The sequence below is a fragment of the Sphingobacterium cavernae genome, from assembly GCF_008520265.1.
Classification (GTDB): Bacteria; Bacteroidota; Bacteroidia; order Sphingobacteriales; family Sphingobacteriaceae; genus Sphingobacterium; species Sphingobacterium cavernae.
The window spans coordinates 115,343-173,013 of the sequence record NZ_VIQM01000025.1 but is presented as its reverse complement, the minus strand read 5'-3'; the positions used below and the strand labels follow the sequence as shown (position 1 = coordinate 173,013).

Here is a 57,671-nt window from a genome sequence, read left to right as displayed (position 1 = left end):
CACAAAAGTCAACGCGTCGTATAACGGCATACCGATATTGTCAGTAAACTCTAACGGAGCTGCCCCTGTTCCACCTTCAGAGCCATCAATGGAGATAAAGTCTGGGTAGATCTGCGTATTCTGCATTGCATGACAGATGTCTATAAACTCTTGTTTGTCACCTATACAAATTTTGAAACCTACAGGTTTGTATCCCGACAATTCGCGAAGTTTTTGAATGAAATACATCATATCCTCTGGATTGCCAAATGCACTGTGCGCTGGAGGTGACATGACATCTGTTCCCGGAATGACGTGACGGATTGCCGCAACTTCTGGTGTATTTTTAGCAGCTGGAAGGATACCTCCATGACCAGGCTTCGCACCTTGCGACATTTTCAACTCAATCATTTTAACGTAAGGTCTATTCGCTTTTTCAGCGAAAAGGTCTCCATTAAAATATCCATTTTCATCTCTACATCCAAAATACCCTGTGCCAATCTGCCAAATCAAATCTCCACCATTGATGTGGTAATTTGAAATACCACCTTCTCCTGTATTATGTGCAAATTTCTGTAATGCTGCACCTTTGTTTAATGCGGTAATAGCAGTTTTGCTCAATGCACCATAACTCATAGCAGAAATATTGAAAATACTCAAACTATAAGGTTGCTTACAAGCTGCATTACCCACCATCGTGCGCAAATCGTGGTTTTCTATATGTGTAGGGAAAATGGAGTGTGCTACCCACTCATTACCTACTGCTTGCGGATCAGTTTGCATACCGAATGCAACCGTCTCGCGTTGGTTTTTAGCTCGTTGATAGACGATAGAACGTTGTCTTCTATTGAACGGTCTACCATCCGTATCTGATTCCCAAAAATACTGTCTTAGCTCTGGTCTAAAAGATTCAAAGAAATAGCGAAAAGCTCCTACAACAGGGTAATTTCTAAGAATAGCATGATGTGTCTGTAGACTGTGATAAATTGCAACGACTAATAATGGAATAGGAATTATTAATAACCAAAACCATCTTGGTGTGAATATTAATCCAAAGGAGATGATGATAAGGTTTATTACAATTATGGATATAAGAATTAGTTTTCTAACTGCCATGATTCAATCTGAAGTTATAGTATATACTAATATTTGTTTTAAAATATTCTACAAAATTAGTAAGTAATTTCAGCATTCAGACAGCTTATAGCACTTTTGCTTATTTCGTAATTAAAAGACTAGTTAGTATATCTTTTAATAATAAAATCTGTTAATACTTGATATATTTTGCTTTCCTCTGGGTATTGAGTTAAGAATTGTAAATGCTTATCTATGATATTGAAATCGCCTCTGCGCGCAGGGCCAGTTTGGGTGTCAACAGGCATATGGTTTTGAACTTTTATTGCTGTTTCTAAAATTATAGGTTTCAGCAATTCAAAGTCTAAATTTTCCTTGTCCATTATTTCCTTTGCCATCAAAAATAACGCATTGCTAAAGTTGTTGGCGATTACTGCAGACAAGTGTAGAGCTAGCCTTTGTTGCGAAGTACAAGCAAATGTTTTAGGTGCGATTGCCTGAATTAATGAAAAAAGCTTTTCAAAAGTCTGTGTAGAATTACCTTCTATTCCAAATGGGATTACAGAAAGATCTGTTTCTATAGCTTTGTTTATACTTTGGGGTGGATAAATAACACCAAAATTTATAAAATTAGCTAACACATCTAAGTTTGTTGCGCCAGAAGTGTGTGCAACTATTCCTTGTAAAGATTTTGGTAAATCAGCTATTAAGGCATGGATAGCGCTATCGGAAACAGCGATAATATACAAATCCGCTTCTGTATTAATTTGTGTTAAATCATCTGTAGCTGCGCTATTTACAACATTAGCCAATGCTTGCGCATTGGCTAATGTACGACTGTATACTTGTAAAATCGTGTTATTGGCTGAATATAACGCCTGTGCTAGATGTGTAGCAATATTTCCACTACCAATAATAACGATATTCATTTTATTCTGCAGGTTGAGGTTTGGATTTGGCTTCTTTGATGCGTCTTACGATTGCCATAATGAAACCAATAGTCATAATAATAGTACCAGCCCAGAAGAAATTGATGTATGGGAATTTAATCGCTTTGAATACAATCCACTTTTTCTCCGGTAAAGGTTTTTGATAAACCATGATTTCTAATTTATCCTTGTCCGGAACTATATTCGTAAATCTGAACTTCAAACCTTGTTCTGTTACATCTTTGTTGAAATCAAATGCATTACCATCTTTTAATAAAAAGATAGGCTCCGCTTTATATTCTTTTTGATCTGCCGCAATAACTTTGATTTTCAACCCAACGATGATATCGTCTGCTTTCAAAGGAATATTCTCCAATTTAGCTTCTTTATTTACACCCTCAATTACGAAAATTCCATTGCGGTAACGTAAAGTATCACCTATATTAACTTCATAAGTTGCTGGCTCATCGTATTCTTCAAAACCAGTTTTTTCTTCATTTTTAATTTTGTTTAATGGAGCATGCGAATCTGCAGCAGCAGCAGTGATCAAAGTATATATATCATGCGAAATATAGTGACGTGTATCAGGTGTACCAATCAATCCACCCATTTCTGGGTTGTTTTGCGCAAATGGACTTAGTGTAAATGATTCTTTCACTTTACCACTTTCCTCATCAATTTTCTCGTATTTGATATGGTAATAAACATTTGGTGCAGATACGCTGTCTCCTGTATATGTTATGCGGTATTCTCCCATTTGTACAGGTTCGCCTTCTGTCAAGAAAAGATTTTCACCAGGATCGGTAAACTTATCACCTTCTTTACCAAAATTCTTTACGCCGATGTAGCCACTTTGATTAACAGACATAACCTCGTTTGTAGCAGCCGCAACTAAAGCACCCACAACCAATAAACCGAAACCAATATGTGAAACTGCAGAGCCTGTTAATTTCCATTTGCCTTTAACGGCATCACCAAGAATACGTACGTTAACGACCACAGAGAAAATACCTGTGAACATAATGAGTATATACATTACGTTGGTGTATGTCTTAGTCAGATAAATAGCTCCTGCAGAAAGTACAATTGAGACAATTAAAGAAGCTATTGTAGCAGCCCAGAATTTATTTGAATCAGAACGCTTGTATTTCAAGAATTGTGCAATCGCGGTTAACAATAGAATAACTACAGCAAAAGCACCTTGCCATTTGTTATAATGTGCAATAGGGTCAATAGGAGGTGCTACTTTTGTTCCGAATAATGCATTGAATACTGGGATAGAAGTTGTAGCAATCATTTGTACGCAGGCAACTGTCAATACCAATGCGCCTATGAATAACCAAAATTCTCTTGAATAAATTTCTTCTTCTTTTTGCGTAGTAGGAAGTTCTTTTCTTCTCCAGATCAATAAACCGATCATGATTAAGAGAAACGATAAGTTGAAGATTATCAACTGTCCTGACATTCCTAAACTGGTGAAAGAGTGTACAGATGTTTCACCTAAAATACCCGAACGTGTCAAGTAGGACGCATAGATTACCAATACAAAACTTACTAACGATAATAATGTAGCGGTAAAAAATCCATGACCTGAATGTTTGAAAGCTAAAATAACGTGTACTGCCGCGATCAGTGTAAACCAGGGAATAATAGAAACATTTTCTACAGGATCCCAAGCCCAGAAACCACCGAAGTTTAAAGCTTCATATGCCCAGAAAGAGCCCATAATAATACCCGCACCTAAGATCATCACAGCAAATAGTGCCCAAGGTAATCCTGGAGTTGCCCATTCTTTGTAACGACGTGTCCACAATCCAGCTGCCGCATAGGCAAATGGAACAATCATCGAAGCGAAGCCTAAGAATAAAGTAGGAGGGTGGATAACCATCCAATAATTTTGTAGTAGAGCATTAAGACCTTTACCATCAATCATAGAAAGATAATTGGGGTCTTTAAAAATTGGCACATCCATTGCATCACGCAGTAGGATAAATGGCGAACTACCAATTCGGCTTCCTAATATTTCCACTCCAATAAGCATACTTGCTAAGAAAGTCTGACAAAGCATGACAAAGGTCATTACAGGAGCTTCCCAAGATTTGGCACGGAATAAAAGCACGATACCAATCACCATTTGCCAAAACATCCACAACCAAAAACTACCTTCTTGACCTTCCCAGAATGAGGAAATAATATAATGTGTTGGCAACGTAGTATCCGAGTGTGACCACACGTAGTAGTACTCGAACATATGGTTGTAGATCATGTAGAACAATAAGGAACCTATCGTAACTACTGAAATAGCATTGAGTATAAAACCTATACGACCCATTTTTTTCCATGATTTCTCATCAGGGTTTTTGGTCGCAAAAAAGTAACTTATTAAGGAAAATAAAGCCGCTCCAAATGACAAAATCACAAAGAACTGACCTATCTTACCAGGCAAAAGGTTTTCACCTATGTAATTGATATCCATCGATTAATATTATTGCTAAAAAATATGCCTATAAAGAAGCACTTGTTCTTACAGCTTCTTTGATTTCCATTTCGTCTTTATTGTACTTAGAAGGACATTTCATCAAGATTTTAGAAGCATGAAATGTGTCTCCCTCCATTTTTCCTGTTAAAACAATTTGTTCTGAACGTTCAATATCTTGGGGTTTTGATCCATTAAATACAACTTTACATTCCGTACTATCGTTGTCGTACATGTAAAAAGAAAAATGGTTGGCATCTTGAACTGGATCGTAGAATAAATCCTTTTCCTTATTCAATACACCGACTACGTATAATTCAGTCTTTTTTTCTTTTGCTTCAGAAAATGTTGAATACGTACTTGAATCTGTATAGATAACCAAAATCATTGCTATAGCTACAGCAATAATTACAATCAGAATGATTGAACTTTTTTTCATACTAAATTTTCTCTAATCCAACTACAAAATTACGAAAAGGTAATTGAAAGAATGAATTTACAAAGTTTAGCTATTTATTTAGAATTATTCTTAATAGGACAGGGTGTTTTGTGTAACCTGTTGATTTTATTCTTCTTAACGTATGGTATTAAAATATTGTTGAGTTGAAATATTAATACAACTGCAATTTTACAATTCTGTGGAATGTACTTCTGAAATAGACGATTTAATAAATTTGTCGCCCGAAAATCTAGTTACCAGCATTGCAGCTACTGTATCACCTGTGGCATTAAGAATTGTAGCAAGTGGATCGACTAACGCACCAATAATCATAATTGCAGGGACAGCTTCATTTGGTATGCCATAAATGGAAATCATCAGCATCTCACCAATAAAGCCTCCATTGGGAATGCCACCGGCTACCATGCTGACCAATAAGGTAATTCCTACTGCCGTAATCATCGTCGTGGGTTCGAAAAAATTCCAATCTAATATTGCAAAGGCCACATATATTTTAAGAATAGAGGAAATAGAAGAACCGTTTTTGTATAATGTATTTCCTAACGGAACGACTACAGATGCAATATAATTAGGGACACCCATTTTCTTTGCGGCAAGCAAATTAGCTGGCAATGTAGCTAAGCTACTGCAGGTGCTGACAGCTGTCAAAGATGGTGTAATATTGGACCGCCAATAATCTTTTACTCCAGAATTACCATTCGCTATAAAAGCATACAAGGAGTAAATACTAAAAAAGAAAACTATTCCAAAAATGTAATAGAATGCTAGTGGTTTGGCGTAAAATCCAAACAATTCAGGACCTAGAGATTGAACTTGATATGCGAAATAAGCCCCCAAGCCAATTGGACCGAGTTGCATGACTAAGGTCAATAAGTTTTTCATTACTTCGTTTCCTGCAATTAGGAAATTCAAAAATGGCTTCCCAGCCTCTCCACTTTTTCGTACTGATATACCGATAAGGAAAGAGAATATAACGAAGGCTAGGATATTTTGTCTAGATAGTAAGTTTACGAATTCACCAACACTTACAAAACGAACGAGTTTATCGCCCCAAGTGTCTTCGGGATTTGAATTTAATGCTTCCGTAATTGCGCTTGAGTCTTTAATAGCCGTTACGGGAAATGCCCACAAGCCGAAAATAGTAAGAATCGCTGCGATAGCGATTGTACTGATAAATACAGCACTCATCACACCGAGTATTTTACCTAATTTTCCGTTGCTTTCAATATTGGCAATAGCTGACGATATTGCGAAAAACAGTAATGGAATAACAGCAACAAAAAGTAAATTCAAAAAGATATCTCCAATAGGTTTTATATACTGTACCGTATCTGGCAGGAACAAACCAACCAAACTGCCGATGGTTATACCGACTAAAAGTAACATAATACTGTTATAACTTTTAAGAATAGTTTTCATGTAGAGATAATCTAAAGCTAAAATAGTTTTTTTGTTTTAGATTTGACTCAAAAAATATGGATTATGGATTTTGTGACGACAGGCGACGGTTCGAAAACTATTTTTAACGCACAGATAGGAGAGAATTACCACTCCAAGCACGGTGCTTTACAAGAAAGCAAACATGTGTTTTTGAAAACTGGCTTACAGTTTTATTTAGAAAGGGAAAACGCAACAGAAGCTGCTGTTTTGGAAATAGGTTTTGGTACAGGATTGAATTTTATTTTAACAGCAGATTTTTGCATTTCTGAAAATATCAAATTGGATTATTGCGGGATAGAAGCTTTTCCATTAGAAAGAGAAGTGAACGAGAATATTGGTTACAATGAGTATGTGTCAGAAGGACTGTGGGCGGATTATCTCGGAAATTATGAGCAAGGATTAAAGCAGGAAGTTCAGCTAAATAACGGTATTTCTTTGGCAATTGCGCACACAAAGGTTTTAGAGTTTTCATCTTCCAAGTTATTTGATGTCATCTACTTTGATGCATTTGCAGCTATTCATCAACCCGAAATGTGGTCAGATGAAACACTGACGCATGTTTCGAAATTCCTTAAGCCTGGAGGTGTGTTCGTGACTTATGCTATTACCGGAAATCTAAAACGAAGTATGAAGGCTTTAGGTTTTACGATAGAGAAAGCACCTGGTGCTCCAGGAAAAAGAGAAATGCTACGCGCAGTAAAGTTGTAGTTTCTAGTATAGTCACTAAACAAGAAAGCCGATTTGTAAAAATCGGCTTTCTTATGCTATTCAATATGAATTAGTGACCTTCAGTACCGTCAACACCGTGCGCATGTCCGTGAGACAATTCTTCTTCTGTTGCAGGACGTACGTTTAATACTTCAATTTCGAAGCTTAAAGATTTTCCAGCCATTGGGTGGTTTAAGTCAGCAATTACAGCCTCAGGAGTTACTTCAACTACTACTGCGCGGAATTGATTGCCTTGGTTGTCTTGTAATGGTAATACTTCGCCAACTGGAGGTAAACCAGTTTCTTGGAACATTTCAGCAGGTAATTGAGCGATCGCTTTGTCGTCTCTTTCGCCGTATGCGTCAGCTGCAGCTAAGTCAAAAGATGTTTTATCACCTTCGTTTAATCCTGCGATGTTCTCCTCAAATTTTGGTAACATCATGCCTACGCCATATAAAAATGTTAAAGGGTTTTCTGTAGTCGTTTGTTCAACAAATGTTTTTTCGCCGTTTTCTTCAGTTGTGTGAAGAATGTAATTCAACGTTACTACGTTGTTGTTTTCTATTGCCATTTTGTAATGATTATGAGATGCTTTACATCCCGTTTTTATTTGATTAATTCTAAAAGTTGTGTAATCGACGATTGTGGAAGACTACAAGTTTTATTTCGACAAAGGTATGCTTTTGACAGCAATTGTTCCTTATTTATTAACAATGGAAGTGTACTTTTTGTTCCTCCCAGAAAAATTTTATTCGGTATATATTGCTTGGAATCTATTTCCTTACGCCATTCTAAAGCGTTTTCGCCAGTTAGCGCAATTTCATTTGTGCCATAGTGATGCTCTAACAACTGTATAGCCCAATTGGAATACGCCGAACCGTAGCTTTTGATGTGCGGAAATACATTGGCAAAAACTTGATCGGCAATGGCCGTGAAATCCTCATTGTCTAAAAGTAAACCCAATTTGTACAATTGACGTACTATGGTAGATGAAGAAGCTGGGATTACATTATCCATTATTTCACTTTTGCGTGCGATAAGTTCTTCCGCGTTAGAAGATGTGTAGTAAAATGTTTTTACTTCCGCATCATAAAATAATTTGATGGCTTTATCAGCCAAATCTTTTGCGTTGTAAATCCACTTTTCTTCAAAAGTAGCTTCATATAGCGCGATATAACTTTCGATTGTGAAGGCATAATCATCCAAAAATCCTTCAATTTTTCGATTCTGATCTTCGGGCTGATGCAAAAGTATATCATTTGACATGCATTCTCTTTCGATAAAATGAGCAATGCCCAAAGCTAAATCCAAATGCGCTGAATCGTCAAATACACGGTAAGCATCTACGAGTCCTTTCAGCAAAAGTGCGTTCCATGTAGTTAATTGTTTGTGGTCTAATCCTGGACGTACGCGATGGCTTCGGTAAGCCAATAATTTAGCTTTAATTTCTTTTAAATACGAATACCGTTCTTCCTCAGAAAATCCAGCATCTTGAATTAATTTGTTGTTTGATGAATCGACAAATGGAATATTAATCTGCTCTTCTGACCAATTTCCATTCTTCGTAATGTTATAGTATTCACGTGCTAAATCTGCATCCTCGCCTAGAACATCAAATTCACTATAATCGAATGTGTAAAATTTACCTTCTACTCCTTCACTGTCTGCATCCAATGCGGAATAGAATCCACCGTTGTCGGCTAACATTTCTCGTTTGGCCCATTCTATTGTTTCAAAAACTACATTTCTATAGCGTGAATTTGGCTTTTGTTGATATGCCTCGCTGTACAAACCTATCAATTGACCATTATCATATAACATTTTCTCGAAATGAGGCACATGCCATTTGCCATCAACTGAATAGCGTGAAAAACCGCCGCCGATGTGATCATAAATTCCACCGTTAGCAATTTTTTCTAATGTGAAATGCACATGGTTGATCGTTTCTTCATCTTGTGAAAGTACGCCGTAGCGAAGAAAGAATAACCAATTATTTGGTAGCGGAAATTTGGGTGCTCTTCGATAGCCACCATCACGTAGATCAAATTGTTCTTTCCACGGTAGTATTATAGTTTTAATATCTTGAATGCTATATTCTTCAGCTATAGGAGCAATGGAGAGTTTTTCAGCCTTGTTGATTCCTGCTGTCAACCTTTCCGCATAGTCAATAGCTGTTTGTGGTGTTTCTTCCCACATTTGAGCAATTTGTAACAGTACACTTTGCCAATCGTGTGGTTTGAAATAAGTACCTCCATAAATAGGTCTTCCGTCGGGCAAGCAAATCACATTCAGTGGCCAGCCTCCTGCATTCGTCATCAATTGAACTGCAATCATGTAGATCTGATCGATATCAGGTCTTTCTTCGCGGTCGATTTTGATCGAAACGTAAAATTTGTTCATGGTTTCGGCGATGGCTTCATTTTCAAAACTTTCGCGTTCCATCACATGACACCAGTGACAGGCAGAATAGCCTATACTTATTAAGATGAGTTTATTTTCTTTTTTTGCTTTAGCGAGCGCCTCTTGTCCCCAAGGAAACCAATGTATAGGATTGTGCGCGTGCTGCTTTAGATATGGAGAATTCTCGTGTTGAAGTTTGTTTGCCATATCTAACGAAGGTACTGAAAATTATTCAGTGATAACAGTTTCTAAATGGCAGGTGCCTCCTGATACTTCGCTAAAATTAAAGTTTTCCGGCAGTCTAATTTTTGATACATGCGAAGTTTTTAGATCGATGAAAGAATCACATAAATAATTTGTCAAATCCGATAATCCTGGATTGTGCCCAAATATCAAAACGGTTTCTATGCTATCATCTATCAGATTTATTACTTTCAAAATTTCTCTGTAATAAGCTTCATATATTTCTTTCTCTTGTTGAATGGACGTTATTGGATAATCAATATGCTTGCAGAATACATGCGCAGTTTGTATTGCGCGATTGGCACTTGAACTGATAACTAGGTTTTTGCTTTCAACAAGTTCTTGTTTTAACTTTTTAGCTACAATTTCAGCTCTCTCTTTCCCTTTTTGTACAAGATTTCGCTCATAATCTCTTTTCAGAAATGAATGATTTTCAGCTTTACCATGGCGAATAAGAAAGAGTGTTTTAGTTTTCATACTAATAAAGATAAGAGAAACTAAATAGATTTAAATAATGTCTTTGAAATTTAGCGTTTTTCATTACTTTTGCCCACATACCATACAGAGAGGTGTCCGAGTGGTTGAAGGAGCTAGCCTGGAAAGCTAGTATACGGGTAACTGTATCGAGGGTTCGAATCCCTTCCTCTCTGCATCAATAAAAGTTCAATCTTAAGATTGGACTTTTTATTTTTTTAAAAGATATTGTAGCCATTACTATCCATAAAATCATTACAAATATGGCATTTGCAGCATATGTGATTTTCATTTGAATAAAATTTCTTATATATTTGTAAATTTACATAATATTTATTCATTACAGTTGTCTTATTGATTAAATTCCTGAACCTTTATCTATTTTTAGTTTATAAGTCACAAGTTTTAATCTTTATGTTGAACCATTTAATTATATACACAATATGATAAGAATTTTGGTGTTTATTCGGACAAGTTTAGTAGTTGTTAATTTGTTAATAATTCAAATGTTGATAGCTCAAACTGATAGTTATAAACCAAATGTTATAATTATATATGCCGATGATTTAGGATATGGAGATTTAAGTAGTTATGGTGCGATTGACATTCAAACTCCAAACTTAGATAAATTGGCCAAAGAAGGTACAAGATTTACGAATGCTCATAGTACATCTGCTACATGTACACCTTCTCGTTTCGCTTTAATTACAGGAAATTATCCTTGGAGATTACAAGGAACAGGTGTATTGCCTGGAGATGCTAAATTGATAGTTCCAATACATAAAACATCATTACCGAAAGTTTTTAAAAAATCTGGATACAAAACTGCTATAGTAGGTAAGTGGCACTTGGGGTTAGGAAACGCGGTAGAGAAGGATTGGAATCAAGATATAAGACCAGGACCAAATGAAATTGGTTTCGATTATTCTTTTATATTTCCCGCAACTGCAGATCGTGTTCCTACGGTTTTCTTGGAAAATCATCGTGTAGTAGGTTTAGATGCATCTGATCCAATCCGTGTAAACTATGTTGAGAAGGTAGGAGCTGATCCTACTGGAAGAGACAATCCCGAGCTTTTGAAAATGAAAGCATCTCCTAATCATGGACACAACAATACTATCGTAAATGGAATTGGTCGAATTGGCTATATGGAAGGCGGACACAAGGCTCGTTGGGTAGACGAAGAAGTCTCAGGGACATTCTTACATGTTGCCCAAAATTTTATTGAAGAAAATAAAATACGTCCATTTTTTCTATTATTTTCCCTAACAGAGCCACATGTGCCTAGGATGCCTGCTACATATTTCAAAGGTAAAAGCAAACTTGGCTACAGAGGTGATGCAATCTTACAATTAGATTGGACTGTGGGACAGATTATGAAACAATTGGATCAATTAGGTATTTCTAAAAATACAATTATTGTTTTTACAAGTGATAATGGACCGGTATTGGACGATGGATATCAGGATGAGTCTGTTGAAAAGAATAATAATCATAAATCAGTAGGACCCTTTAGGGGTGGCAAATACAGTATTTTTGAAGCGGGAACACGTGTTCCGTTTATAATTGCTGGAAAGGGGATTCGAAAAAATTATGTATCTAATGCGCTATTTAGTCAAATCGATCTTATAGCATCATTTGCCCAAATGCTGGAGCAGCCCAATCCAATGGACGCAAAAGATAGTGAAGCATTATTTTCTACATTGCAAGGTCTAGACGATAAGGGAAGATCTTATTATATTAAACAAGGTTATTCTTTAGCTATCATCAAAGATAATTGGAAATATATAGAGCCTAGCAATGCTTCGGAATACAATCCATTGACAGATATTGAGCTTGGTAATTCTAAATTACCTCAACTTTATAACTTGACTATCGATCAAGGGGAAAAATATAATCTAGCTTCTAAATATCCAGAAAAATTGAAAGAATTAAAAGAATTGCTGGAGATGGAAAGAAGGAAATAACTCGACTAAATAGTACACACTGTAAGCTAAGTTTTTTTATATGAGGGCCTTATTTATGTAAATACTAATTCTTTACGAGGAAGTGTTATTGGAATATGATTTTCGAGATTTAGTATATATCTAATCCAATTCTTAAAACTGTATTTTTCGCGAATTATTGGGTCAACTTCAATGTAAGGGACATTTAGAAAGGACTCTAATTCATTAGTATTTGTGCTATTCCAAACAAAAATATTTTCAGGTCGGTAAAAGTCATATTTCTTTATTTCTGGATTTGATGTGATAAGTTTTTTTCCATATCCTAATGATTCAAAAGCCCGAAAAGTTAATCCCTGATGTATAGGGTTATGCATATCAATTAGTACTGATGCTTTAAGTGTGTGATTAAGGTTTTCTTTATAATTTATAAATTGGGATATATGCGTTAAACCATTCTTTAATATATCTTTTCTTTCGCTACTGCTGTTGGTATATAGCATAATATTATCTTTAATATTATTGGTATTCAGTACATTTTTTAAGTCTATAATATGTTCCATCCTTTCTGGAATGTAGCTCCCAATGAAGTATGCTTCATCATTTATAGGTTTATACTCTTGTGGATTAGCTATATCGAAATAGAAATTTGTGGTAGGTAAAGTACTGGCATTCTTTAAATCTTCAGCATCGAAAACATAAAATTTGTCGAATACAGGTATATAGTCATTAATAAAAGGGAATCGTTTAAGTCCATCCCACTGATAACCTATCAAAGTGTTTACCTTTGATTTTAAAGCTTCTAGGAACTCAATTGGAAAAAAATCAGGACGTATAAATAGTCCATAATCACATTGTGGAATAGTATCTAATATACTTATTAGGTGATCTTTATGACCTTGAGCTCTTAATTTTTCTTTATGCGAATAATCATTAAAAAATGTTTTTCTATAACAATTATATAATCGATCTCCTAAACATTTATATTTGAAAGGTATGCCTTGGATCGTAGAAAAATCAATTACGAGGAATCCTAGAGAAGTTAATTCACTTTTTATAGCATCTGAAAATCCGAAGTTAGTAGGGGCTCCAAATAAAATTGTTTCTTTAGTGTGCGGCATACTTATAGTTTGTTTACTTACTTATACATTATACAACGTATAAATCAGCAAAAATGCTACACATTATATGCTAAAAAAGGTTAAATTTTAAAAAAAGAATTACTAATTTCTTTAATCATAGGTGAAAGATTATTAAAATTAATTCAATTATCTTTTTTTAGTAAGTAATAAGTAATCGTTGTAGCTTTTCCAAATCCAAAATTGTCCCACAATAATTTTGGGTATAACATTGAAAAGAAGAATTTTAATGTTATATAGTTTATATGAGGTATTAGAATGTAGATGGTTAAAAATCATTTTGTTACGAAAGTAAATTTGTTTTATTTTTTTCTTAGAGGCAGATGATTTAATCGACACTGAGCCTTGATGGTAAGATATCGCTTCTCTTATAAAATAACTCTTCCAACCTTTTTGAGACGCTCGATAACTAAGATCATCATCTTCAAAATAATAAGGACTATAAATGGGGTTAAATCCACTTAATTCGTTCAATTTTGCCGTATCATAAATTGAGTTTGCGCCTGATATAAAATGCGTTTCGTTGTTAATGTGATTTGGATATTTTTTTATAGTAAATAATCCTTTGCGATAAAGGATACCTGTATTTTGAGGATGAGTACTATCATCTTTAGCTATTCCTGTGATAGAAAATATGCTGTCATTTGTAAAATGACTTAAACATATTTGGATATATGTAGGGGTAAGTTCAATGTCTGAATTTAAGAGTAACAAATATTTACCTTTGCAATGTGAAATTCCGTTATTACAAGTTTTCGAAAATCCTAAATTAACATCGTTTTTCACAACCTTAATATCAGGATAATTTTGCTGTAAAAAAATTATTGAGTCGTCTTTTGAACAATCGTCAACTATAATTATTTCATGGGATACTCCAGCATATTCTAATGCAGCTTGAATTGAGGGTATATTTTTTTTTAATAATTCTTTTCCGTTATAATTAGGAATTAGTACACTTAATAACATATAATTCTCATTCGCATGGTTTATAATATTAAACGCAGCGACGGGTAATAATACTACATTTAATTTATTTAACTTTTATTCAAGTTTGTTAATCGAACATACCTTGTCCTACATGGATTTTATAATTTTGGACTTTATTAACATATTGAATGATCTTCCAAACATACTCATAATTTACTTTATTTATTAATTTTCGATTATTAAAATTTGCTATGGATTGTGTTTAAAAGGGATGTTTTGGTGATTTGTAGTATTTAGTGTTCTTACAAATAAGGTAAAGATATTTAATAGTTGAATTACTATTGGATTGAATTAATCTCTCTTAAATAAAGGTTATGTTTTATTTTAAAATCACTATGATAAAATATCGAACTCATTTAAAATATTTGAAAGGTCGCTAACAATTTATAGTTTTACAATCAATTGTAGGTATTAGGTTGTTTAATTTAAGCTTCATTCGGAATAATTGAAATACTACACTAAATCTTATTATATATTTAATTGCAAAATCTAGAAGAATAATGTTGGTAAGTGTCGTAATTCCTTGTTTTAATCATGGACTTTATTTAGAAGAAACCGTTCAAAGTGTCTTGAATTCGAAGTATGATGAGTTGGAAATAATTATAGTAGATGATGGTTCCACTGATAATTCTAAGGAAATTGCAATGTTATTATGTTCAAAATTTAGCAATGTTAGTTATTATTTTCAAGCTAATTCAGGTCCTTCTGTAGCACGAAATTTTGGAATCTCTCAGTCCTCTGGTGAATATATCTTGCCGTTGGACGCCGATGACCTAATAAGCGACAATTACATAGTAGAAGCTATTAGTAAGTTGAACGAAGATCCCGATTTGAAAGTAGTTTATGCTAAAGCCCATAAGTTTGGAAAAGTAAATAAGCCATGGAGTCTTAAGAAGTTTTCGCTATATAACCTTGCAATGGATAATCTAATTTACGTAAGTGCTATATTTAGAAAATCGGATTGGGAGCGTGTAAATGGCTATACAGAAAATAAGGTTTTGGTGCGCGAGGATTGGGAATTTTGGATTAAGCTTTTAAAGGATGGAGGAAAAGTAATTCAACTGCCTTTTGTAGGATTCTATTATCGTATACATACGACTTCGCGTCGCAAAAGCATGTCGACAGATAAGAAGAATGCAGAAATAGATTATTTAAATCAGCACCATAGCGAATTTTTCAAGAAATATTTAAATGGCCCACTTCGTAGAAATAGATCTTTATCTAAATTGATAAATATGTTTTCTTAAGCTACACTTAATTTCTGTGGTAAATTCCCGCATTCTTTTCTTGATCTACAGGTAAGCTAACAGAAATGTGTTGTTTGTATTTTAATATTTTGGGATGAAAAACATTACCAAATAAAGTCCATTCGAGTGGATACTTTGTTGATCTCTTTTGATATTTGAACTTTATTATATTGAATATTTCTTTGAAAATGTTGCCTTTCGGAAGTCTTTTTTCTCTTGGATGAATAGCTGGGTTTTCTTTTAAACAATCTAAATTTTGCGCTAAAATATTTTCTATACCCACTAAAATTTCCTTTGAAAGAAGTGTATTTGGCCTTGCAACCCAAGAAGGAACGACTATTAAATCTTGGTAATGTTCTGGGATAAAATTACCATATTCATCTAATACTTTTGCTGCACCTTTTTGAATTTCTTTACGGCCGATAATCCAAATTTTCGGGTCAACAAACTCAGCCCAAACGGATTTATAAGACACTAATGTCGCTTTGATGTCATGCCATCCACCGCCGTAGTGATGCATAAGATAGGCTCTTATATAGTCCGAACGATGAACAATACTGATATATTCGAATGCTTCCGAGAGCGGATAATCAGGTTTGATAAATTTTGACAAATTTTCACGTGTGATTAATGCAATTGGAACTTCTATATTCTGCATTAAAAAATCAAAAGATTTTTTTCTATTCGGAGACATTTCTCCACCCTCCCAATAGCACCAAATGACAAAGGGAACTCCATGTCGATAGCTTAATTCATTTGGAGATTGGATAAACATATTGTTAGATTTTATCTCTTCTTTTAGTGAATTTCAACCAATAATATTTTAATGGATTCGTATATTTCAATTGTTTCCAAGGTCTGCTACCATGGGGTTTGTGTAAGACTGGCGTATTGATAAGTACAAAGTTTTTAAAACCATTTTCTATCGAGGCATACGAAATACTTGTATCAAACCAATCTTTACTTTGATCCAAATTTTCAAAACTGAATTTCTCAAGAAAACTTAAACTAAGGAATGTACAGCAAAAACTAAGACTTCTATTCGTCTCGATAATATTTTCTTTTGTGTCTTTAAATTTTAGATATGGAAAGTTGATTTTCCCATCGTAATCTACGGTTATTGCTCCGATCATTCCTGCGTATGAGTTTGCTTGATGATAGTTCAATAATTTTTCAAAAGTGTCTGGGTTAACCTCTACATCTGACTCAACAATAATGAGTGGTAGTTGATGATGAATACTTTTCTTTTGCGCATCCTTCAAAACCGTAAAATAATTTGGCGAAGGAGAGTCAGTCAAAGATGAGAGATGAATGTAATGATAGCCTAATTCATCAGCTTTTGATTCTAATGTTTTAGAAATATTAGACTCGCTATAATCATCATATATATAGTAATCGACATGCAGATTGCTGTTTTTTATACTTTTAATAGTCACTAAAGTGTTTTCTAGTGAATTTTTAACAGGAGTGATGACGATAGCTTTATTTTGTATCATAGTTGGTACAAATGTATTACTTATTCCTAAGAAGTTCTGTAGTCTTTATTTAAATAATGTCAAAAGGATGTTAGGAAAAATGCCCAAAACCAATGTCGAAATACCTAAAACTACTGAAATGATATACACGATTTGTGTAGAAGTGGTCGGAAATATTTTTATTTCTTCGCCTTTGCGTAAGAAAGCAAATAAAGGAATTTTGAAGTAATAGAACAACGAAATTACCGATGTTAAAGCTCCTACAACCAATAAAATTAAGTAATAACGATTGTTGTTGAATTGGAATAAATCGAAGATAGAAGTAAAGACAAATAGTTTTCCGACAAATCCTGCAGTAGGAGGTAAGCCGACTAATGAAATACCCAATAGTGTAAGAATGCTAAACACTATAGGAAATTGTTTACCTAAACCTTGGTAATTCTCCAGTTGTGCTGAACCTGTTTTTTGCTCTAATACGTCGATTAATCCAAAAACTGCCAAGTTCATAATTGTATACACTGCGATGTAAAATAATAATACTTGCGGTTCCGAAGCTAAGTTTCCAACCAATGCCATCAGTAGAAAACCTGTATGACCAATGGAAGAATACGCCATCATACGCTTGATATTCGATTGACGCAAGGCAATTAAATTGCCGGCTAGCATGGTGACAATTGCCGCCACGCTTACCAATATTAATACCAATTCTGAGAAGAAGAATGATGTAGATGTCCATTCTTCAAAAAGGCGTGCTAATAAAACTAAAGCACCAATTTTAGGTACTGTAGATAAGAATGTTGTGATAGGAGTAGATGCACCTTCGTACACATCTGGTGCCCACATGTGGAAAGGCACAAAACTCAATTTGAAACCTATTCCCACAAACATAAACAGCAATGCTATGGATAATAATATTTTCGGTGCTTCTATTAATCCTTGAATATGTTCGAATGACGTGAAATCTAAATTTCCTGTAAATCCATATATCAAGGATAAACCGTAAAGCATAACAGCAGCGGAAACAGATCCGAAAAGCACATATTTCATCGAAGCTTCTGACTGCTTTTTGTTTTCCGAAAAATAACCCACCAAAATATACGAGCTTATCGAAACGGTCTCAATAGCAATGAATGCCAACAACCAATTGCTCGTCATTGTCAAAATATTCATCCCTAAAGCTGCAGCAAGCAATATACTGTACACATCACCTAAGTTTTTGCCAAACTTTTTATGCTGAAAATGTTGTTGTATAAAGATGATACAGATCAATAATGCAACTTGAATAATTCCTCTAGCGTATACCGAAAAATCGTCAATTGTGAGCATTCCAAAAAATCCATTCTGTGGTGCTCCTAATTGTTGTGTAGATAGAATTAATGATGTAACAATACCGATTATTGTGATAACAAAAGAACTCTGCTTCCAAATTTTATCCAAAAACAAAGTCGCTATAATACTTCCCAAGAAAGCAAATATCAAAGCCAACTCCGCTTTGAAAGCCGGAATAGATTGGATAACCTGGTCAAGTATGCTCGGTAATTGTATATTGATATCTTGCATTATAGATACTGTGTAACCAATGAAACTAAATTAAGAACCGTTGCGTTCATTTTGTCAAAAACCAATGAAGGCATGATTCCTAATAATAACGCTAATGCCAAAGTAGGGAACAGGATGGTACGCTCACGTGCACTGACATCCGTCAAAGCTAAAGCCCAATCTTCGCCACCTTTGAAACGTGTTAGTCCAAAAAACATACGTTGCAAAGTCCATAATAAATACGCTGCACTTAATAGAATACCTACCGAACCCGCAATTGCCATCCAGCGAGGTACACCAGTACCAACTGATTCAGCATTGAATGTTCCGATAATCACAAACGCTTCACCGATGAATGCAGAGAAACCAGGTAAGCCTAATGAGGCAAAGAAAGCTACAGCAACAAATCCTGTATAAGCTGGCATATGTGTAGCTAATCCACGGAAATTATGGATATTTCTGTCGTGTACACGGTCGTAAATGACTCCTACTAAAAAGAATAAAGCTGCTGATAAGAAACCATGTGAAAGCATTTGGAATAACGCACCTGAAATACCTTCAGCAGTTAAGGAGGCAACACCTAAAAGTACAAAGCCCATATGCGAAACAGAAGAATAAGCGATTAAACGCTTTAAATCTTTTTGTGCTAAGGCATTTAGAGCACCATATAAAATAGAGATCACACCTATTAATCCTAACCACCAATTGGCGTCAACCGCTGCATCTGGAAATATACTCAAACAGACACGGATAATACCGTATCCTCCGATTTTTAACAAAATACCCGCAAGTATAATGGAAACTGGAGTAGGTGCTTCCACGTGTGCATCAGGTAGCCACGTATGCAATGGAACGATGGGAACTTTGATTGCAAAAGCAATAAATAAGACGATAAAGCCCAACATACGTGCTGGTATCCCCAATACTTCGTAATAATTATTCAAGTATGCAAAGAATGAACCATCCACATAATTGTTAGGATTCATCATATGCAACATGTTGAACGTATGTGCGCCAGTTTCTGGGTTAATAACGGAGAAATATAAACCTACGATGATTAGCAGCATGAATACTGAACCAAATAGCGTATATATAAAGAACTTAATGGCTGCATATTCACGATTTGCACCTCCCCAAATTCCGATTAGGAAATATAATGGAAGCAACATTACTTCGTAGAAGATGTAGAAAAGGAAAAAGTCCAATGCACAGAAAATCCCCATTACCGCCATATTTAAAAGCATCAGCAGAGAGAAATAGCCTTTTGAACTCTTCGTCACATTCCAAGAAGCCCCAATGGCCATTAGCATGACAAAAGCACTCAATACCAATAATGGGAGCGATACACCATCTACGCCAAGGAAGTAATCAATTTCTAATTGACCTAAACTGCCCAAATCCAAACGTATCCAAGGAAGTTGTTCCACGAATTGAAAGCCATTGATTTGATTAATTCCTGTAGCAGCATTATCAAATTGGCTATACAACCAACCTGATAGCGCAAATTGCACAACCGTAATTCCCAAAGCAATATATTTATAGCTTTGGCGCATAGTCGCAGGCAACAGTAAAATTAAAGCTGTTGCAAGCAATGGCAAAAATATGAGTAGTGAGAGTAATCCCATTTTATTTTAATATCAAATAAATTATTCCAATCAAAAGCACAGTCATCGTGAGTCCCAAGTAACTTTGTAAACGACCATTCTGAAATGTGCGTAGTGCATTTCCAAATTCATATGCTAAGCTAGCAACGCCATTCACTATACCGTCGACAATGTATTTATCAATCCAAGTTATCAAGGCACTGACTTGGCGAGTAATATAAGCTGAGCCATTCACGATGCCATCCACGATGTATTTATCAAACCAAAAGCTGATTTTTCCGATTTTCAGCGTTGGATTGACGAAAGTTTTCATCATGCATTCATTCATGCCAAATTGATTTTGAGTAAAATGAATCCAACTGCTATTCGCATTCAAAGGATACTTGCCTTTTACATACCAATTGTAGCCAATCCACCAACTAATTATCGCAGTAGCGGTCAATACAATTGGAATTATTAGGTGTAAAGTGTGAATCTCAGGGAACGTATAATCTACTACTAATCCATTTAAAATTGCAGCATTCGCATACGAAAAGGGATTCCATGAAAATACAATGAATAAAGAACAAACTGCTAAGAAAGCCATTGGGATCAGCATTGTTTTGGGTGCCTCATGCAAATGTACTTTATCACCAACATCAACTCGTAAGGTTCCAAAGAATGCTTTGAAAATTAATCTTCCAATGTAGAATGACGTTAGAATACTGACAATTACCAAAACAATTGGAATCAGAAGTGCGATTCCTCCTTGCTGTACTGCCCATTCAAAAGCAGAAATCACAATAGCGTCTTTCGACAGAAATCCCGAAGTCAATGGAAATCCTGCCAATGCCAATGAAGCAATAGCCATCATCACAAATGTCTTTGGCATATATTGACGAAGTCCGCCCATGTTACGCAAATCCTGTGGGTCAAAATCTAGATTGGTATGTGCTTTCAAATGCGCCATTTCGTGAATAACTGCACCTGCACTCAAGAATAAAAGACATTTGAAAAAGGCGTGTGTTGCTAAGTGAAACATACCCGCATCCCATGCGCCAATTCCTACCGCTACCATCATATAACCTAATTGAGAAATGGTAGAGAAAGCTAATACTTTTTTAATATCGTATTGTGCTAACGCAAAAATAGCCGAGGTAATAGCGGTTATGGTGCCTATGAATGCGATAATGATTAAAACCGTTCCGTTGAATAATGGAAAAATCGAACTCAATAAAAATACCCCTGCAGCAACCATGGTCGCAGCGTGAATTAAAGATGAAACAGAAGTTGGTCCTTCCATTGCATCAGGCAGCCAAAGATGTAGCGGAAACTGAGCTGATTTTGCCATTGCTCCTAAGAAGAAACAAATTCCTGCTGCGGTTATTAATCCCGAATTAGTATCAATGATACCTTGGAAGATTAACCCGTCTTTGCCCAATATTTCTACTAAATCTAATGTTCCAAAGGTGCTGAATAGAATGGCTAGACCGATTAAAAATCCCAAATCTCCAATTCTATTGATCAAAAAGGCTTTTTTGTTTGCTTGTACAGCAGATTCCTTGGTAAACCAAAATCCAATTAACAAGTAAGAAGCGAAACCCACCAATTCCCAGAAAATGTACATGACAAGTAGATTTTTGGAAATGGTCAAACCCAACATAGCAAAGCAGAACAAGCTCAAATACATCCAATAACGATGTAAACCTGCATCACCTTTTATGTAGGATTTAGAATATATATGAACGGGCAATGCAATAATGCAGACAATAAACTGCATTAAAACCGTCAGATTATTTAGTATTACCCCAATGCTGAATGTCTTTTCACCAATTGTAAACCACGTATAATCTGCTTGCAAGGGCGTACTGTTCCACACTTCTGCAAACACAAAAACACCAGATAAAATTGTACTCAGTACGATAGCAACCAACGAAAATATACCAGAAGTGGACTTCTTACCCAATATTCCCTGAATTATAAAGGCAACAAACGGCAAAAGCACGACTAGCATACTTGCTGTAATGGGCGATATGTTAAGTAGGTAGTGCATTAATCTCTTAAATCCGTAATATTATCAGGGTTAATGGTTTTGTAATGTCTGTACACGTTTAGAATTATTGCCAATCCTACTGCAACAGAAGCTGCCGCTAACACAATAGCGAACAAAGCAAACACTTGACCGCCGTAATTGATTTTATCGTATTTGCTGAAAGCTACAAAATTCAGAATAGCTGCATTAATCATCAATTCAATGCCGACTAAAATCATGATGGCATTGCGTTTAGCTAATACCGTGTACAGTCCGATGCAAAAAATACAAGCACTTACCACCAAAAAATGTGTCAACGTAATCATTGCGTTTCCTCCTTTCTAGATAAATGTGCTGCACCAATAAGTGCCATCAACAAGAATATAGAAATCACCTCAAATGGCAACACGTATTGTGTCATGAACTTGATGCCCAATTGATGTATATTGTTATCGTTGGGCGAGATGACATCACCGGATTTGATATTACTCATTATCCATTCGGGCATGTCATTATTCCATTCTTTCAAGCCAAGTAAAATAACGCTAAAAAATCCTAAAGCTAGTAATAAGGATTGCCAACTCGGCATACTTATAAAAGAGCCTGAAATCTGCTGTAAATCTGCCAATAGCTCTTTGTTTGAAAGCATAAAAGCAAATATCATCAATATCAAAACTCCACCGACATACACCATAATTTGCGTGATAGCCACAAAATCTGCTAAAGCGAATAAGAACAACCCAGCCATCGCAAATAAAGTAATGAAGAACAAGAATAAAGCACGTGCTGTATTTTTTAGACTCACCACTAAAAGCGAAGAACCTATTGCTAAAGCTGCAAAAGCATAAAAAAGAAATACTTCTAGATTCATTATTTCTTTTTCGCTGCCTCCTTGTCAGCTTGGAAACGTGTCCATTCTTCTTTACGTTTGGCTATTTCATCATCGGTCATTTCACCGAAATCATAGATCAAATCTGTTAATTTTGTCGTGCTTCGATCGTATTGATTGGTCATCGTGATACATTCTGTCGGACATACCACAGTACATAATCCACAATACATACATTTGGCCATGTCAATATCAAACTGCGCGGCGTACAGACGTTTTACACTGCCGTCCGATGTTTTTCCTATTGCCTCAGGTGATTTTATAGATTCTATAGTTATACAATCCACAGGACAAGCTTTTGCGCACAAATCACACACGATGCAATCATCTATTTCGACGTCTAATTGATAACGTGCTACCTCAGGAATTGGCATTTTCTCGTGTGGAAACTGCACTGTAGTAACACCTTCTTGTTTCTCAAAATAGTCAGCTTGGCGAATATCGCGTGTTTCACGTGATTTCTTCGCTCCAAAGAGGTGACCTACGGTCAAAAGTAATCCTTTTACCGCTGTCGCAAAGCCGTGTATTGTTGTTTTTAAAATCAACTTAATTCATTACTAATATGCGCCACAATCCTGATATTGCCATGCAGGCAAAAGCAATTGGAATCATCACTTTCCAACATAAGTTCATTAGTTGGTCTGCTCTAAAACGAGGTAAAGTCCAACGAATCCACATTTGAATACCTACTATGGTCAATGATTTTGCAAAAGTCCAAAAAATACCCCAAACTAAACCTGTCGTCCAATCTGCCAATTTTAAAGCACCAATATTTGGTAAGGGGGTATTCCATCCGCCTAAAAATATAACTACACCAAGCATAGCCACCAAAAACATCATGGCATATTCTGCTAAGAATACAAAGGCAAAGCGAATTCCTCCATATTCTGTATGAAAACCACCAATCAGCTCCGATTCAGCCTCTGGAATATCAAATGGAGCACGATTACATTCTGCGAGTGTAGCCACAAAAAAGATGACATAAACAACAATCAAATGAGGAGCTTGGAATATATTCCAAGCGAATATTCCACCAATCTCAGAAACATCCCAAAATCCTAGGAAATGAATACTTTCTGTACTGAGAATTCCTTGATTGAATGCGATTGCGTTTAGATTCAAAGTTTGTGTAATCATTACTGCTGCGATTAAAGATAATCCAACCGGAATTTCATACGATACCATTTGCGCGATCGCGCGAATGGAACCCAATAAAGAGTATTTGTTATTAGAACCCCAACCCGCCATCAAGATGCCTAACGCATCGATAGATACTACAGCCATGATGAAGAAGAGTCCTGTGTTTGTATTTGCAGGAATAAAGTCAGGCGCCCAAGGTACTACGGAATACCCAATAAATACAGCTACAAAAATAACGACTGGCGCTGCAGCAAATAATATTTTATCTGCAGCAGAAGGGTTTATCAATTCTTTTTGAAGGAGTTTAAGAATGTCGGCAAAAGTTTGTAATAAGCCGTATTTTCCAGTTTCCATTGGGCCAAGTCTATCTTGTACAAAACCTGCAATTTTACGCTCTGCATACACAGCAAATAGCGTGAACAAAGCGATGAAGCCAAAAATGACAAGCGGTACTAGAATATGAAGTAAAATTTCGCCCAAAGTACTCTTTAGATTAATTCTTAATTAAGTACAAACATACGTAAATCGTATGAATTGCGCTATAAAAAATGAAAATATACTAATCTAGTAGATTATATTTCTTTTCATTATTATTATCTGATCCTTTTTCCAACAGAGATGGAGTCTATGATGTTACTAAAACATTTGTCTGCTGTAAGGCCTTACTTTTTGGTAGCGATATAATGAAAGTCGAACCTTCACCTAATTTACTTTTTAAAGTGATATGGCCATTATTTTGTTGGATAAGATCATTTACAAGTACGAGTCCAAAGCAAGTGCCTCTCTCACCTGCTGTTCCTAAATTGGGTGTTTGAATAGTTTCGAGAAAATTCTTCATTTTTTCTGTCGAAATTCCAATACCATAATCTTGAATTTTCAATCTTATTTGATCATTTTCCTGACTAGCAGACACCACAATTTACCCTCATTGTGTGAAAACTTAATTGCATTGTTCAGTAAGTTTGGAACTATAATATTTAAATGATATGGATCTGCAAATACACTTAAATCACTTGGAATATCGGTCAGTATTTGTAAGTTTTTATTTTCAAATTGTGATTTTAAGAATACACATAAATGATCTATGGCTTCAATTAATTTAATGTCTTTTGGCTCGACCCGAGAGCGACGCAGACTTGTGGAGCTCCAATTTAATAATTCGACAAGTGTGCTGTCAAGATTCGTTAATCGATCATTTATAGATTCAAAAGTGTCAGTAGCTATTTCTCTTGAAATAATCTTTTCTTTATAAAGAAAAAGCAAATTTTGAATTGACCCTAAAGGAGCACGTACATCATGAGCGATAATCGTTAGGATCTTTTTCATGTTTTGATTGTTTTTCTGAACTAATAAATGTTGTTTACGTATTATTCTATTAGTCGAAATTTGGGCATTGTATTGTATCATTATGATGTAAATCAAACAGAATAATCCTCCACATACATTTAAAATTGTTCGTTCGGGCAGTACGGGTAAGTCGACATCAAATGGATACGGAACAAATTTAATAGCAATGAATATTGCACTTAAAATAACACTCGATATTATTTGGATACTTCTATTTCTATAAATAAGTGTAATGGCTATCAGCACGCTCAGTAAGTATAGTTCTGATTGGTTTTTATAAATAAATCATGATAAGGTGAGTGAAAAAGCATTGAAGAACAATAATACGATTTTTGCTAAATCATATTTTCTGTAATGATTAAGTATTAATACTGTAGTAAGATTTAGTGTTATAGACAGATTGATAGTTGTCAATAAGGGTCTTCCTTGAAAGAAATTTAGAACAGCATAGGAGAATGAAACAAGTATAAAAATAAATGACGCAGCATTAATATTATTAAGCACCTTAATATTATACAAAGATAAGGATGAATCCTTTCCTATATTCTTAATTTTATTCCAATAATTAAGAAACCGCTTCATGTGTAGATGATATTTTTAATAAAAATACATTATTAATCTAAGATTTTGAAGTGCTTTTTAATTTTGAAAATAAAGTACGGGTTAAATGTTTAATTGGTTATAAAACTTGATTTTCAATTATTTTATTGAAAAATACTTTAAAAAAATAATTCCCTTTTTTACGAATGTAATAAAAGGGAATATTAAAAAAATATAGATGATGATTAGTTTCTATGCATATGTATAGACAGCTTCTTTACTTTCTAATACCGTCGAACCCATTAAGAATTCATCCACTTTCCGCGCACATTCGCGACCTTCTGAAATCGCCCATACGACTAATGATTGACCGCGACGCATATCGCCAGCAGCGAAATATTTGTTTGCACTAGTTTGGTAAGAACCTTCTACAGCTTTAACGTTTCCTCTTTCATCCAATGCGATGCCTAATTGTTGTAAAAGGCCATCATATTGTGGGTGTAAGAATCCCATCGCTAATGTTACCAATTCGCAAGGAATTTCACGTTGAGAACCTTCAACTTCTTTGAATTTTGTAGGTCTGCCTAAAGCGTCAGTTTCCCATTCCAAATCAACAACTAAAGCAGCGCGAAGATTACCGTTTCCGTCGCCTAAGAATTCTTTGGTGCTGATACTCCAATGTCTTTGACATCCTTCTTCGTGCGAAGTCGTTGTTTTTAACAACATCGGATAAGTCGGCCAAGGCATAGCAGCTGAACGAGCTTGTGGTGGTTGCGGCATCAATTCAAACTGTGTCACGGATTTTGCACCGTGTCTGTTTGAAGTACCAACACAGTCAGATCCAGTATCACCGCCACCGATTACCAATACATTTTTGCCAGTAGCTAAGATTTCTTCTGTTTCGATAGGGGAGTTACCTACACGTTGGTTTTGTTGTTTCAAGAATTCCATTGCATAGTAAACGCCTTTTAGTTCACGTCCAGGGATATTCAAATTACGAGGAATTGTAGATCCACCAGACAATACTACAGCATCATATTGATCCAATTCAGATGCTGGTACGTTTTTACCAACTTCTGCATTTGTGCGGAACTCAATTCCCGACTCTTTCATTACGTCTACGCGTCTGTCGATAACCGATTTATCTAATTTAAAATCAGGAATACCGTAGCGCAATAATCCGCCCACTTTGTCATCACGTTCGTACACAACAACATCGTGACCAGCTTTGTTTAACTGTGCTGCAGCAGCAAGTCCAGCAGGACCGCCACCAACAACAGCAACTTTTTTACCTGTTTTAATTGCAGACTTATTAGGTTGTACGTAGCCTTTTTTGTAAGCAATCTCAATGATATGTTTTTCGATTTCCTCAATGGCTACAGGATTTTTGTTGATACCCAATACACATGCGGACTCGCATGGCGCAGGACAAATACGTCCTGTAAACTCTGGAAAGTTATTAGTTGATGATAATATATTGTATGCTTCTTCCCATTTGCCGTCATACACAGCATCGTTAAATTCTGGTATAACATTTCCAAGAGGACATCCTGAGTGACAGAATGGAATACCACAGTTCATACAACGTGCAGCTTGATTGTTCAATTGCTCGTCAGAATAAGTGTGTACAAATTCTTGGTAATTTTGTTTTCTATTTTCTACAGCCTCTTTTTGAGGAAGTACTCTATCGAATTCTAAAAATCCAGTTGCTTTTCCCATGATTTTATTTCCTCTTTAATTAAGCTACAACCATTTTTTTCAATAACACATTTTTATATTCACGAGGGAATACCTTGATGAATCTGTTCTTTTCGGTAGCCCAATTCTCTAAGATATATGATGCTCTCGCGCTTTTTGTCAAATTCACATGACGTTTTAATAGCGCGATGATTTCAGTTTCATCTTGAGTTTCAAGTGGGTCAAGATCCACCATTTCTTGGTTGCAATTTTCTTTGAAATTACCATTGATGTCATAAATCCAGGCTATACCACCACTCATACCTGCTGCGAAGTTTCTACCTGTGCCACCTAAGATTAAAGCACGGCCACCTGTCATATATTCACATCCGTGGTCTCCGATTCCTTCAACAACTGCTGTAGCTCCCGAGTTACGAACTGCAAAACGCTCACCAGCCATACCATTGATAAACAAGTGACCTGAAGTCGCGCCATATAAGGCTACGTTACCAATAATAATGTTTTCGTGAGGTGTTAACGTGCTTTCTTTAGCTGGATAAATTGCTAATTGTGCACCGGATAAACCTTTACCTACGTAATCGTTCGCTTCACCTTCTAATTCGAATGAAATTCCTTTTGTATTAAATGCTCCGAATGATTGACCAGCAGAACCTTCAAATTTGAAGTTGATTGTATTGTCAGGCAAACCTTCCGAACCATAAATTTTTGATATTTCGTTTGAAAGTAAAGTACCAATAGTACGGTCCGTATTTTTTACGATAAATGTTCCGAATACTGGAGTTTTATTATCTAAAGCATCTTTAGCTTGTTTTAACAATCCCCAATCTAGGATCATGCTCATGCCATGATCTTGTTCTTCGGTATTGTAAAGAGATTGACCAACTTCGTTGCGTGCTACGTGTAAGATCCCAGAGAAATCCACTTTGGAAGCTTTCCAATGCCCTACATCTTCTCGTTTTTTCAAGAATTGTGCACGACCTACCATCTCATTGATAGTACGGAATCCTAATTGAGCCATAATCTCACGCATTTCTTCTGCTAAGAAATGGAACAAATTCACTATGTCTTCTGGTTTTCCAGAGAAAAGTTTACGTAATTCAGGATCTTGCGTCGCAACACCTACTGGACACGTATTCAAATGACATTTGCGCATCATAATACATCCACCAGCAATTAATGCCGCTGTAGCCACACCCCATTCTTCAGCACCTAATAAAGTTGCAATGATTAAATCACGACCAGTTTTCATTTGACCGTCCGCTTGTAATACGACACGACTGCGTAGTTTATTTTGTACTAATGTTTGGTGTGCTTCAGCCAAACCAAGTTCCCAAGGAAGACCTGCATGTTTGATTGAGCTGATTGGAGAAGCTCCAGTACCACCGTCATATCCTGCGATCAAGATTACATCGGAGTGCGCTTTCGCAACACCAGCAGCAATTGTACCTACACCTGCTTTCGATACCAATTTCACATTGATACGTGCATCGCGGTTGGCATTTTTCAAATCGAAAATCAATTGTGCCAAATCCTCGATTGAGTAAATGTCGTGGTGTGGTGGAGGAGAAATAAGACCTACACCTGGCGTAGAGTGACGTGTTTTAGCGATCCAATCGTCAACTTTGTGTCCTGGTAATTGACCACCTTCCCCTGGTTTAGCACCTTGCGCCATTTTGATTTGGATCTCATCGGCTTGAGTCAAGTAGTTTGATGTAACACCAAAACGTGCAGAAGCTACTTGTTTGATTGCCGAACGCATAGAGTCTCCATTTGGTAACTTTTGGTAGCGGATTTCATCCTCACCACCTTCACCAGTATTGGATTTACCGCCTATACGGTTCATTGCAATAGCTAATGTGCTGTGTGCTTCGTGTGAAATAGAACCGAAAGACATCGCTCCTGTAGCAAAGCGTTTCAGGATTTCGCTTGCTGGTTCTACCTCGTCAATCGAGATTGAGTTTCTATGTTTTGCAAAATCCAATAATCCGCGAAGCGTAAACATTGCTTCTTTTTGGTTATTGATTAATGCAGAATATTTTTTAAATGATTCGTAGTCATTGTTACGACAAGCTTGTTGTAACAAGTGGACAGTTTGTGGATTCCACAAGTGACCTTCACCGCGACGTTTCCATTGGTAAATACCACCTTCTGGTAATAATGGTTTTACGTTGCGAGGTGCTTCAAACGAACGCCAGTGCTTAGTTAGTGCTTCGCGTGCGATATCATCCAAAGCCAACCCGCCAATACGTGATACTGCGCCACAGAAATATTTGTCCACCACAGATTTATCGATACCTAATACCTCAAAGATTTGAGCACCATGGTACGATTGCAATGTCGAAATACCCATTTTAGAGAATATTTTCAACAAGCCATTGCAAACTGCTTTTACGTAGTTCTTGCGTAATACTTCCCATTCTAACTCTGTTTCAAGTTGGCCTTCTGCTTTTAACGTACGGATACTAGCTAAAGCTAAATATGGGTTGATTGCTGTCGCTCCGAAAGCTAATAAACATGCGAAATGGTGTACTTCCCAAGCGTCACCCGCTTCTACGACCAAACCTACCGCACCACGGTTACCTGTTTTAATCAAGTGGTGATGTACTGCTGATACCGCCAGAATCGAAGGGATAGCTGCGTGTTGAGAATCAATAGCACGGTCTGATAAGATAATGACTTCGAATCCATCACGTACCGCATCATCTGCATAACGACATAATCTTTCGATACCTGCTTCTAATGAACCTGGCTTGCCATCTGCACGGAAGTATGATTGTAATGTTTTCGCTTGGAAAACTCCTGTGTCGATAGAACGTAATTTCTCTAATTCGCTTGAAGTTAAGATTGGGTGTTCTAACGTCACACAATGACAAGATTTTTTGTCTTCAACAAGAATATTGCCAGAATTACCTATAAAAGTAGCCAAACTCATTACCAAACGCTCGCGAATTGGGTCGATTGGTGGGTTCGTTACTTGTGCGAAAAATTGTTTGAAATAGCTAGAAATGTGTTGCGGTTGATCCGACAATACAGCCAAAGGAACATCCGTACCCATAGAACCGATTGGCTCATAACCAGTAGTTGCCATTGGTGTTAATATTGTCTCAATATCTTCTCTCGAATAACCAAAAGCTTGTTGGTATTTGAAAACAGATTCTTTTGACAGGTATGTAAACGTAACACGCGGCTCCGCTAATTCTTCTAGTTTAATTTTATAATTGTTGATCCATTCACCGTAAGGTTGTTGACGAACCAATTCGCCTTTAACTTCTTCGTCTGTACGGATTATTCCAGCCTCCATGTCTACCACGAAGATTTTACCAGGTTGTTGACGACCTTTTTTGATGATAATAGATTCATCAATTGGCAATGCACCAGCTTCGGAAGCCACGATTACGCGATCATCAGAAGTTACCGCAAAACGTAAAGGACGTAACCCGTTTCTATCTAAAGTAGCACCGATAATTTTACCATCTGTGAAACACAATGCTGCTGGACCATCCCATGGCTCCATCAATGTCGCGTGGTATTCGTAGAATGCTCTTTTCAATGGGTCCATTTGTGTGTTGCCGTCCCATGCTTCAGGAACTAACATCAACATCACGTGTGGCAAGCTGCGTCCACTGTGTAATAGAATTTCAACCACATTATCCAGACAAGCTGAATCGGATTGACCTTTGTCCACAACAGGCAACAAAATTTCCATTTCTTCTTTTGTGAAATACGGAGAAGAAAGAGAGCGTACTGCTGCGTAGAACCAGTTTAAGTTACCCGTCAAGGTGTTGATCTCACCATTGTGTGCCATCATGCGGAAAGGCTGCGCCAATGACCATGATGGAAATGTATTTGTAGAAAAACGCGAGTGTACCAAACCGAAAGCAGATACGACACGTGAATCTTTTAAGTCTTTATAATATGTGCCAACTTGATAAGTTGTCAATTGACCTTTGTAAATAATTGTTTTGCAAGAAAGCGAAGCGATGTAGAGCGGAAGAGGGTATTCTTGGGTTGATTTGATTTTTTGGATTATAAGTCTTCGGAGAACGTATAATTTTCTTTCGAAATCTTCTGTGTTTGTCACTCCTTCAGGTCTTGACACGAAGAACTGAACGATTTCAGGTTCTGCGCTTAGAGCTGTAGGTCCAATTCCTTCTTTGTTTACTGGAACAGCTCGAAAACCTAAGAAATCCATTTTTCTATCTGCGGCTGCTTCTTTTATAACTTGACGACATAGGTCGTTTAGCGTTTTTTCTTTTGGTAAAAATACCATACCCACACCATAGTATCCAGGCTCTTGAAGTTGTATGCCTAGATCAATGCATTCTTCCCAAAAAAATTCATGTGGTACTTGAATCATTATTCCTGCACCATCACCACTTTCAGGATCACATCCGCAAGCCCCGCGATGTTCCATGTTTTCTAGCATAATCAAGGCGTCACGCACTTGGTTATGCGATTTTTTACCTTTTATATGTGCTACAAAACCAACACCACAAGCGTCGTGTTCAAATTCTGGGTTGTAAAGTCCTTCTTGCTGCATTCTTAATATAAATTATGTTACCTAATTTGAGTTTGCTAATATAAAAATTTTCAACCAAAATAATTGAAAAATTTTCAATAAAGTTTAATATAATTTGATTTATTTTTAATCCTGTAGCTTTTTTTAGACTTGATTTGTATTTATTGCGTAGTTTGATTGGTAATATGGAATTTCATTCGTTTTTTTGTCCTTCTATACAAACAGTTATGATTATTACAGAAATTCAAGTCTACCGCCTTAGTATTCCTATGGAACCATTTGTTATCGCTACAGGTACAATGGATTATGCGCAGAACACCTTTATTAAGTTAATTACAGACACAGCGCATTATGGCGTGGGAGAATGTTCGGCATTTCCTATGATTGTGGGAGAGACACAAAATACCTGTTTGGCTATAGCACAAGACTTTGCAAAAATTTGGAAAGGCAAAGATGCCTTGGTTCTAGAAGAGCGTTTAGCTGAATTGCATTTATATATCGCTGGCAATGCAACAATAAAATCAGCATTTGATATGGCATTGTACGACCTAGCGGCTAAGGCTGCTGGATTGCCGTTGTATCAATATTTAGGTGGAACGAAGAAGGATATTGTAACAGATATTACGTTAGGAATTGCTTCGCCTGAAGAAATGGCGCAAAAGGCATTGAAATTAAAAGATGGTGGAGCTTTCGCTTTAAAAGTGAAATTGGGTAAGAAGCCGCAAGATGATATTGCGCGTATCAGAGCGATTCGTCAAGCTGTAGGTTTTGATATTCCAATTCGTATAGATGCAAATCAAGGCTGGTCTTATCAAGGTGCTATCGAAGCTCTTCAAGGATTAGAACCTTATAAAATTCAATTTTGCGAGCAACCGATGCGAACATACAATGATCATCTGTTGCCTGAATTGCGTACGCAAACTATTGTGCCTATTATGGCAGATGAGTCTGTTTATTCGCATCATGATGCTGAACGTCTTTGCAAAGCAGATGCTTGTGATTATATTAATATTAAGTTTTCGAAATCTTCAGGAATAAACGAAGCATTGAAAATTCAAGCAGTAGCTGGTGAATACAATATTCCATGTATGATTGGTGGAATGCTAGAATCTCGTTTGGCATTGGCAGCAAAAGTGCATTTTGCATATGCATCATCGAATGTGAAATTCTATGATTTGGATACGTGCATGGTCGGTCATCTTGAAGATCCAGTAATTGGAGGTGTTCAATATAATGGTTACGAGATACATATTTCGGATGATATCGGAATTGGAGCGGATATCAAGCAGGAGTTTTTAGATAAATGCGAAAAATGGGTGATTTAATCATCCATTTTTTGTTTACTTTGTTTTTCCAAAATATCAGAAACCTAAAATTATGAGTAAAGTAGATATTATATCCATAGCTAAAGCATTAAACTTATCAAAGTCAACTGTTTCTCGTGCTTTTCAAGAGAAAAGTGATATAAATCCAAATACTCGTAATCGAATTTTGGCGTATGCCAATGAAGTTAATTATCGCCCAAACCATTATGCTAGTAATTTGCGTGAGCAAAAGAGTAAAACCATAGCAGTTGTGGTTCCCGAATTGGAAAACAACTATTTTACGCAAATAATCAAAGGTGCCGAAGAGATTGCAAAGCGAGAGGGCTATCATATCTTGATTTATGCTACGGATGATGATATTAACAAAGAGCGCGAATTTATAACCAGTATTTCGAATGGTAAAGTGGATGGTGTGCTAATGTCGGTTGTCGGTGAACGTGATAACCACAGTTATCTGCATAATATAGACTTGGTAAAAATGCCTATTGTTTTTTTTGATCGTGTATATGACGATGTGGATATTACGAAAATTGTTACAGATGATTACAAGAGTAGCTTTGATGCGACAGAACATTTGCTATTGGGGGGCTGTACTTCCATAGCGTATCTGGTGGTTGACAAAGATTATTCTATAGGTAAAGAAAGAGCTTTGGGGTATAAAGACGCCCTTAAGAAACACAATATCGCGATACAAGAAGAGCTAATAGTTGACTGTTCGAATTCTTACGATGAAAATTTTAATATCATCAAAGAAGTTCTGATTAATCATAAACCCGATGCGGTATTTGCTTCGGTCGAGCGCCTAGCTTTTTCTACCTATTTTGTGTGTAATGATTTGGATTTAAATATTCCAAGAGATCTGAAAGTGGTCGCTTTTTCCAGTCTTCAGATTGCGGAGCTTCTGTCACCTCCACTTTCTACAGTGACGCAACCGGCAGAGCAAATAGGACAGGAGGCAGCCAAATTATTGTTAAATAAATTAAAAGGCGAGCAGCAAGAATTGGATACCAATACTATAGTTTTAAAGTCAGAATTGCGCATTCGCAAATCGTCACAATTTTAGAGACTTTCTAAATATAAACGCTGTGGATCCAGCTAGTAATAATGATATTCCAGCGATTACGATTGCAAATATTGCCCTTCCTTGAAAGTAATCTTGTATAAGAATACCACTGCTTAAGCCGACTAATATTTGCGGTACGGTAATAAATAAGTTGAATATTCCGAAGTACAATCCAATTTTTTGTTGTGGAATCAGTCGACTTAATAAAGCAAATGGCGAAGCTAAAATACTTGCCCAAGCTATTCCTATACAAAGCATTGGGAGATACAGTTGATCAACAGTATTACTGTTAAATACAACTAACAAGCCTATTCCGCCAATAAATAAAGCGATCATGTGTGTAGTGATAACATTCGTTTTCTTATATAAATAGGGCAAAGTGAGGGAAAATACACTTGCAGCTAAATGGTAGCATCCGAATAAAATTCCTGTAAAATTAGCAGCTTCGGCATACAATTTTGATTGGGAAGAATAATCAAACTCCGCATAGATATGTTGGGCGATGGCTGGAGTCATATAAATCCAAACCAAAAAGAATCCAGCCCAGCTAAAGAATTGTATTAATCCCAATTGCCACATTTTTTTAGGAATCTGCGGCAGATAAAAAGTTTTGCTTGATTTAAGTTGAGATGTGAATATGGGCTTTATGCTATTAGATGTAATTGCTTTTGCTGTGATTAAGACGGTGATCAACAATAGAGATGCACCAATATAGAAAGACCATTTTACATTATCGGCAATCTGTTGTGATTCTGAAGTGGAGCTAAAGGATAGAAATTCGTGTAATATATAAGGCAATATTGACCCAATAATGGCTCCAATACTTATTAAAAAAGTTTGAATCGCAAACCCCTTGGGCTGCTGAAATGTGGGAAGGTAGTCTGTGATAGCTGCGCGAAGCGGATGCATGCTGACATTAAAGGATAAATCTATAATGATTATGAGTAATGCGCCTATAAAAAGCGGTGACCATAACGCGAGAAGAACGTCTGAATTTGGTAAGGCAAACAATGATAAAGCACACAAAATTCCACCTGTCAGTAGATAGGGAGTTCTTGTACTACCCGAATTTATATTTCTATCACTCCAATAACCGATTAAGGGTTGAATAATTGCTCCTGAAAGCGGAGCTATAAGCCAAAAAAGTGAAACTTGTGTGAGATCTGCTCCATAATTTTGTAGTATGCGCGTTACATTTCCCGCTTGTAATGCAAAACCAATTTGTATACCTAGAGAGCCAATACATAATGAAGTGATTTGTAGCGTGGACTTAGTCGTTTTTTCTTGCATAAAATGGGTTTGGAGCTAGTAATATAGAAACTTATTTTGAAAATTTCGAAATACTTATTTTGAATAAATTTTTGGTTTAAATAAATTTAATTTCTATCTTTACGTCAAGTGTTTGGGAACGTTCCCAAAGTTTGTGATAACCAAAAGAAAAACAAAAGCTATTATGTAACTGTTCTATTCATTATAGAATTTTTACCTGAATACATCTATTTTATAAACCAAAAACTCAAATTATGCAAAACTTTACATTTCGTAATTCGTTGCTTTTCTATTTGTTTTTGCTTCTCAACCTGTTCTCATTTTCTGGTTATGCTTCGTCGTATCTACAGGCGAATTCCATTGCTGGGAAAATCACAGATGGGAATGGAGGAGCAGTAGTAGGGGCAACTGTAAGTATTAAAAATTCAGCTACCGCAACTTCAACAGATGCGAATGGTGATTATTTGTTGACTAATGTACCGCAAGGGAGTCAAATAGTTGTCGTGAATATGATTGGTTATGAGAAATCAGAAACCAGTATCAATGTAGTCTCGGGAGCAAATAAGTTGGATATTGTCTTAATGTCTGCTTCTGATGAATTGGAGGAAGTCGTAGTCATAGGATACGGTACAGCTAGACGTAAGCAAGTGACGGGTTCAATTTCCAGTGTTACACCAGAAGAATTCAATAGAGGTGTGGTGAGTTCTCCAGACCAATTGTTGGCAGGTAAGGTAGCAGGTCTTACGGTGAACAGGTCTGGTGGTGATCCAACTGCTGGATCGACGATGCAATTGCGTGGACCTTCTTCATTGACAGCGAGTTCTTCGCCATTATATGTCATTGATGGAATTGTAGGCGCTAATATTGAACTGATTGCGCCAGATGATATTGTATCTATGGACGTGATGAAAGATGCATCTTCGACAGCAATTTACGGTTCGCGCGCAGCCAATGGAGTTATTTTTGTGACGACCAAAAGAGGTAAAGCAGGCGCGCCTGTACTTTCATACAGCGGGTATGCTGCATCAGAATCAGTTTCTAATCGTGTGAATGTATTAAGTGCTGCAGAGCATAAAGCTTTTGTCGAAGCAAATGGTCTTGCAGTAGCGCCGACTGAAACAGGTTTCGAAACGGATTGGCAAGATGCTATCACCAGAAATGGTGTATCGCACAACCATAATTTATCGCTGACAGGTGGAAGTGAGGGCACACGATACAATGCTTCTGTGAATTACTTCAACAATCAAGGTATTGTGAAGCGTAGTGGTGTAGAAAAAATTGTTGCGCGTGTAGGCGTTGATCAAAACGCTTTTGAAGATCGACTGAAATTATCATTTAACTTAGCGAATAGCATCAATACATCTACGCATATCGATTATGGTATTTTTAATGGCGCAGCACGTTTTGTGCCGACTTCGCCGATTATGACCGATGATCCAGGATATGCGCAATATGGTGGTTATTTTCAGGTTGTTGGTCGTACAGGCTATATGAATCCAGTTTCGATGTTGAATCTTCGAGATGAAAACAGAAGTAATAACACGTTGCTTGGAAACTTCAAAGCAGATTTGAAGCTTGTTGATGGCTTAATTTGGTCGAATGTTTTGTCTTACCAACGTACACATTGGGACAAGAATTATTATATGGCGCGTACTGATTTTGATTCTTTCGCTTTAGGAAGAGGATTTGCAGATCGTACTGCCTTAAAACATATTGACAAGATTCTAGAATCTTATTTGAATTATTCTTTCACTTCAGATTTGCACACATTTGAGGCGATGGCAGGTTATTCTTACCAAAAAACTAAGAATGATGATGGTCTTCGCGGTACATCTGTAGGCTTCATGTCAGATGATTTGTTGGATAATAATTTGAATTTGGGCTCTTTGCCCGAAGGGTACAATCCATACAGTGATTTTCCACACATCAAAGAATCATTATTAATTTCTGGATACGGTCGTTTGGGCTACAATTACGATGAGAAATACCTGTTAAGTGCTTCTATTCGTCGTGATGGTTCATCCAAATTTGGTGTGAATAACAGATGGGCAACATTCCCGTCCATTTCTGCGGCATGGCGATTGACACGTGAAGAATTCATGCAAGACCAACAGTTATTTTCTGAATTGAAAATAAGAGCAGGTTATGGTGTATCGGGTAACCAAAATATTGATCCTTACCGTAGTATTATTTTGTTTGGACCACGTGATGGACAATTTTTCTACAATGGTAAATGGGTAAATGCATATGGTGTAAGTCAAAATGAAAACCCAGATTTGAAATGGGAAAGCACATCCATGTTCAATGTAGGTTTGGATTTCGAATTGTGGAGAGGTCGTATTGGTGGTACAATTGAGTATTACAATAAAGAAACCAAAGACTTATTGTATGAATACGATGTACCGTCTCCACCTTATCAATTCAACAGATTATTGGCAAATGGTGCAAGTATGAGTAATAAAGGAATAGAAGTGGTGTTGAACGCCAATGTATATTCCAATGAAAATTTCCGCTATTCCACTACTGTGAATTTTGCTAGGAATGTAAACGAAGTTGGTTCACTTTCTTCTAACATTGAGAATATCGGTGTGTCACAACGTTATGAAGGTGGTATAGGTTTGGAAGGATGGACTGGACAAACGGCATCGATTGTATTGCCAGGTCAACCTTTGGGAACTTTCTATGTCGCTAAATATGTGGGTTACGACGAAGTTGCAAAGCGTACAATTTACCAAAAACCATCAGGCGAATTGGTAACGCAAGACCAAATTTCGGCACCAGACGATTACCAAATCATGGGATATGCACTCCCTAAATTTACTTATGGCTGGAACAACAATTTCAGATACAAAAGTTGGGATTTAAATATTTTCTTGAGAGGCGTATATGGCAACCAAATCTTCAATGCTACACGTGCAGATTTATCGAGATTGCAACAGGCGAATGTGACGAATATTTCTAAGGACGCGTTAGAAGAAGGAATTTTTGAAACACCATTGATTGCGTCGAGCAGATTTTTAGAAGACGGTTCGTTTTTGCGCCTAGATAATATGACTTTAGGTTACCGATTCAACACAAGCCAAGCTAAATATTTTAAACAAGCGCGATTGTATTTGACCGCACAAAACTTATTTACATTGACTGATTACACGGGCGTAGATCCTGAGTTGAGCTTAGGCGGACTATCTCCAGGTATTGATAATAGAAGCTATTATCCAAAAACTCGTTCGTTCATTTTTGGTGTCAATTTCACATTTTAATACGTAAATAATATGAAAGCGAAAAATAATAAACTACATATATTTCTGTTGGCTGGACTTACATTTTTTGGCGCTTCGTGTACCAAATTCGATGATAAAGTTTATTCAGCTTACACAGAAGATACTTTTCCAAAAACGCCCGAGCAGTTTGTTGCGGTTACGGGACCTGTATATACCTCGGCTAGGGGATATTTTGGGGATTACTTTGATTTACAGACCGCAGGCTCGGACGAAGTGATTATTCCGACACGTGGAGGTGACTGGTTTGATGGGGGTAAATGGCGTGATATGCATTTTCATACCTGGTCGCCTTCGCACGAAGTCGTTCGTAATGCTTGGAATTGGGGCTTCAATGCTATCGGTACATGTAATCGGGTATTAAGTGTGTTGGAAAAATCCGAGGATTCAGAACAAAAGAACCAAACATTAGCAGAAATTAAAACTATGCGTGCTTGGTACTATTATTTGATGATGGATGCGTATGGAAATATTCCATTGGTAACATCTTTTGATACAGGTACAGAGTTGCCAAGTACGACGCCTCGAGCGCAGATATTTGAATTTGTTGTTTCCGAATTGGAAGAAAATCTACCGTTATTGAGTGAAGAAAAATCTTTAGCAACATATGGAAGACCTACAAAATGGTTTGCACACGCATTATTGGCGAAAACCTATCTCAATGCGCAAGTATACACAGGTACAGCACAATGGAACAAAGTCGTAGAAAATGCGAATGCGGTAATTGCGTCAGAGAAATATTCCTTAGAAAATGATTTCTTAGCTCAATTTAAGGCAGACAATGGCGCGGACAGTCCAGAACCAATTTTTTCAATCCCATTTGATGCATCAAGAGCAAAAGGTAATGCTTTGTTCAACAAAGTATTGCATTATGCGCATCGCCAAACATTTGAGTTGAATGGTAACCCATGGAATGGATGGAGCGGGCAGCCCGCTTATTTCAATTTATTTGAAGATTTAGATAATCGTAAGCAACAATGGTTATACGGTCAACAGTACAATGCCACAGGTCAACCCTTGATTAATAATGGGGTGAATGTATTTATCAATCCCGAAGGTTATAATTTATTGCCGGGTTCAGATTTTGATATTGGTGGAGCAGACGATGACGGTCGTTTGGCTGGTGCACGTTGTGTAAAATACCAACCAGACAAAAGCCATATTGGTAGTGATGCAGGAAATGACGTAGTCGTATTCAGACTAGCTGATGTTTTATTAATGAAAGCAGAAGCTATTTTGCGTGGTGCAACAAATGGCACTACCGCACAAGCTTTAGAGGCAGCTAATCAAGTTCGCAAAAGAGCATTCCCAGTGAATCCTGAAAAACACTTTACAGCGGGAACATTGAATTTGGATGCGATCTATAAAGAACGTGGGTTGGAATTCACATTTGAAGTAACGCGTCGTACAGATATGATTCGTTTTGGTAAGTGGGAGGATGCTATGTTGTTTAAGCCAGCAAACACAGCAGAGACCTATAAGCGCCTATTCCCAATACCAGCGACAGCCTTGGCAAATAACACAAATCTAACACCTAATCCAGGTTACTAATTATGAATGTTATGAAAACAATATATAAGTTATTAACAATTGGTTTATGTGGTCTACTTTTCTTAGGTATTAATGCCTGTAAAAAGGTAGAGCACAGCATCGACGATCAAATTGTTTCGATAAATGAAAGTACAGTGTCAACTATTCAGATAGGTAAGAAGCTGAAAGTAGGTTTCATTGCACTGAATGTGAATACCTTTGAATTTAGCATTGAGAAGGATGCTGCAGCATTGCTTACTGAACAGGTTACGGTAGAGCCTAATCAAAATATTTTAGAAAAGGAATTTAATATTCCTTTAGATGAAAGCTATATAGGAGAAGCGAACCTAAAAATTACCTATCAATCGGGCGGGCAGACAGTGACTAAAACGCATCCAATAACCTTCGAAGAAAGTAATCCACAAATGTTTGTCGTAGGTGGATCTACAGGAGCAGGTTGGGAACCTAATAATGCATTGGCAATGACATTGTATGGTGAAGGTAGTAAAACGACGTTTGAGACTTTTGAATACTTGACTGCTGATGGAGGATTTAAGTTTTTGCCTACAAATGTGGATTGGGCTGGTGCATTCGGAATAGGAACTACCACTGGTACATTATTGCAAGATGAAGAGGCTGATAATATTACTGTGTCTGAAAATGGATTCTATCGCCTTCGTATGGACTCTGATGCATTAACTTATACTGCATTAAAGCTAAACATGGGAGTGGTCGGAAATGCTACACCCGGAGGTTGGGACAACGACACAAATATGGAATTTGTAGGTAGCAAAGGAACATATATCTGGAAAGTAACTGTCAATTTAGTGCCTGGCTTAATTAAATTCAGAGCTAACAAGGGTTGGGATATAAATTTTGGCGGTACGGAGAGTGAAATTACGCAAGGAGGTGCTGATATAAATATTGCATCAGCTGGTTTGTATGATTTAACATTAGATCTTACTCCGGGAGCGTACACCGCAAAAATTGAGAAAAAATAATAAACTAAAAATGGGTGATTGTTGAAATCACCCATTTTTTATACCTTAGTCCTATGAATACAATGTCTTGGGGCGTAGGAACGCAAGAAATAATAATTATACTCGTATTAATACTATTTTTAGTGTTCTTCTATATTTTCTTTTCTAAACTCTTGAAAAGAAAGTAATTAATCAGCTAAATAAGCTTGCTCTATGCATTTGATAACTTGTATGTCTGAAATATAAGTTAGTTTTGCATCTTGGAAAGCGATTTCTTTTGCCTTCTGTTCTGCGTTAAGCGCAAATTCCTGAAAAATTTTGTAATGTTCTTTTCGCTGCTTTAAATCTTTAGCTTTTAGCAGCTGCAGCTCATTTACTAATTCTTGATTTATTTTAATTTCTACTTTAAGATCACTTGATATTTGTTGAAACAATATTAAAGGCTCTTTTTTCTGTTGAAAATAAATAGCAAAAGCCTCTAGATTATTCTCATCATTGATAATATAAGCTTCAAATTCCACTTGTCCAATTTGAATTTTATCAATTAATTTAGAATTACTCATATCTTATGTCTTTGGTTAGATTTATATTTTGCCCCAAAAATAAATTTAATTTCTGATACTCTCTAAAATATTTTATCTGTATAAAGTAATTTGTAAATATTGACTGATTAATTAAGTTTGTTTTAAATATTTTTTAACAAATATGTGGTATTGGGAATAGATTATTTAGTCAGTGTAATAGATAAGTTATTATACTTCATTTTTAATGTATCAATGCTTATGGTATCTTTTGCATTGATTATAAGTTTCGATAATATCTTTTCACTCTGAAAGAAAGCATCTATAGTATCCAATTGATCGCTACTCCACTTTATAATTGTCGTAGATTTTTGGTTTTCTATTTTTTCTGAGAGATTAACATTATACGTAGTTAATTTCTCCTTTGGATTTAAGGCTAGTCGATTCGGATTATTGGAATTAAGTACGTAATGATTTTGATTATTATAAAAATGAAATACTCTTAAATCATCCATTTTAAAGCCATCAACTTTACTTTGATCCAATAAGTCGTTACCATGCCGGTCGATCACACTAATAGCCACTTCTTTTGGTATATCACAACAATCAGGAGGCAAATCACAACAGAAAACATTTTCACAAGATTGAAATAAAAAAATGTTACTTAATAAAAGCGGTATTAAAACTAATCTTCTCATAAAATGGTTTTGCTATAGGACGTGTGAATTAAATAAATTGCTACAAAATCTAAAATTAAAGATAAAGGTTAATTTTAACATTTGTTAAAAAAAGAAGCAGCTATCAGGGATTACTCAGTTCAAAATACTTTAATAAATTTAATTCAGTACCTTTGTGCTACTTATTAAAAATAGATAAAGATGAGTACACAAAAAGGTCCAATTAGTCAATTTATTGAGCACAATTACCGTCACTTTAATGCCGCTGCGTTAGTAGATGCAGCAAAAGGATATGAGCAACATTTACTAGAAGGTGGTAAAATGTTGATTTCATTAGGTGGTGCAATGTCAACAGCTGAATTAGGTGTTTCTTTAGCGGAAATGATCCGTCAAGATAAAGTACATATTATCTCGTGTACTGGTGCAAACTTAGAAGAGGATGTGATGAATTTGGTAGCGCACTCGCACTACAAACGTATTCCAAACTGGAGAGATTTGACGCCAGAGCAAGAGCGAGAATTATTAGATACGCACTTCAACCGTGTAACGGATACATGTATTCCAGAAGAAGAAGCTTTCCGTCGTCTTCAAGCACATTTAGAAGATGTTTGGCATGCTGCTGAAGCAAAAGGTGAGCGTTACTTACCACACGAATTTTTGTACCAAGTTGTAAATTCTGGTGTATTGGAGCAATACTATGAAATCGATCCTAAAGATTCATGGATTGTTGCTGCAGCAGAGAAAAACTTGCCAATCGTGTGTCCAGGATGGGAAGATTCTACTACAGGTAATATTTTCGCTTCAAATGTAATTAAAGGTAATTTGAAGGCTTCTACTGTAAAATCAGGTATTGAGTACATGATATACTTGACAGAATGGTATCGCGAAAACTCAAGCGGTAAAGGTGTTGGATTTTTCCAAATTGCTGGTGGTATCTCTGGTGACTTCCCAATCTGTGTTGTACCGATGATGTACCAAGATTTAGAATGGACGGATGTTCCTTTCTGGTCGTACTTCTGTCAGATTTCTGACTCTACGACTTCATACGGTTCTTATTCAGGTGCTGTGCCTAATGAGAAAATCACTTGGGGTAAATTAGATATTGATACGCCTAAATTTATGATCGAGTCGGATGCAACTATTGTAGCTCCATTGGTATTCGCATATATTTTAGGACAATAGTTTAGATATTAGTATTTAGATATGAGATATGAGATTTTTTCTTGTGTCTCATATCTTTACTCTAGAAGTTCAACAGAGATGTATATTCAATCTAATATCTATTATCTTAAATCTCACATCCAATATCTGTTAATCTAAAGACAATGAGCAACCTTCTTACAGATAATCCTATAGCACTACAGGCTTTGATGAGCGAAACCTTGTTTTCGACAGGATTTGCTATGGAGGATGTTCAGTCACAATCTCTAGACGTGGATTCTGCTGTTAATTGGGATTCCTCAGGAGAAGAGTTTGTGTATAAAGGCAATAAGACTACCGGCGTATTATTTATTTTGCGTTATCCGTCATATCCATACTTTTCGCCAGCGGCTGAAGAAGCTTTTATCAAAACTATCGGAGCATCGCAGCTGACTCCTGAAAATGTTGCTGTAGTCAATTTGGCTAATCCTCAAAATCCAAATGACTTTAAACGTATTATGGAATTTTTCACGCCGAAGAAAATTACATTGCTAGGCGTTGAACCCACATCCTTAAAACTTCCAGAAATAGCACACAACTCGTATATGAAAGGTCGAATCGCTACGGTATTCAATACCTTTTCATTCGAAGAAATGTTTGCGGATGTCAATAAAAAGAAACTTTTCTGGGGAGAATTTAAAAATTTTATTGTGGATTAATCTTTTCAATATTATTAACTTTTAGTTTTGTGATTATCAAATTATCTATTTGAATTTCACTCTTTATGCAATTTTGAATACCTATCATATTTCCTTCAGTTGGTTTTATTTTAGATCTAAATATTTCAATTTGGTCTCTATAAATTATTAATTCCGAATTTAATTGAAGGATTTGAATATTATGCCATTTGTTTAAAAAGTAGTTTTTATAAAGTCCATCAATGCCTCTTGCTACAGAGGTCCAACCGTTTTGCTTTCTTTCGTCTTGATAACCAAATTGATTAAGTTTAATTTGGTCTTCTGAAATCTGTATTTGATAAAACTGAATTTCTTTTTTAAGATTTGACTTCAAATTTATATTACCCCACATAAAGTCAAAGAATTTCGCATCATCTTTTTGATTTAGAACCCTTATATCAAAAGAAATTGAAAAATTATCACTGCTAGAGAATTTCTTCATTTCTTTAGTTAGCCATAAACAACCTCTACTATCAAAGTTTTTAATTTTTTTAGTAATTTGATAAACCCCACTGTCAACTAATACTTTAAAATCTTTGTTGTCTAAAATATCCCATTGATTTTTATTATTAGAAAAATTTTCTTTGAATATTAGTTTATTTGGACTACAAGAGAAGATTATAAATAAGAATATAAAATAGCAGTATTTCATATGTCATCAATTTAAGGGATTTGTTAAAGGTAATAATTTTTAATTTTAACAAGGAGTTGAATAAAGTAGCTTTATTTTGACTTCTACATTTTTACTTTTTACTTTTACAGCATGTTAGAATTAGTATTTGCGACGAATAATACACATAAGCTTGACGAAGTACAAGCAATGGTAGGAAATAAGTTTGTGTTGAAATCTTTAAGTGATATCGATTGTCAAGATGATATACCCGAAACAGGAGTTACATTTGAGGAAAACGCGCAACAGAAAACTGATTATTTGGTAAATAAGTATGGTCTGTATTGCTTTGGTGATGATTCAGGATTAGAGATTGATGCGTTAAATGGTGAGCCAGGAGTATATTCGGCACGTTATTCAGGTTCTCGTGATATGGAAAAAAATATTGATTTGGTATTGGAAAAATTAGCTGATAATCCTAACCGTACAGCACGTTTCAAAACAGTGATATCATTATATCTAAATGAACAACAGCATTTTTTTGAAGGTGCAATCGAAGGTCAAATAATCAAAGAAAGAAGAGGAGAAAAAGGCTTCGGTTATGACCCTATTTTCATTCCAAATGGATATGATAAGACTTTCGCTGAAATGTCTGCTGATGAGAAGAATGCAATTAGTCACCGCGCTATTGCTGTTGGTAAATTGGCGGAATTTTTAAAGAATTATTAAAAACCATTTAAAAGTTAAAAATTATACTTCCTGTTGGTGAATATGACGAAATAAATAGGAACAATAAAAATCAAAAAGCTCATCATTTGATGAGCTTTTTGATTTTTATTGTTCTGCTTCTTCAGCATGTTTTGTGTCTTCAGCTTTATTTTCTATTGGTTTGCCTTTTATTTCGGTCTCTTTATTTCCTTCCGAATCTTCTTTTTCGTCAGTTTCTTTAGGAACTTCACGTTTACGATTTAGAAGATCCTCTTTGGATTTTGGACGGTCTTGTGGTCGCCATGAAAAGCCAGGTAAAATTTCATTTTCTTGGTTTACCAACGCAAAAGGATAAACTTTTTGATCTACTTTCTTAATTGTTGTATAATCAATAATTTTTCGATCTTCCATTTTAACTTTAATACGTCCACCTCGGTCATGGAACATTTCCGTTATTATTTTTGTCTTTTCATTTTCTGAAAAAACTAAATTCTCCGCGTTACCATCAACAAATAATCTTTCAATATTATTTTTAGCAAAGAAGGCTGTGATTTTGCGACCTTTTAACTGATTGAATTTTGTAGAATCAGCTAACGCATTAACCATAAATGCATTCTCTTTCAATAAAGCATTGTCCATGGTCTGATTCACAATTTGCATAAATATGGTATCTGCAGAAATTTGTGAATCTTGTGCCCAAATCATCGGTCTTCCCATGAATCTAAACATAGAATCCTGCATACCATAATACACGGAATCCGCTACTGCTTGCAAATCGGATTTAAATAAGCGAACATTATAATATGCTTTTACAATACGTGTACGTGCGGTGTCTGATATTTCTTGTTTGGTAGAATCTGTTGTTTGTAATTTTACATCGGGCTGTTGTGCAATTTTTAAAGCTTGATTAATAGCACTATCAGCATGCCCTGCTTGCGGTATAATAGCTTTTTGGCGAAGAATAGAATCCGCTTTCAACGTTTTCTCAATCTCTTCACGACCTTCGCCAGTATTATTTATTAGTTGTTGTGTCTTTTTAGGTGCTACTTGTTTCTTGTTTTTTAACTCATTTGGCTTGCTAAGTGTTTGATTCGCTGTATTCTCCAGCTTTGGTAATCCAGTGGGAGAGTCTGTATTTTGTAAATCAGTAAAATCACCTTCTCCATTTTCATCATCACCATAGTCTTCTTCAGCTTCTTCTAGCATCTGTCCTCCACTACGATCAAGCTTAAGATCCAAAGGAATATAATCTTTGGCAAGTATCATACGTGAAAACAAAGTATCTGCCGTCATGTACACTGAGTCCATTTTTGCTTCTGACTTTTGGGCTACGGAATTTTTAGCTAGATAATTTACCTCAGCATCTTTTGGGCTATCAGTTTTAGCCTCTGTTCGCTTTTTATCTTTATTATTTTGTTTTACTTCTTTTTTTTCTGTTGAATCAAGGACTTTTACCTCCAATAATGGTTTATCAATTTTACTGGAGTCTGATGTTGTAGTGTCTGATTCGTTTTTTACGACAGTAATAATGTATGGCTTTTCGGTCATGACGATTGACTCTTCTTCTTGCCTATATTCCCCTTTACCACCATAAGCGTAAAATTTATCTAAAGTATCTACAAAAACAACATTGCGGAACGCTTTACCAACGCCTGTTTCACGCGCGTAGTGTAGACTGTCTCCTTTTAAGAAACGACTTCCTTCTGTGTATAAATTGTTTTTATTAAAGTTGGCAACTCCAGTAGATGTATTGTAGACACCTTTTTCAGTATATAGATTTTCTTGTTTATTGCCTTTAATATTAGTAGGTCCAAAGAAAAAAGTATTTTTGGATGCGCCATTATATCGCATTGTATCGGTATACACTTTTACAGATGGATTTCGAACAATGACTTGATGACGGAAATATGCGTCACCCGTGTTTTCAAAATAATATGCGTTTTTGGAAGTGATAGTGTCTGTTTGAGAGATAATTCGACCGCCACCTGTATAAGTTCCAATTTTTGAACGCATATTGTAGGTTAAATAATTCGTGGTTAGAATTGAATTTTTATCAATCATTTTCACATTTCCAGTCAATTTAGCCTGTTGTGTCGTTGCATCGTAATGTAAGTAATCCGAATAAATAACCGTTCCTGAGGGCTGAGTAATAACAACATTGCCAAAAGCTTCGAAGAATTGCTGCTTAATTTCATTTTCATATATATAACCACTGTCAGCAGCTAAAGTATTCCCTTTGTGCTCATATACTGGATTGTAAAATGTCATGTGTCCTGTCTTGGCATTGATACGACCTGAACTTGATGATACTAAATTCATTCTACTGGCATCACTTACTTGCACAGGAATTTGTCCGAACAAAAGTTGAACAGAAACAAAAAATAAGAATAAGGCTAAATACTTCTTCACGAGGCAAAAATAGAGAATTAAATAGCAAAAAAATGTTAAGACAATCATTTTTCGTGTTAAATAAAATCAATTTTTAATACATACTTTTGATACATGAATATTCATGAGCGTTTTGAACGTTATGTAGAAGATTATAAGCTGTTTAGCAAGTCGGATAAAATTCTTGTTGCGGTGAGTGGTGGGCGAGATTCTATGTTGTTAGTGTGGTTGCTTTTGCAAAGCCAATACGCCATAGAGATTGCGCATTGCAATTTTCAACTTAGAGGCGAAGAATCGGATGGCGATGAGGCACTAGTTCGAGAGTTTGCAGCTAAAAATTCAATTCCACTGCATGTGAAAAAAATTGATACGCTACGTTATTCGGAAGAAAATAAAGTTTCCATTCAAGTAGCTGCGCGCGAATTACGTTACGCATGGTTTGAAGAATTAAGAGAAGAAAGAAATTGCAAGGTAATAGCTGTAGCACAACACATGAATGATTCTGTAGAAACGGTTTTATTCAACTTGTCACGTGGAACTGGATTGCAAGGTCTTCAAGGTATTTTGCCAAAGCGTGACGATTCAAAAGTAGTTCGTCCCATTCTTTTTTTGCAAAGCAAAGATATCACAGAATTGGTCACAAAATACGCTATTCCTTTTCGCGATGATTCATCAAATTTTTCAAATAAATATGCACGAAATAGGATTAGATTAGACATTATTCCAGAATTGGAAAAGTTGAATCCTGATTTTATTTCCATTATGGATGACAATATCCATCGATTTCGTGACAGTCAAGATGTGTTGACTTCGTTTATGAATCGTTTGCGAAATGATATTTTGTTGCCTCGAAACTCGGATTCTTGGCAAATGCTGAAATCAGAACTTGCTAAGCTTTCCTTAAATGAATTGTATTTTGTATTAGAACCATATGGTTTTAAAAAGAATGTTTTACAAGATTTGGTAGATAGTTTTGATAAAGAATCAGGACGGCAATTCCAATCCGAAAATTATATTTTAATTACGGATAGGGAAGCGGTTATTCTTTCAAAAAAAACAGTAGAACAAGATGCTGTGGAATTTGATGAATTTGGGGAAAAGATAGTTTGGAATAAGTTTCAATTTTCTTTCGAAATTTCTGATGATTTAATTGTACTCAAAGAAAAAAGTACCGTACAGATTGATACGGATGAAATTGTACTTCCATTGACTATTCGTTCTTGGCAAAAAGGCGATGTTTTTCAACCACTTGGTATGAAAGGAAAGAAGAAGTTGAGTGATTATTTCATCCAAAAGAAGATTAACATAGTAGATAAAAAAGGAATTCCAATCTTGGTAAATGGAGACGGTAGGATTATCTGGGTAGTCAATTATCATTTGGACGAAAGATTTAAGATTAGGGATAATACACAAAAAGTCCTTAAATTAGTTTGCAATTTAGAAGGGTTATGAGTCAAGAAAAGCATTTTGTTGAAAGGCAATTTTTAGGTAGAGACATGACTTGGATTAGTGTTCGCATGACTTTGGCTTTATTTTGTTTTATCGTGTATTATCTTAACATGGATCATTTGCCGTCCCGGCAATTGTTTTTTATCGTGGGCAGTTGTATTATAGTGGTGTCAATCGTTATGATGTATTTAGTACATTACAAGACGGATGTGTACAATGGTAATGTGGTGCTAAGTGGTCTGTGGTCTACACGTTTAGTCAAGATTGATTTATCATCGATTGTCACAGTAGAAAAGAAGCCTTACAGTACGTATATTTTCAACAATCCAGTTTACAATTTACACAAAAACGGTAAAATTCGGTTTTATTCTGGTGGAAAAGACTCCGTATGGTTGACTGATAAAGACGGATTGACCTATATTATCGGGACGCATCGCCAAGAGGAATTGTATAACGCGATCCTCAAATCCAAGTCTTAAATAGTGTTAAGAGACGGCAGTCTGACATTATATTGACTTTGTTTTTTGACGATTTTGATATATTTGAATAAATAGATTAAACAGATGACAGCATTATATTTTATATTATTTGTTATAATAGCATATTACGTTTTCAAGTTTTCGATGCGTCTATTATTACCATACGCAATGAAAAAACTGGCGGAACGTATGATGAAAAAAGCACAACAGGGGCAAGGAGGTTTTACATATACGTACACATCTGGTAATCCATTTGGTCCACAGTCGACGTACCAAGATACAAATCAATCAAATACATCATCAAAAGGTGAATTGAAAGTTGATTATGTACCACAAAAAGAAGAAAAAAGAAAAGTAGCTCCTAATGCAGGAGAGTTTATAGATTTTGAAGAAGTAAAGTAGATTTCATATTCAATTTGGAAATAGGTTGGTTAGTGACTAAAACTAATCAACCTATTTTTTTGACTTGTACTTTTTTAGTTTTTACTTTGTATCATGTGGTTGAAGCAACTTTCCGTTTTAAATTTTAAGAACTATACAGATTCTAATGTGTCTTTTCTGCCTGAAGTGAATGCTTTCACAGGGGCAAATGGTGCTGGAAAAACGAATTTGCTAGACGCCATACATTATCTTTCCCTTTGCAAATCTTATTTTAATCCAATTGATTCGCAACATATCAAAAAAGGTGAGGAATATTTCATGGTGCAGGGAGAGTTTGAACGAGAAGATAGACCAGATGTAATTTCCTGTAGCCTAAAGAAGAATCAGAAAAAGCAATTCAAACGTAATAAAAAAGATTATCCAAGATTAGCGGATCATATCGGCCAGTTTCCGTTGGTCATGATTTCACCAAATGATACTTTGATTATTCTCGAAGGATCGGAAGAACGTCGCAAATTCATTGATAATGTTATTTCACAAACTGACAATCGCTATTTGGATACATTAATTGCATACAATAAAATCTTATTACAGCGCAATACGTTGTTGAAAAATATCAAAGAAAAAGGCGTTTTTGATATTGGCTTGTTGGAAGTGCTGAATATGCAATTGTTTGAAGTGGGGGAAGTAATTTACCATAAACGGAAGGTGTTTATGGAGAATTTTACACCTTCTTTTCAGCGCCATTATCAATATCTTTCGGAAAATGCTGAAGAGGTTACTTTGCAGTATGAATCGCAATTGCATGGAATGGATTTTATGCATTTATTGGAGTCTTCTTTAGACAAAGATCGTATTCTGGAGCGAACTACGCAGGGTATACACAAGGACGATTTACTGTTTACCATTCACGGTGAAATGGCGTTGAAGAAATTTGGTTCGCAAGGACAACAGAAATCATTTCTTATAGCTTTAAAGCTCGCACAATACACGTATTTGCAAGAGCAAAATAAGTTTAAGCCGCTGCTGTTATTGGATGATATCTTCGATAAATTGGACGAAAGTCGCACAAAGAAACTTATGCAGATGGTTTCGGATGATGAATTTGGACAAATCTTTATCACGGATACCGACGCTACTAGAATTCGTAAGATATTCGACGAAATCCAACAACCTATCCGTATATTTGATATCGAAGGGGGACAAGCGCATGTTATATAAGAAAAAAGTGGATGAAATACCTACACGTGATGATGTCAGCATGAAGCAGGCGGTGGAGAAATGGTTGGAGGTATACAGATTGCGTCGTAAGTATGAGGAGTCATCTGTAGTCACTTTTTGGGAGGATATTATTGGTCCATACATCGCTCGGAGAACTCAACACATCTATATTAAAGACAGGAAATTGTATGTCAAAGTAGAGTCTGCCGTTGTAAAACACGAATTAGCTATCAATCGTAGGCAAATCATTGGTCGGGTAAATGAACATGTGGGGCATGTAATTGTAGAAGAGTTCGTTATTCTATAAAAAAATCTATTTTAATTTCATGCAACTTAAATATTACGCTGCTGCACTTTCTTCATTTGTAGTTTGGGGAGCTTTTAGTTTAGTATTACGACCACTCAGCGACTATGCTGCACTCGATATTTTGACTTATCGTGTGGCTTTTGCAGCGGTTATTATCGCATTAATTAGTTTAATTTTTCGTTATCGTATTACGAAGGAAAATATTAGTCTAATCATTTCTTTAGCCCCAAACGATCGTTTAAAAATCATTTCAGCTACTATTTTTAGTGCCATTATGTTAGCCCTTAATTGGTACTTATATATCTATGTAATGAATGCCGTAAGTGTTAATGCGACTTCATTAGCCTATTTGATTTGCCCAATTCTCACCACTGTATTAGCCAGTATATTCTTAAAAGAAAAGCTTAATACAGGACAATGGACAGCTGTTGCACTCAGTGTTTTGAGTTGTGTGATGCTGTCGTATGGTCATTTCATCGATATGGTTTATAGTGTTATCATCGCACTGTCGTATGCAATTTATTTAGTGGTACAGAAGGCAAGCAAAAAGTTGGATAAGTTTTTTACGTTGACGCTTCATATTCTGATTAGTTCCTTGTTTTTAATTCCGCTAGGGATGAATTCAGGAGAAGCTGTTACTCATTCAGACCAGTTTTTTCAATATGTCCTTATTATAGCTGTCTTTTTTACGATAATTCCTTTGTTTCTGAATATGTATGCTTTGAAAGGATTAGATTCGTCCTTAGTGGGCGTATTGCTTTATATAAATCCAATCATCGCTTTTTTGTTAGCCATTTTTTATTTCGATGAAAACATCACATTACTACAAGGTCTAGCCTATGGACTAATCTTTACGGCAGTAATTGTTTTTAATGTTTCTTATCTCCAAGGAAAGAGAAAAGTTTCTTACGAATAGAAAACACTGAAGTTATTTAGAACCGTTCTAATAGTCTCTTGTTGCTCGATTATGACAATCAGCACTGTTTTTGTGTGGTTATATTCCCTATGTTTGTGCCATTTGTGATTTTATTAAAATATTGAAAACAAGCGTAATATCATGATTTCAGATTTGGAGCAAAAAGACAATAGTCATCTTTACAAAACAGGTATTATTCAACAAACGGCATATTGGTCAGCGGTTAAAAAACTGCAAGGAATAGATTCTTTAGCCTATAATTTCAGAACAACGGCAGAGGATTTGTTCTGCAAGCCGTCTGAAGAAACATATGTTGTAGGGGATTTTTTGATTATGCTCCAATATTTGGATAAGGATAATTGTATAGCTTATGTGCCTTATGGTCCCGAAACCGAACCTTCGGAAGAACAACAAGGCTATTTTTTAGAACAACTTTCAGAAGCGCTTCGCCATTATTTACCGACAAACTGTATTTTAATTCGTTATGATTTGTCGTGGCAATCACAATGGGCAAATGAAGACGATTGCTACGATTTGCACGGCAATTGGATTGGACTTCCATCCAGAAGGGTGCAAGAAATGCGTGTAAATTTCAACACCGAATTTGGGAATTTGAGGAAAGCAAATACAGACATTCTTCCTTCAAATACGATCTTCATGAATTTGCGTGAAAGCGATGATTTGTTGTTAGGTAATATGAAACCTAAAACACGTTATAATATCAATTTGGCAAAACGTAAAGGTGTTCGGATAGAATCGTTGGGTTTGGAAAGTCTAGAAATTTGGTACGAACTGTATAGACAGACAGCAAAGCGAAACAATTTCTTTTTGCATGATATTAATTATTTTAGAATTGTACTTTCAGCGCGAGCGAATAATTCAGAATCACCTGCTGATGTGTATATGTTGGTTGCTTATGTGGATGATGAGCCTTTAGCAGCTATGTTTTTAGTTGTTTCAGCTAATCGCGCAACTTATTTATACGGAGCTTCTTCTACAGAAAATCGAAATTATATGGGAACATATGCCTTGCAATGGCGCGCAATGCAGTTGGCAAGAGAAAAAGGTTGTACAGAATATGACTTTTTTGGCATTTCACCAGATGCGGATCCCGCACATCCTATGTATGGATTGTATCGATTCAAATCAGGTTTTGGTGGACAAGTATTTCATCGAATGGGTTGTTGGGATTACCCATTAGATAAGCGGAAATATGAATATTATTCCGCGATGGAATTTCAAAATCAGAGTTACCACATATAAATGAAAATGGCTTGCAAATTTGCAAGCTATTTTCATTTATAAATATTGTTCTAAATCGCCTTTGCCTTCGCGGATAACCTCAAAGTCACCGTTTGTGACATCCACTACAGTAGAAGCGACATTGTCTCCATAGCCACCATCAATTACTAAATCTACAGATTCTTGATATTTTTCGTAAATCAATTCTGGATCGGTAGAATATTCAATAATATCGTCTTCATCACGAATGGAAGCAGTTACAATTGGATTGCCCAATTGCTTTACTATTTCACGTACAATAGCATTATCTGGCACACGAATACCTACCGTTTTCTTTTTCGAACTCAATAGTTTCGGCACCTGCCCACTTGCATTGAAAATAAATGTAAATGGACCCGGCAAAGCTTTTTTCAACACACGGAAAACTGTCGTGTCAAAAGGTTTGGTATATTGTGAAATATCCGTTAAATCATAGCATATAAAAGATAAATTTGCCTTATCAGGTTTCAATCCTCTGATTTGGCAAACCTTTTCAATGGCTTTTTGATTCGTAATATCACAACCGATTCCATAAACTGTATCGGTAGGATAAATAATCACACCACCTTTTTTCAAGATATCTACAGCCTGATTAATAGCCTTTGGATTTGGATTGTCGTTATATATTTTTATAAGCATGTACTGTACTAAAGTAAAAAAGTTAAAATTAAAAAGTAAAAATCCTATTTTACTGTTATAAAAAAAGAGTTGCTATAATAACAACTCTCTCTGTATAATGTTCTTTATTAAAACTCTGCATTTTTCGGGGTACGTGGGAAAGGAATTACGTCTCTGATATTGGTCATACCTGTTGTAAACAACACCAAACGCTCAAATCCAACACCAAAACCAGAATGTGGTACAGATCCGAAACGGCGTGTGTCTAAGAACCATTCGATTTCTTCTGGCTCGATTCCAACCTCAGCCATACGAGCCAATAATTTATCTAAGTTCTCCTCACGTTGAGAACCGCCGACCATTTCTCCGATACCTGGGAACAAGATGTCCATTGCGCGTACCGTGTGGCGACCTTCAGCATCTACTTCATTTTGTTTCATGTAGAATGACTTAATTTCACGTGGATAATCAGTCAATATTACAGGTTTTTTGAAGTGTTTTTCAACTAAATATCTTTCGTGCTCCGATTGTAAGTCTGCCCCCCAACCTTCGATTAAATATTTGAATTGTTTCTTTTGATTTGGTTTTGAAGATTTTAAAATATCGATAGCTTCTGTATAGGTCAAACGCTCAAAATTGTTTTCTAATACGAAGTTTAATTTTTCTACTAAATTCAATTCCGAACGTTCAGCTTGTGGTTTTGATTTCTCTTCATCCAACAAACGGTTTTTCAAGAATTCTATTTCTTCTGGACAAGTTTCTAAAGCGTATTTGATGACATATTTCAATAAATCTTCTGCCAAATCCATGTTGTCTTCCAACTCATAAAAAGCCATTTCTGGTTCAATCATCCAGAACTCTGCCAAGTGACGCGTTGTGTTTGAGTTTTCAGCTCGGAAAGTAGGACCGAAAGTATAGATATTTCCAAAAGCTAATGCAGCTAATTCACCTTCTAATTGACCAGAAACTGTCAAGTTTGTTGATTTGCCAAAGAAATCTTCTTTGAAATCTACTTTACCATCTTCTGTCAATGGTGGATTGATAGGGTCTAAAGTCGTTACTCTAAACATTTCACCAGCACCTTCGGCATCCGAACCCGTAATAATAGGCGAGTGGAAGTATAAGAAATCTCTTTCTTGGAAAAATTTATGAATAGCAAATGACAAAGCATTACGCACTTTGAAAATCGCGTTGAAAGTTCCTGTACGAACACGCAAATGTGCAATCTCGCGTAAAAACTCCAAACTGTGTTTTTTGGGTTGTAATGGATATTTCTCTGGATCTGAATCTCCAATAATCGATACCTCCGTTGCTTGTACTTCTACACGTTGACCTTTACCTTGTGACTCTACCAAATTACCTTTTACACGAACTGCTGCACCTGTAGTAATTCTTTTTAAGATATCTTCTGAAGTGTTTTCAAAATCTACTACAGCTTGGATATTATTAATTGAAGAACCATCGTTAATCGCTATAAATTGATTATTACGAAAAGTTCTAACCCAGCCTTTTACGATAACCTCTTTTCCAAATTCTTCGGATTTTAATAATTCTTTAATTCGTGTATGTTCCATTTTTATGTATTAGGAATTTTATAATGCTATTTTTAGAGACACAAAAATACGCTATTAATACGTGTTATAAAAGGTTATTTTTCGTTGTTCTAAAATAACTTTTAATTAGCTTCAAAGCATGAGAAAACGGGAATTATTAATTGAGAAAAATCTACCATGAAATTTAGGAAAGCATTAGAATCTGAAGTGGACGAAATTTGGACAATTCTTCAATACGCAATAGAGCGACGAAAACAAGATGGTAGTAGGCAATGGCAAGATGGATACCCTAATCCTCATACCATTCGTCATGATATAGCCCAGGAATGGGCTTATGTGTTAGCGGATGAAAAAGGGATATTGGCATACGGAGCAGTGATTTTTGAAGATGATCCAGATTACGCAACTATTACTGGAAAATGGCTTACGGAGCGAGATTATGTGGTCGTTCATCGGGTTGCGGCTGCGGCACGTGCAAAAGGGATGGGCATTGCGACTCAACTATTCCAACATATCGAGACTTTTGCAAAATCAAGAAACATCTTTAGTATTAAAGTGGATACCAATTTTGACAATTTGGCTATGTTGCGAATTTTAGAAAAGTTAGGTTATCAATATTGTGGTGACGTGATAATTAGAGATTCAACGCGTATGGCTTTTGAAAAATGTTTGGATTAATCTTTGCATAGAAAAAGATAGTTTCGGAGAATAAGTTACATTGTATCAAATCAGCAAGTAATACATTTTTAAGTTTCCTATATGAATTCTACAATTTGGGTTGTTACATCAATAATAGTCATTCTTAGTATTTTACCATTTATTCGAAATCAGCATTGGGTATTTCGTGTTCCTGATTTTGTACGTCCACAATTGTTGTTTTTACAGTTACTCACTTTCATAGCAACTATTATTTGGTGGAAGGATGTTTCTTACCCCATTTTAATTCTATTCGCGTTGCTAATATGTATTGCATACAATT

The 57,671-nt window shown here is 35.9% G+C and carries 50 protein-coding genes and 1 tRNA gene (2 of these 51 running past the window's edge); 21 read left to right on the top strand and 30 right to left on the bottom strand.

The window, feature by feature from the left end:
• From FLS47_RS04595 to FLS47_RS04575, 5 genes are all read right to left on the bottom strand, one after another.
• A protein-coding gene (locus FLS47_RS04595) for an FMN-binding glutamate synthase family protein (protein ID WP_149913211.1) crosses the window boundary here: on the bottom strand, nt 1-1,095 show its 5' portion. Its footprint begins 465 nt before the window's first position; 1,095 of the gene's 1,560 nt are visible here — the first part of the coding sequence; its start codon is at nt 1,093-1,095; its stop codon lies off the left edge, out of view.
• 119 nt (nt 1,096-1,214) lie between these two features.
• Entirely contained in the window at nt 1,215-1,982 is a 768-nt protein-coding gene (locus FLS47_RS04590; protein WP_149913210.1) for a Rossmann-like and DUF2520 domain-containing protein, read from the bottom strand.
• 1 nt (nt 1,983) lies between these two features.
• The gene (locus FLS47_RS04585) at nt 1,984-4,458 is read right to left on the bottom strand and encodes a heme lyase CcmF/NrfE family subunit (RefSeq protein WP_149913209.1); all 2,475 of its coding nucleotides are present in this window, start codon (nt 4,456-4,458) and stop codon (nt 1,984-1,986) included.
• Between the two features lie 28 nt (nt 4,459-4,486).
• Nucleotides 4,487-4,897 (bottom strand): cytochrome c maturation protein CcmE domain-containing protein, encoded by a 411-nt coding sequence (locus tag FLS47_RS04580; RefSeq protein ID WP_149913208.1) that lies wholly within the window; start codon nt 4,895-4,897, stop codon nt 4,487-4,489.
• A gap of 189 nt (nt 4,898-5,086) precedes the next feature.
• Nucleotides 5,087-6,337 (bottom strand): dicarboxylate/amino acid:cation symporter, encoded by a 1,251-nt coding sequence (locus tag FLS47_RS04575; protein WP_149913207.1) that lies wholly within the window; start codon nt 6,335-6,337, stop codon nt 5,087-5,089.
• Between the two features lie 63 nt (nt 6,338-6,400).
• Between FLS47_RS04575 and mnmD the strand changes: the two genes are divergently transcribed.
• Entirely contained in the window at nt 6,401-7,066 is a 666-nt protein-coding gene (gene mnmD / locus FLS47_RS04570; RefSeq protein WP_149913206.1) for a tRNA (5-methylaminomethyl-2-thiouridine)(34)-methyltransferase MnmD, read from the top strand.
• Between the two features lie 70 nt (nt 7,067-7,136).
• Here the strand turns inward: mnmD and FLS47_RS04565 are convergent, their stop codons facing one another.
• The 3 genes from FLS47_RS04565 to FLS47_RS04555 are packed head-to-tail and all read right to left on the bottom strand — an operon-like array spanning nt 7,137 to nt 10,186.
• The gene (locus FLS47_RS04565) at nt 7,137-7,637 is read right to left on the bottom strand and encodes an FKBP-type peptidyl-prolyl cis-trans isomerase (protein ID WP_149913205.1); all 501 of its coding nucleotides are present in this window, start codon (nt 7,635-7,637) and stop codon (nt 7,137-7,139) included.
• Nucleotides 7,638-7,672: 35 nt separating this feature from the next.
• Nucleotides 7,673-9,673, bottom strand: a complete 2,001-nt coding sequence (locus FLS47_RS04560) for a thioredoxin domain-containing protein (protein ID WP_149913204.1) — start codon at nt 9,671-9,673, stop codon at nt 7,673-7,675.
• Between the two features lie 21 nt (nt 9,674-9,694).
• Nucleotides 9,695-10,186 carry a SixA phosphatase family protein gene (locus tag FLS47_RS04555; protein WP_149913203.1) on the bottom strand — a complete coding sequence of 164 codons (492 nt, stop codon included), beginning with the start codon at nt 10,184-10,186 and terminating at the stop codon, nt 9,695-9,697.
• A gap of 86 nt (nt 10,187-10,272) precedes the next feature.
• Here FLS47_RS04555 and FLS47_RS04550 point away from each other — a divergent pair.
• Nucleotides 10,273-10,359, top strand: a tRNA-Ser gene (locus FLS47_RS04550).
• 267 nt (nt 10,360-10,626) lie between these two features.
• Nucleotides 10,627-12,150 carry a sulfatase-like hydrolase/transferase gene (locus FLS47_RS04545; protein WP_149913202.1) on the top strand — a complete coding sequence of 508 codons (1,524 nt, stop codon included), beginning with the start codon at nt 10,627-10,629 and terminating at the stop codon, nt 12,148-12,150.
• Between the two features lie 53 nt (nt 12,151-12,203).
• Here the strand turns inward: FLS47_RS04545 and FLS47_RS04540 are convergent, their stop codons facing one another.
• Complete coding sequence (locus FLS47_RS04540) at nt 12,204-13,247, bottom strand: hypothetical protein (RefSeq protein WP_149913201.1); 1,044 nt, start codon at nt 13,245-13,247, stop codon at nt 12,204-12,206.
• Nucleotides 13,248-13,394: 147 nt separating this feature from the next.
• On the bottom strand, nt 13,395-14,231 hold the full coding sequence (locus FLS47_RS04535; protein WP_149913200.1) for a glycosyltransferase family 2 protein: 837 nt from the start codon (nt 14,229-14,231) through the stop codon (nt 13,395-13,397).
• Between the two features lie 521 nt (nt 14,232-14,752).
• Between FLS47_RS04535 and FLS47_RS04530 the strand changes: the two genes are divergently transcribed.
• Nucleotides 14,753-15,499: a glycosyltransferase family 2 protein gene (locus FLS47_RS04530; protein WP_149913199.1), complete on the top strand. Its 747-nt coding sequence runs from the start codon at nt 14,753-14,755 to the stop codon at nt 15,497-15,499.
• Nucleotides 15,500-15,506: 7 nt separating this feature from the next.
• Here the strand turns inward: FLS47_RS04530 and FLS47_RS04525 are convergent, their stop codons facing one another.
• From FLS47_RS04525 to gltB, 13 genes are all read right to left on the bottom strand, one after another.
• Nucleotides 15,507-16,274: a capsular polysaccharide synthesis protein gene (locus FLS47_RS04525; RefSeq protein WP_149913198.1), complete on the bottom strand. Its 768-nt coding sequence runs from the start codon at nt 16,272-16,274 to the stop codon at nt 15,507-15,509.
• A 4-nt stretch (nt 16,275-16,278) separates the two neighbouring features.
• Nucleotides 16,279-16,995: a glycosyltransferase gene (locus FLS47_RS04520; RefSeq protein ID WP_149913197.1), complete on the bottom strand. Its 717-nt coding sequence runs from the start codon at nt 16,993-16,995 to the stop codon at nt 16,279-16,281.
• Nucleotides 16,996-17,040: 45 nt separating this feature from the next.
• Nucleotides 17,041-18,534 carry an NADH-quinone oxidoreductase subunit N gene (locus FLS47_RS04515; RefSeq protein WP_149913196.1) on the bottom strand — a complete coding sequence of 498 codons (1,494 nt, stop codon included), beginning with the start codon at nt 18,532-18,534 and terminating at the stop codon, nt 17,041-17,043.
• Entirely contained in the window at nt 18,534-20,138 is a 1,605-nt protein-coding gene (locus FLS47_RS04510) for a complex I subunit 4 family protein (protein ID WP_149913195.1), read from the bottom strand. Before FLS47_RS04510 ends, FLS47_RS04515 begins: the two co-directional genes overlap by 1 nt.
• Nucleotide 20,139: 1 nt before the next feature.
• Nucleotides 20,140-22,149, bottom strand: coding sequence for an NADH-quinone oxidoreductase subunit L (nuoL, locus tag FLS47_RS04505; protein ID WP_149913194.1), 2,010 nt, complete (start codon nt 22,147-22,149; stop codon nt 20,140-20,142).
• Nucleotides 22,149-22,454: an NADH-quinone oxidoreductase subunit NuoK gene (gene nuoK / locus FLS47_RS04500; RefSeq protein WP_149913193.1), complete on the bottom strand. Its 306-nt coding sequence runs from the start codon at nt 22,452-22,454 to the stop codon at nt 22,149-22,151. The genes nuoL and nuoK overlap by 1 nt, the downstream gene beginning before the upstream one ends.
• Nucleotides 22,451-22,999: an NADH-quinone oxidoreductase subunit J family protein gene (locus FLS47_RS04495; RefSeq protein ID WP_149913192.1), complete on the bottom strand. Its 549-nt coding sequence runs from the start codon at nt 22,997-22,999 to the stop codon at nt 22,451-22,453. The genes nuoK and FLS47_RS04495 overlap by 4 nt, the downstream gene beginning before the upstream one ends.
• The gene (locus FLS47_RS04490) at nt 22,999-23,559 is read right to left on the bottom strand and encodes a 4Fe-4S binding protein (RefSeq protein ID WP_149913322.1); all 561 of its coding nucleotides are present in this window, start codon (nt 23,557-23,559) and stop codon (nt 22,999-23,001) included. Before FLS47_RS04490 ends, FLS47_RS04495 begins: the two co-directional genes overlap by 1 nt.
• 4 nt (nt 23,560-23,563) lie before the next feature.
• Nucleotides 23,564-24,637, bottom strand: a complete 1,074-nt coding sequence (gene nuoH / locus FLS47_RS04485; protein WP_149913191.1) for an NADH-quinone oxidoreductase subunit NuoH — start codon at nt 24,635-24,637, stop codon at nt 23,564-23,566.
• 145 nt (nt 24,638-24,782) lie between these two features.
• The gene (locus tag FLS47_RS04480) at nt 24,783-25,070 is read right to left on the bottom strand and encodes a sensor histidine kinase (protein WP_223225127.1); all 288 of its coding nucleotides are present in this window, start codon (nt 25,068-25,070) and stop codon (nt 24,783-24,785) included.
• A complete protein-coding gene (locus tag FLS47_RS04475) occupies nt 25,040-25,483 on the bottom strand; it encodes a sensor histidine kinase (protein WP_149913189.1) in 444 nt (147 codons plus the stop codon). The genes FLS47_RS04480 and FLS47_RS04475 overlap by 31 nt, the downstream gene beginning before the upstream one ends.
• A gap of 813 nt (nt 25,484-26,296) precedes the next feature.
• Nucleotides 26,297-27,763 (bottom strand): glutamate synthase subunit beta, encoded by a 1,467-nt coding sequence (locus tag FLS47_RS04470; protein ID WP_149913188.1) that lies wholly within the window; start codon nt 27,761-27,763, stop codon nt 26,297-26,299.
• 19 nt (nt 27,764-27,782) lie between these two features.
• Nucleotides 27,783-32,282, bottom strand: coding sequence for a glutamate synthase large subunit (gene gltB / locus FLS47_RS04465; RefSeq protein WP_149913187.1), 4,500 nt, complete (start codon nt 32,280-32,282; stop codon nt 27,783-27,785).
• Nucleotides 32,283-32,488: 206 nt separating this feature from the next.
• Here gltB and FLS47_RS04460 point away from each other — a divergent pair, with 206 nt between their 5' ends.
• Both FLS47_RS04460 and FLS47_RS04455 read left to right on the top strand, forming a co-directional pair.
• On the top strand, nt 32,489-33,586 hold the full coding sequence (locus FLS47_RS04460) for a mandelate racemase/muconate lactonizing enzyme family protein (RefSeq protein WP_149913186.1): 1,098 nt from the start codon (nt 32,489-32,491) through the stop codon (nt 33,584-33,586).
• Between the two features lie 52 nt (nt 33,587-33,638).
• Complete coding sequence (locus FLS47_RS04455) at nt 33,639-34,649, top strand: LacI family DNA-binding transcriptional regulator (RefSeq protein ID WP_149913185.1); 1,011 nt, start codon at nt 33,639-33,641, stop codon at nt 34,647-34,649.
• Here FLS47_RS04455 and FLS47_RS04450 read toward each other — a convergent pair.
• Nucleotides 34,638-35,939, bottom strand: a complete 1,302-nt coding sequence (locus tag FLS47_RS04450; protein ID WP_149913184.1) for an MFS transporter — start codon at nt 35,937-35,939, stop codon at nt 34,638-34,640. The two genes, FLS47_RS04455 and FLS47_RS04450, sit on opposite strands and share 12 nt — an antisense overlap.
• A 233-nt stretch (nt 35,940-36,172) precedes the next feature.
• Here FLS47_RS04450 and FLS47_RS04445 point away from each other — a divergent pair, with 233 nt between their 5' ends.
• Genes FLS47_RS04445 through FLS47_RS04435 form a run of 3 tightly spaced genes read left to right on the top strand, consistent with a single transcriptional unit; the run spans nt 36,173 to nt 41,727 of the window.
• Entirely contained in the window at nt 36,173-39,178 is a 3,006-nt protein-coding gene (locus FLS47_RS04445) for a SusC/RagA family TonB-linked outer membrane protein (protein ID WP_149913183.1), read from the top strand.
• Nucleotides 39,179-39,190: 12 nt separating this feature from the next.
• On the top strand, nt 39,191-40,747 hold the full coding sequence (locus FLS47_RS04440) for a RagB/SusD family nutrient uptake outer membrane protein (RefSeq protein WP_149913182.1): 1,557 nt from the start codon (nt 39,191-39,193) through the stop codon (nt 40,745-40,747).
• Between the two features lie 11 nt (nt 40,748-40,758).
• Nucleotides 40,759-41,727, top strand: a complete 969-nt coding sequence (locus FLS47_RS04435; RefSeq protein WP_188347351.1) for a SusF/SusE family outer membrane protein — start codon at nt 40,759-40,761, stop codon at nt 41,725-41,727.
• 167 nt (nt 41,728-41,894) lie between these two features.
• On the opposite strand, the gene FLS47_RS04430 is transcribed toward FLS47_RS04435, so the two are convergent.
• Together FLS47_RS04430 and FLS47_RS04425 are read right to left on the bottom strand one after the other, a co-directional pair.
• Entirely contained in the window at nt 41,895-42,269 is a 375-nt protein-coding gene (locus FLS47_RS04430) for a hypothetical protein (protein WP_149913180.1), read from the bottom strand.
• Between the two features lie 161 nt (nt 42,270-42,430).
• Nucleotides 42,431-42,925 carry a hypothetical protein gene (locus FLS47_RS04425; protein WP_149913179.1) on the bottom strand — a complete coding sequence of 165 codons (495 nt, stop codon included), beginning with the start codon at nt 42,923-42,925 and terminating at the stop codon, nt 42,431-42,433.
• A 180-nt stretch (nt 42,926-43,105) separates the two neighbouring features.
• Between FLS47_RS04425 and FLS47_RS04420 the strand changes: the two genes are divergently transcribed.
• Complete coding sequence (locus FLS47_RS04420) at nt 43,106-44,086, top strand: deoxyhypusine synthase family protein (RefSeq protein WP_149913178.1); 981 nt, start codon at nt 43,106-43,108, stop codon at nt 44,084-44,086.
• Nucleotides 44,087-44,229: 143 nt separating this feature from the next.
• Complete coding sequence (locus FLS47_RS04415) at nt 44,230-44,763, top strand: hypothetical protein (protein ID WP_149913177.1); 534 nt, start codon at nt 44,230-44,232, stop codon at nt 44,761-44,763.
• Here FLS47_RS04415 and FLS47_RS04410 read toward each other — a convergent pair.
• On the bottom strand, nt 44,750-45,433 hold the full coding sequence (locus tag FLS47_RS04410; RefSeq protein ID WP_149913176.1) for a hypothetical protein: 684 nt from the start codon (nt 45,431-45,433) through the stop codon (nt 44,750-44,752). The two genes, FLS47_RS04415 and FLS47_RS04410, sit on opposite strands and share 14 nt — an antisense overlap.
• A gap of 111 nt (nt 45,434-45,544) precedes the next feature.
• Between FLS47_RS04410 and FLS47_RS04405 the strand changes: the two genes are divergently transcribed.
• On the top strand, nt 45,545-46,120 hold the full coding sequence (locus tag FLS47_RS04405; RefSeq protein WP_149913175.1) for a non-canonical purine NTP diphosphatase: 576 nt from the start codon (nt 45,545-45,547) through the stop codon (nt 46,118-46,120).
• Between the two features lie 105 nt (nt 46,121-46,225).
• On the opposite strand, the gene FLS47_RS04400 is transcribed toward FLS47_RS04405, so the two are convergent.
• Nucleotides 46,226-48,508, bottom strand: coding sequence for an OstA-like protein (locus FLS47_RS04400; RefSeq protein ID WP_223225126.1), 2,283 nt, complete (start codon nt 48,506-48,508; stop codon nt 46,226-46,228).
• Nucleotides 48,509-48,601: 93 nt separating this feature from the next.
• Between FLS47_RS04400 and tilS the strand changes: the two genes are divergently transcribed.
• The 7 genes from tilS to FLS47_RS04365 all read left to right on the top strand — a co-directional run bounded on the left by tilS (nt 48,602) and on the right by FLS47_RS04365 (nt 54,503).
• Nucleotides 48,602-49,939 (top strand): tRNA lysidine(34) synthetase TilS, encoded by a 1,338-nt coding sequence (gene tilS / locus FLS47_RS04395; protein WP_149913174.1) that lies wholly within the window; start codon nt 48,602-48,604, stop codon nt 49,937-49,939.
• A complete protein-coding gene (locus tag FLS47_RS04390; RefSeq protein ID WP_149913173.1) occupies nt 49,936-50,415 on the top strand; it encodes a hypothetical protein in 480 nt (159 codons plus the stop codon). Before tilS ends, FLS47_RS04390 begins: the two co-directional genes overlap by 4 nt.
• A gap of 84 nt (nt 50,416-50,499) precedes the next feature.
• A complete protein-coding gene (locus FLS47_RS04385; RefSeq protein WP_149913172.1) occupies nt 50,500-50,817 on the top strand; it encodes a DUF4834 family protein in 318 nt (105 codons plus the stop codon).
• 93 nt (nt 50,818-50,910) lie between these two features.
• Nucleotides 50,911-52,017, top strand: coding sequence for a DNA replication/repair protein RecF (recF, locus tag FLS47_RS04380; protein ID WP_149913171.1), 1,107 nt, complete (start codon nt 50,911-50,913; stop codon nt 52,015-52,017).
• On the top strand, nt 52,007-52,324 hold the full coding sequence (locus tag FLS47_RS04375; protein WP_149913170.1) for a DUF721 domain-containing protein: 318 nt from the start codon (nt 52,007-52,009) through the stop codon (nt 52,322-52,324). Before recF ends, FLS47_RS04375 begins: the two co-directional genes overlap by 11 nt.
• Before the next feature lie 19 nt (nt 52,325-52,343).
• Nucleotides 52,344-53,240 carry an EamA family transporter gene (locus tag FLS47_RS04370; protein WP_149913169.1) on the top strand — a complete coding sequence of 299 codons (897 nt, stop codon included), beginning with the start codon at nt 52,344-52,346 and terminating at the stop codon, nt 53,238-53,240.
• Between the two features lie 141 nt (nt 53,241-53,381).
• A complete protein-coding gene (locus tag FLS47_RS04365; protein WP_149913168.1) occupies nt 53,382-54,503 on the top strand; it encodes a lipid II:glycine glycyltransferase FemX in 1,122 nt (373 codons plus the stop codon).
• A gap of 36 nt (nt 54,504-54,539) precedes the next feature.
• Here FLS47_RS04365 and FLS47_RS04360 read toward each other — a convergent pair whose 3' ends face one another.
• The gene (locus tag FLS47_RS04360) at nt 54,540-55,160 is read right to left on the bottom strand and encodes an L-threonylcarbamoyladenylate synthase (protein ID WP_149913167.1); all 621 of its coding nucleotides are present in this window, start codon (nt 55,158-55,160) and stop codon (nt 54,540-54,542) included.
• Nucleotides 55,161-55,267: 107 nt separating this feature from the next.
• Nucleotides 55,268-56,713: an asparagine--tRNA ligase gene (gene asnS / locus FLS47_RS04355; protein ID WP_149913166.1), complete on the bottom strand. Its 1,446-nt coding sequence runs from the start codon at nt 56,711-56,713 to the stop codon at nt 55,268-55,270.
• Between the two features lie 156 nt (nt 56,714-56,869).
• On the opposite strand from asnS, the gene FLS47_RS04350 reads away from it, so the two are divergent.
• Together FLS47_RS04350 and FLS47_RS04345 are read left to right on the top strand one after the other, a co-directional pair.
• Nucleotides 56,870-57,370 carry a GNAT family N-acetyltransferase gene (locus tag FLS47_RS04350; RefSeq protein ID WP_149913165.1) on the top strand — a complete coding sequence of 167 codons (501 nt, stop codon included), beginning with the start codon at nt 56,870-56,872 and terminating at the stop codon, nt 57,368-57,370.
• 81 nt (nt 57,371-57,451) lie between these two features.
• Nucleotides 57,452-57,671 carry the beginning of an endonuclease/exonuclease/phosphatase family protein gene (locus FLS47_RS04345; protein WP_149913164.1) on the top strand. The gene runs 857 nt beyond the window's last position, so the window shows 220 of its 1,077 coding nt (coding positions 1-220); the start codon lies at nt 57,452-57,454; the stop codon falls past the right edge of the window.

Excerpts from the sequence above, each read along its gene's own strand:
- FLS47_RS04590 (WP_149913210.1), bottom strand. The coding sequence starts at position 1,982 with ATGAATATCGTTATTATTGGTAGTGGAAATATTGCTACACATCTAGCA.
- FLS47_RS04585 (WP_149913209.1), bottom strand. The coding sequence starts at position 4,458 with ATGGATATCAATTACATAGGTGAAAACCTTTTGCCTGGTAAGATAGGT.
- FLS47_RS04580 (WP_149913208.1), bottom strand. The coding sequence starts at position 4,897 with ATGAAAAAAAGTTCAATCATTCTGATTGTAATTATTGCTGTAGCTATA.
- FLS47_RS04575 (WP_149913207.1), bottom strand. The coding sequence starts at position 6,337 with ATGAAAACTATTCTTAAAAGTTATAACAGTATTATGTTACTTTTAGTC.
- mnmD (WP_149913206.1), top strand. The coding sequence starts at position 6,401 with ATGGATTTTGTGACGACAGGCGACGGTTCGAAAACTATTTTTAACGCA.
- FLS47_RS04565 (WP_149913205.1), bottom strand. The coding sequence starts at position 7,637 with ATGGCAATAGAAAACAACAACGTAGTAACGTTGAATTACATTCTTCAC.
- FLS47_RS04560 (WP_149913204.1), bottom strand. The coding sequence starts at position 9,673 with ATGGCAAACAAACTTCAACACGAGAATTCTCCATATCTAAAGCAGCAC.
- FLS47_RS04555 (WP_149913203.1), bottom strand. The coding sequence starts at position 10,186 with ATGAAAACTAAAACACTCTTTCTTATTCGCCATGGTAAAGCTGAAAAT.
- FLS47_RS04545 (WP_149913202.1), top strand. The coding sequence starts at position 10,627 with ATGATAAGAATTTTGGTGTTTATTCGGACAAGTTTAGTAGTTGTTAAT.
- FLS47_RS04540 (WP_149913201.1), bottom strand. The coding sequence starts at position 13,247 with ATGCCGCACACTAAAGAAACAATTTTATTTGGAGCCCCTACTAACTTC.
- FLS47_RS04535 (WP_149913200.1), bottom strand. The coding sequence starts at position 14,231 with ATGTTATTAAGTGTACTAATTCCTAATTATAACGGAAAAGAATTATTA.
- FLS47_RS04530 (WP_149913199.1), top strand. The coding sequence starts at position 14,753 with ATGTTGGTAAGTGTCGTAATTCCTTGTTTTAATCATGGACTTTATTTA.
- FLS47_RS04525 (WP_149913198.1), bottom strand. The coding sequence starts at position 16,274 with ATGTTTATCCAATCTCCAAATGAATTAAGCTATCGACATGGAGTTCCC.
- FLS47_RS04520 (WP_149913197.1), bottom strand. The coding sequence starts at position 16,995 with ATGATACAAAATAAAGCTATCGTCATCACTCCTGTTAAAAATTCACTA.
- FLS47_RS04515 (WP_149913196.1), bottom strand. The coding sequence starts at position 18,534 with ATGCAAGATATCAATATACAATTACCGAGCATACTTGACCAGGTTATC.
- FLS47_RS04510 (WP_149913195.1), bottom strand. The coding sequence starts at position 20,138 with ATGGGATTACTCTCACTACTCATATTTTTGCCATTGCTTGCAACAGCT.
- nuoL (WP_149913194.1), bottom strand. The coding sequence starts at position 22,149 with ATGCACTACCTACTTAACATATCGCCCATTACAGCAAGTATGCTAGTC.
- nuoK (WP_149913193.1), bottom strand. The coding sequence starts at position 22,454 with ATGATTACGTTGACACATTTTTTGGTGGTAAGTGCTTGTATTTTTTGC.
- FLS47_RS04495 (WP_149913192.1), bottom strand. The coding sequence starts at position 22,999 with ATGAATCTAGAAGTATTTCTTTTTTATGCTTTTGCAGCTTTAGCAATA.
- FLS47_RS04475 (WP_149913189.1), bottom strand. The coding sequence starts at position 25,483 with ATGAAAAAGATCCTAACGATTATCGCTCATGATGTACGTGCTCCTTTA.
- FLS47_RS04470 (WP_149913188.1), bottom strand. The coding sequence starts at position 27,763 with ATGGGAAAAGCAACTGGATTTTTAGAATTCGATAGAGTACTTCCTCAA.
- gltB (WP_149913187.1), bottom strand. The coding sequence starts at position 32,282 with ATGCAGCAAGAAGGACTTTACAACCCAGAATTTGAACACGACGCTTGT.
- FLS47_RS04460 (WP_149913186.1), top strand. The coding sequence starts at position 32,489 with ATGATTATTACAGAAATTCAAGTCTACCGCCTTAGTATTCCTATGGAA.
- FLS47_RS04455 (WP_149913185.1), top strand. The coding sequence starts at position 33,639 with ATGAGTAAAGTAGATATTATATCCATAGCTAAAGCATTAAACTTATCA.
- FLS47_RS04450 (WP_149913184.1), bottom strand. The coding sequence starts at position 35,939 with ATGCAAGAAAAAACGACTAAGTCCACGCTACAAATCACTTCATTATGT.
- FLS47_RS04445 (WP_149913183.1), top strand. The coding sequence starts at position 36,173 with ATGCAAAACTTTACATTTCGTAATTCGTTGCTTTTCTATTTGTTTTTG.
- FLS47_RS04440 (WP_149913182.1), top strand. The coding sequence starts at position 39,191 with ATGAAAGCGAAAAATAATAAACTACATATATTTCTGTTGGCTGGACTT.
- FLS47_RS04435 (WP_188347351.1), top strand. The coding sequence starts at position 40,759 with ATGAAAACAATATATAAGTTATTAACAATTGGTTTATGTGGTCTACTT.
- FLS47_RS04430 (WP_149913180.1), bottom strand. The coding sequence starts at position 42,269 with ATGAGTAATTCTAAATTAATTGATAAAATTCAAATTGGACAAGTGGAA.
- FLS47_RS04425 (WP_149913179.1), bottom strand. The coding sequence starts at position 42,925 with ATGAGAAGATTAGTTTTAATACCGCTTTTATTAAGTAACATTTTTTTA.
- FLS47_RS04420 (WP_149913178.1), top strand. The coding sequence starts at position 43,106 with ATGAGTACACAAAAAGGTCCAATTAGTCAATTTATTGAGCACAATTAC.
- FLS47_RS04415 (WP_149913177.1), top strand. The coding sequence starts at position 44,230 with ATGAGCAACCTTCTTACAGATAATCCTATAGCACTACAGGCTTTGATG.
- FLS47_RS04410 (WP_149913176.1), bottom strand. The coding sequence starts at position 45,433 with ATGAAATACTGCTATTTTATATTCTTATTTATAATCTTCTCTTGTAGT.
- FLS47_RS04405 (WP_149913175.1), top strand. The coding sequence starts at position 45,545 with ATGTTAGAATTAGTATTTGCGACGAATAATACACATAAGCTTGACGAA.
- tilS (WP_149913174.1), top strand. The coding sequence starts at position 48,602 with ATGAATATTCATGAGCGTTTTGAACGTTATGTAGAAGATTATAAGCTG.
- FLS47_RS04390 (WP_149913173.1), top strand. The coding sequence starts at position 49,936 with ATGAGTCAAGAAAAGCATTTTGTTGAAAGGCAATTTTTAGGTAGAGAC.
- FLS47_RS04385 (WP_149913172.1), top strand. The coding sequence starts at position 50,500 with ATGACAGCATTATATTTTATATTATTTGTTATAATAGCATATTACGTT.
- recF (WP_149913171.1), top strand. The coding sequence starts at position 50,911 with ATGTGGTTGAAGCAACTTTCCGTTTTAAATTTTAAGAACTATACAGAT.
- FLS47_RS04375 (WP_149913170.1), top strand. The coding sequence starts at position 52,007 with ATGTTATATAAGAAAAAAGTGGATGAAATACCTACACGTGATGATGTC.
- FLS47_RS04370 (WP_149913169.1), top strand. The coding sequence starts at position 52,344 with ATGCAACTTAAATATTACGCTGCTGCACTTTCTTCATTTGTAGTTTGG.
- FLS47_RS04365 (WP_149913168.1), top strand. The coding sequence starts at position 53,382 with ATGATTTCAGATTTGGAGCAAAAAGACAATAGTCATCTTTACAAAACA.
- FLS47_RS04360 (WP_149913167.1), bottom strand. The coding sequence starts at position 55,160 with ATGCTTATAAAAATATATAACGACAATCCAAATCCAAAGGCTATTAAT.
- asnS (WP_149913166.1), bottom strand. The coding sequence starts at position 56,713 with ATGGAACATACACGAATTAAAGAATTATTAAAATCCGAAGAATTTGGA.
- FLS47_RS04350 (WP_149913165.1), top strand. The coding sequence starts at position 56,870 with ATGAAATTTAGGAAAGCATTAGAATCTGAAGTGGACGAAATTTGGACA.